A 57671-nucleotide genomic window follows, 5' to 3' on the forward strand; every position below is an offset into this window, starting at 1 on the left:
TTCCCCATGTGAGAGTAGGTCATCGTCAAGATTAAATTCCGAAACCCCAATTGCGAAAGCAGTTGGGGTTTTGTTTTGCCCGCAGGAAAGTGCTCAAAGGGGCTTCCGACCGTCGCGATGGCAACCATTGGGGAAATCCTTCTGAAATGACCGCTCGGTTTTTGGTATGGTGCAGCTCGTTTTTTAACGGACTGATGTCACGCCCAAGGATCGGCGCTCATTTTTTGTCAACGAGTTGCTGCAGAAATGCCTGAACCAATCCCCATCAAGGATCACGAAAAAGAGACGCGTCTGGTCAACAAACGGCTGGTCGCCTGTGCCTTGTTCGTCTTCGCGATCAGCTGTGCCCTGGTGGTGCGCCTGTACATCCTGCAAGTGGTGGAGTTCGACTACCACTCGACCATCTCCGAAAACAACCGCGTCCACGTCCTGCCAATCCCGCCAACTCGCGGGTTGATTTACGACCGCAATGGCGTGCTGCTGGCCGACAACCGTCCCAGTTACAACCTGATCATCACCCGCGAACGTGCAACGGATGTCAATCAGGAGCTAAACGAAGTCATCAGCCTCCTGCACCTGCCCGCTGAAGATCGTACGATGTTCGACAAAGCCATGAAACAGTCGCGTCACCCGTTCACGCCGGTGACCCTGTTCTATGAGCTGACCGAAGAACAGATCGCCGTACTCGCCGTCAACGAGTTCCGCCTGCCTGGCCTGGATGTCGAACCGCAGTTCGTCCGTAACTACCCGCTCGGGGCGCACTTCGCACACTCGATCGGCTACGTCGGACGCATCAACGAAAAAGAATCCAAGACCCTCGACTCGGTCGAATACCGTGGCACGCAGTCCATCGGCAAAACCGGTATCGAGCGCTTTTACGAGCCACAACTGCACGGCCACGTCGGTTACGAGGAAGTGGAGACCAACGCTCAGGGCCGCGTATTACGGGTTCTGAAACACACCGATCCGATTCCCGGTAAAAACATTGTCCTGAGCCTCGACATCAAGCTCCAGGAGGCCGCCGAAGCTGCATTGGGTGATCGTCGTGGTTCGGTGGTTGCACTGGATCCATCGACCGGCGAAGTACTGGCCATGGTCAGCAACCCGAGCTTCGACCCCAACCTGTTCGTGACCGGTATCAGCTCCAAGGAATACTCGGCGCTGCGTGACTCCATCGACCGGCCGCTGTTCAATCGCGTACTGCGTGGTCTGTACGCACCCGGTTCGACGATCAAGCCGGAAGTGGCGATTGCCGGACTTGACGCCGGCGTGGTCACGCCTCAGACCCGTGTCTTCGACCCTGGCTACTACCAACTGCCGGATTTCGACCACAAGTACCGTAACTGGAACCACAGCGGCGACGGCTGGGTGGACATGGACGCAGCGATCATGCGTTCCAACGACACCTACTTCTACGACCTGGCGCACAAGCTCGGCATCGATCGCCTGCACGACTACATGGCAATGTTCGGCCTCGGCGAGAAAGTCTCGCTGGACATGTTCGAAGAGTCTCCCGGCCTGATGCCTTCCCAGGCCTGGAAGCGCGCCACCCGTCGTCAGGCCTGGTTCCCCGGTGAGACGGTGATCTTGGGCATCGGCCAGGGCTACATGCAGGTCACGCCGCTGCAACTGGCTCAGGCCACTGCACTGATCGCCAACAAGGGTGTATGGAATCGTCCGCACCTCGCCAAGACTGTCGACGGTGTGCCGCCGGTGGACGAGCACCCGATGCCGAACATCCTGCTCAAGGACCCGCGCGACTGGGAGCAGGTCAACCACGGTATGCAGATGGTGATGCACGACGCTCGGGGTATCGCCCGGGCAGCGGCCGCCGGCGCTCAGTACCGAATCGCCGGCAAGAGTGGTACCGCGCAGGTGGTGGCGATCAAGCAGGGCGAGCGCTACAACCGCGAGAAAACCCTCGAGCGCCATCGTGACAACGCGTTGTTCGTCGGTTTTGCCCCGGCCGAACATCCGAAGATCGCCATCTCGGTGATGATCGAAAACGGCGAGGCCGGTGGTCGAGTCGCAGGTCCTGTGGTGCGGCAGATCATGGACGCCTGGCTACTCGACCAGGACGGTCATCTCAAGCCGCAATATGCGGCGCCGACCAAGGCACCGGGCGATCCACACGTGTAACTCGATCCAGCTTCACAGCACAGGCTCACGCAGGCTGAGCATGTGCTGGAAGCTGTCGAGGAACACCGTTTCAGCCTGAGTCATCTTCTGTTCGCGATTCCACAGCAGCTGGATATCGAAATCCACCACCCCATCCTCCGGCGGCAAGCGCCACAGCAAGCCCTGTTCGACATCCCGTCGAACCAGGTGAATCGGCAAACAACCAATCCCGAACCCTGCACAGATCAGGCGATAAATCTCTTCGAAACTGGTGGAGGACGCGACGATCTTGCCGGTAAACCCCTGCTGGTCACGAAACAGCGTCAACGGCGAAAGATTGCCGCCGAGCTGATCGCTGGTGAAGCTGACAAAGTTCTCCGCCGCCAACTGTTCCAGCGTCAGATTCTGTTGTCCGAACAGTCGATGCCGTTGCCCGCAAAAGTACGCGTAGCGCTCACGAAACAGTACCCGCTGCTCCAGCCGTGGCTGAGGCAGGCGACACAGTCCGACGCCGACCGTAGCGGTCTTTTGCAGCAGTGAACTGATGATGTTCGAGCTGCCCATCACCTCGACTTCCAGCTCGATTTTCGGGTGGGTTTCGTGGAAATCCGCAAGAAACTCGTCGTAATGCCGAGCCTGCACACCACTGACGGTGAGGATGCGGATCTTGCCGACAACGTCGTCATGACGATTCTCGACCACGGTGCCCAAACGGGAAATATCGCCGTAGATATCCGCCGCAATCCGCAGCACTTCTTCCCCGGTTTCCGTCAGATCAAAGCGCCGTCCGCTGCGCGCAATCAACACACAATCCAATTGTTCTTCGAGGCGTTTCAACGCCTGGCTGACCGCCGACTGGGTGATGTGCAGACGCGCAGCGGCGCGGCTCATGCTGCCTTCCTGACCGATCACCAGATACGTGCGCAGCAGGTTCCAGTCCAGCCGGTCATTGAGAAAACGCCGGCCGATCCAAGGATTCGAGGAAGAAGTCATGCAGTAGCCACGCTAATAGTAAAGATAAGTTTTTGAAAATTGACTAATCCTGTCACGGAAGCGATAAAGCCCACAAGCGCCACAGAGCGCGACCGTCAGCCGCCTCGACACCTGCCCAAAACTATAAATACACAGGGTTCTTGCATGCACACCACCGCTCAGCCGCGTCGCGCCGCGGCCGCTGCCTTCATTGGCACGACCATCGAATTCTATGATTTCTACATCTACGCCACCGCCGCCGCACTGGTGCTCGGGCAAGTGTTCTTTCCCAGCAGCGACCCGGTGACCAGCACGCTCGCCGCGTTCGGCAGTTTCGCCGTCGGCTTCATCGCCCGGCCCATGGCCGGCATGGTGTTCGGCCATCTGGGCGATCGCCTCGGTCGCAAGAAAATGCTGCTGGTGACCATGGCGCTGATGGGCCTGGCCACCGCTGGCATCGGTCTGCTGCCGAGTTATGCCAGCGTCGGCATCTGGGCACCCATCGGGCTGATCGTGTTGCGCCTGATCCAGGGCATCTCCGTCGGCGGCGAGTGGGGCGGGGCGGTGTTGATGGCCAGTGAACACGCGCCGGCCAAACGCAAGACCTTCTATGCCTCGTTCGCCCAACTCGGCAGCCCGGCGGGTTTGCTGCTGGCGTTGATTGCATTCCGTCTGGTGACGTCGCTGTCGCCGGAAGACTTCCTCGCCTGGGGCTGGCGTCTGCCGTTTCTCGCCAGCGGTGTGCTGATGATGGTTGGCTTGATGATCCGTTCCGGTGTGCATGAATCGCCGGAGTTCGCCAAAGCCAGGGACAACAACGAAACCGCCCAATACCCCGTGAAGGATGTGATTCGCCAATGCTGGCGGCAGATCCTGTTCGCCGCTGCCGCCGTGACCATCGGTTCGGCCGGATTCTTTTTCACCAACACCTTCATGATCACCTACGTCACCCAATATCAGGGTATCCCGCGGGCGACCATTCTCGACTGCCTGTTTCTGGTGACGGTCATTCAATTGCTCTCGCAACCGCTGTCGGCGCTGCTCGCCGAGCGCATCGGCGAAGGGCGGTTCCTGATGCTGGTCGCGTTGCTGTGCATGGTCACGCCGTACCCGATGTTCCTGCTGGTTGGCACTCAGAACATCCTGCTGATGACTCTCGGCATCGCCGTCGCGGTGGTGATTCTCTCGGCTTTGTACGCGGTGATCGCCGGGTACATGACCCAGGCGTTCCCGGTGCACCTGCGCTACTCGGGCATTTCCATCGCCTACCAGTTGAGCTGCGCCTTGGCCGGCGGCACCACGCCGCTGATCGGCACGCTGCTCGCCAGCAAGTTTTCCGGGCAGTGGCTGCCGTTGGCGGTGTTCTTCACGCTGCTGTCCGCCCTGTCGCTGATCGGTGTCTGTGGCCTCGCACGCCTGCGGGCCAACCCGGTTGTTCTTCACACAAGCAAAGAGGTGTATTCGTGAGTAAACCCGCCCACATTGACCCGATCGAATGGCAAGCCCGTTGTGAGCTCGCTGCGCTGTACCGCTTGATCGCGCACTTTCGCATGACCGACCTGATCGACACCCACATCACCCTGCGGATTCCGGGGCCGGAGCATCATTTCCTGATCAACCGCTACGGGGTGATCTTCGACCGCATGCGTGCCTCCGATCTGGTGCGCATCGATCAGGACGGGCGCATTGTCGACCCTGAATACGCCGGGCATCGAGTCAACGCCGCCGGGTTCGTGATCCACTCGGCGATCCACATGGCGCGGCCGGATCTGAACTGCGTGATTCACACCCACACCGCTGCGGGTATGGCCGTCGCCGCGCAGAAGCAAGGTCTGCTGCCGATCAGTCAGCACGCGCTGAAGTTCTACGGAAAACTGGCGTATCACACCTACGAAGGCATCGCGTTGTCGCTGGATGAGCGCGAGCGCTTGATCGCCGACCTCGGCCCGCACCGGGCGATGATCCTGCGTAATCACGGCTTGCTGGTCGGCGGTTCCGGCGTGGCCCAGGCGTTTCAGGAAATCCACTTCCTGGAGCGTGCCTGCCAGGCGCAAGTGCAAGCACTGGCCGGCGGTTGCGAGCTGCATTACCCGTCGCCGGAAGTCTGCGCCCACACCGCCGAGCAGTTTGACCGCGACGAGCAGGACAACATCATCGACCTGGCCTGGGAGGCCGCACTGACCCTCATCGAATCCCAGCGCGAGTCCTATCTGTCATGAACACCGTTGCACTGATGTCACGCGACACGCTGTTGCTCAAACAATTGCAGGAAGCCTTTGCCCGCCGCGCGCCGCAGCTCTCGGCGGTGCTGGCCGACGATCCCCAAGCGGCGAATGCGCAGATCGCGGCGTGCTGGTTTCCGCTGCCGGGCAGCCTTGCCGCGTTGCCCAATCTGCAAGTGATTCACTCGGTTGCCGCCGGCATCGATCATTTGGAGCACGATCCGTCGTGCCCCGATTTGCCGGTGTGCCGGGTGGTCGATCCCGGCCATCGCCAAGGCATGACCGAGTACGTGCGCTGGGCGGTGATTCACTATCATCGCGGCTTCGATCAGGTGCTTGAGCAACAGCGCCAACAGCATTGGGAGCGACCGCTGCAACGCCCGGCCAGTCAATTCAGGATCGGTGTGATGGGGCTCGGTTCACTCGGCAGCGCGATTGCCCAAGACCTGGCCGCCGCTGGTTACGACGTACGTGGCTGGGCGCGCAGCAGCAAGGATTTGCCGGGCGTGCAGACCTTTGCCGGCACCGATGCCTTCAACGCGTTTCTCGACGGCGTGGAGTTGCTGATCAACCTGTTGCCGCTGACTCACGAGACACGCGGCATCCTCAATCGCCAGACCTTCGAACGACTGGCCAACGGCGCGGCATTGGTCAACGTCGGGCGCGGCGGGCATCTGAACATTGAGGATCTGCAACAGGCGCTGGCCCGTGGAAAACTGCGCGGGGCGCTGCTTGATGTCTTCGAACAGGAGCCGCTGCCCGCCGATCATCCGCTGTGGACAACCCCGGGCGTGACCATCACCCCGCACATGGCTTCGGCGGCTTCGCACGACTGCATCGCCGAGCAGATTGCCGAGAACTTCCGCCGATTGAATGCCGGTGAGCCATTGCTGAACAGCGCGGATCGATTGCTCGGTTACTGATCCGCCAGGCAGGCCTGCAAGCGTTCGATGAACAGCGTTTCGGCACGGCTCATGCGCTGCTCGCGGTTCCACAGCAGATGAATGTCGACGTCGGCAATGCCCTCGTGAGGCGGCAGGCGCCAGAGCAATCCGGCCTCGACGTCCGTCGCCACCACGTGCTCCGGCAAACAACCGATACCGAATCCGGCGATTACCAGTCGCCGCACTTCTTCCAGGCTCGGTGATGACGCGACGATGCGTCCGCTGAAGCCCTGTTGATCACGAAAGATCGTCAGCGGCGAGAGCATCCCGCCGATCTGGTCACTGGTGAAACTGACGAAGTTCTCCCGCTGCAAATCGCCTTCGCCGATGTCCTGTCGGCCGAACAGCGCATGGTGCTTGCCACAGAAAAACGCATAGCGCTGACGCAGAAACAGACGCTGTTCCAGACGCGGTTGCGGGCGACGGTTGAGACTCAGGCCGAGGGTCGCGGTTTTCTCCTGAAGAGCGCTGACGATGTCCGAACTGCGCATTACATCGACCTCCAGATCGACCCGTGGATATTGCCGATGGAAGTCAGCGAGGAAGTCATCGAAGCGCTCGGAAAAGATCCGGCTGATGATCAGCAGCCGAACCTTGCCGATCACTTCGTCGGCCGGTTGCTCCAGCAGGCTGCTGACCTGGGACATCTGCCCGTAGATCTCGCCTGCCAGTTCGAAGATCTGCTCGCCGACTTCGGTGAGCGCAAATCGCGGACCGCGGCGGGCGATCAACTGGCGGCCCAGTTGCTCCTCCAGACGCTTGAGCGCCTGGCTCACCGCTGGTTGGGTCAGGTGCAGACGGGCGGCAGCGCGGCTGATGCTCAGCTCCTGACCGATCACCCGGAAAGTGCGCAACAGGTTCCAGTCGAGGCGGTCGTTGAGCAGGCGCTGGACGTCGCGTTCGGCCATGGGATTTCTCGATTATAAGGTGGGGTAATAGTCGGAATAATAAATAGAAAATTGACTAATCATAGCCCCGGAACGATAAATCACCCCACGACAGGCGCCGCCAGAGCGCCTCGGATTTGCCGTTTCCCTCCTGCCAGAAAAACAATCAAAGGAGCCCGACCCATGAAGCCTCAAGCTTCGAACCAGCCACGCCGTGCGGCCGCCGCTGCCTTCATCGGCACCATGATCGAGTGGTACGACTTTTATATCTACGCCACCGCCGCCGCGCTGGTGTTCGGCGCGCTGTTCTTTCCCTCCGACGATCCGCTGTTCAGCACCATGGCTGCGTTCGGCACCTTCGCCGTGGGCTTCTTCGCCCGGCCGTTGGGCGGGATCATTTTTGGCCACATCGGCGACCGTATCGGCCGCAAGAAATCCCTGATCATCACGCTGTTGATGATGGGCGTGGTCACGGTATGCATCGGTCTGTTGCCAACCTACGCGCAAATCGGCGCAACGGCACCGGCACTGCTGATTCTGCTACGCATCGTCCAGGGCATCGCCGTCGGTGGCGAATGGGGCGGGGCGGTGTTGATGGCCGGCGAACACGCGCCGAAGGGCCGGCGCAATTTCTTCGCCTCGTTCGCGCAACTGGGCAGCCCGGCGGGGTTGATCCTGTCGCTGCTGGCCTTCAGTGCGGTGACCCGTTTGCCGGAAGAAGACCTGATGAGCTGGGGTTGGCGCTTGCCATTCCTCGCCAGTGCGCTGTTGCTGCTGGTGGGCCTGGCGATTCGCCTGGGCGTGAATGAGTCGCCGGAATTCCTCGCCAGCCGCGAGCAGGCCAGCAAGCAGATCAAGAAAGAACAGGCGCCGGTAATGGAAGTACTGCGCACTGCGTGGCGGCCGCTGTTGCTGTGCATCGGCGCCAACACGTTGGGCATCGCCGGGGTGTATTTCACCAACACCTTCATGATCGCGTACACCACTCAGCAACTGGCGCTGCCACGTTCGCTGATTCTCGAATGCCTGTTCTTCGTCGCGATCATCCAGTTCTGCATTCAACCGCTGGCGGCGTGGACGGCGGAGAAGATCGGTGCGACGCGTTTCCTGTGCCTGGTGTCGCTGCTGGCGATGGCCTCGCCGTATCCGATGTTCGTGCTCGTGAGTTCGGCCCAGGCGCCGCTGATCATCCTTGGCATCGCGCTGGCGGTGGTGTGCATGGCGTCGTTCTATGCGGTGATCGCCGGTTACGTCAGCGGCATGTTCGAGACCCGCGTGCGCTACACCGCGATCTCGCTGGCCTATCAGATCTGCGGCGCGGTGGCCGGTGGGCTGACGCCGCTGATCGGCACGATGCTGGCGCACAAGTTCACCGGGCAGTGGTGGCCGATGGCGGTGTTCTACAGCCTGATCGCTGGCATTTCGCTGGTCTGCGTGCTGTCTCTCGCCCGTCGTCACGCCAGCGCCCATCGCGCGGAAATGGCCCGTGCCTAACCCGGAATTTCAGGAGAACCTCATGTTGAAAATCAATGGCGAACGCCTGTGGGCGAGCCTGATGGCCATGGCCGAAATCGGTGCGACAGCCCGAGGCGGCAGCTGCCGTCTGGCGTTGAGCGCCGAAGACAAGGCCGGCCGCGAACTGTTCGCCCACTGGTGCCGCGAAGCCGGCATGACCCTGAGTGTGGACGCCATCGGCAACCTGTTCGCCCGTCGCGCCGGTACCGATCCGGACGCCGCGCCGGTGATGATGGGCAGCCACCTCGACACCCAGCCCGAGGGCGGGCGTTTCGATGGCGTCTACGGCGTGCTCGCTGGTCTGGAAGTGGTGCGTTGCCTCAACGACCTGAACATCCAGACCCGAAAACCGCTGGAAGTGGCGGTGTGGACCAACGAAGAAGGCGCTCGCTTCACGCCGGCCATGTTCGGCTCGGCGGTGTTCACCGGGATCATGGAGCTGAACGCCGCGCTGGCGGTGCGTGATGCCGATGGCATCAGCGTTGCCGAGGCGTTGCAGCGGACCGGTTACGCCGGTGAGCGTCCGTTGGGCGGCGCGGTGGATGCGTATTTTGAAGCGCATATCGAGCAGGGTCCGATCCTTGAAGACAACGCCAAGAGCATCGGCGTGGTCACGGGGGGGCAGGCGATCCGCTGGCTCGACGTGCGGGTGGAAGGCATGGCCGCTCATGCCGGCACCACGCCGATGCCGCTGCGCAAAGACGCCTTGTACGGCGTGGCGCGGATGATTCAGGCAATCGAAGGTCTGGCCACGGATTTTGCGCCGGAAGGCCTGACCACGGTTGGCGAACTCAGCATCAATAAGTCTTCGCGCAACACCATTCCGGGGCTGGTGAATTTAACCGTCGATCTGCGTCATCACCGCGACGACGCCATCGCCGCCATGGAGCAACAAGTCCGCGCCCGCTTGCAGGCGATTGCCGATGGTCGTGGCCTGAACCTGACGATCACCCCGCACTGGATCAGTCCGGCCACCCCGTTCGACGCCGAATGTGTGGCGGCCGTGCAAGAGGCGGTGGATGCGCTGGGCTACGCTCAGCAGTCGATTGTCAGCGGCGCCGGGCATGACGCGATTCACCTGGCGCGCTACTGCCCGACGGCGATGGTGTTCATCCCGTGCGTTGGTGGCTTGAGCCACAACGAAGCCGAAGATGTGTTGCCCGAGGACGTGCAGCAGGGCACCGATGTATTGCTCAACGCCGTGCTGGCCCGCGCCGGTCGTATCGAACAGGGAGTCTGAAGCATGCGCAGTTTTTTCCACCCCGAACAATTGCTCCACCATCCACGCAGCTATTACTCGCGCGGGCAGATGCGCACGCCGCAGGAAATCCCCGAGCGCGCGCAACGTCTGGTGCAGGCCGCCCACAGTCTCGGTTTCAGTGTCGAGCCGCCCGTCGATGCTGGTCTCGCCCCGTTGCTGGCGGTGCATGGCGCGCCGTATCTGACGTTCCTGCAGGAAGCACATGCACGCTGGAAAGAAATCCCCGAAGACTGGGGCGACGAGGTGATGTCGAACATCTTCGTTCGCGAGCCCAATGCCTTGCGCGGCATCCTCGCCCAGGCCGCGCGCTATCTGGCGGACGGCAGTTGTCCGGTCGGCGAGCAGACCTGGCGCTCGGCTTATTGGTCGGCGCAAAGTGCGGTGGCCGGGGCGCAGGCGTTGATCGATGGTGAGCCGGCGGCCTACGCCTTGTGCCGTCCGCCGGGGCATCATGCCCGGGCAGAAGCGGCGGGTGGTTTCTGCTACGTGAACAACGCAGCGGTGGCGGCGCAGGTGTTGCGCGACAAGTTTGAGAAGGTCGCGGTGCTCGACACTGACATGCACCACGGCCAGGGTATTCAGGAAATCTTCTACGACCGCGATGACGTGCTCTACGTCTCGGTGCATGGCGATCCGACCAACTTCTATCCGGGCGTCGCCGGGTTTGCCGACGAGCGCGGCAGCGGTGCGGGGGAGGGCTTCAATCTCAATCTGCCGATGGCGCATGGTTCAAGCGAAGCGGACTTCCTCGGGCAACTGGAAGTTGCGTTGGCGGCGGTGCGCGAGTTCGGCGCCGAGGTGTTGGTGCTGTCGCTGGGCTTCGATATCTATGAGCTGGACCCGCAAAGCAAAGTCGCCGTGACCCGTGAAGGCTTTGCGGCATTGGGTGAGCGGATCCGCAGCCTGGGCCTGCCATGCCTGATCGTGCAGGAAGGTGGCTATCACCTGGAAAGTCTCGAAGACAACGCCCGGGCATTTTTCGTGAATGGCGAGGTGTGGCAGCGCTGAGGCTATCCACCTGCTGGAACACAAGCGCCCTACGGTGCTTGCCATCGCCCTGACGTTAACGTAAACATTGGCGTCAGGGCGCTGAAGTAAAAAAGCGCAAAGCGGACCGCTCCGGAGCGCTTGATGACTCTAATAAAAACAACCGATCCCAAGTCTCACCACGAAGCCCGGCTGGCCCGGGAAAAACTCCATCTCGAAGGGCAGGTCCCGGATGGCGTGTTGCGTGCAGAGATCGATGCTTCGTGGCGGCGCAGCCTGAGCCACGGCGTGCATTTCAATGGCAAGCATGAGCTGGCGCTGGAATCGAGCGCGAGCCTCGATGTATTGCTGGCGAGCAATCGTCTGCTGATCGATGCGGCGATACCGGCCATCGATTACCTGGCCGAGCGTCAGGGCAAGGAAGGCCTGATCATCCTCGCCAATTCCGACGCCACCATTCTCGCGGTCGAAGGACGTGCCGACCGGCTCAAGGGCAGCGGTCTGCAGGACATCACCCTCGGCGCCTGCTGGAGCGAAGCTGCACGCGGCACCAACGCCCTCGGCACGGCACTGGTAGAAGCACGGCCCACCCTGATCGACTGCGGCGAACATTACCTCGACCGCCTCACCGATTTCTCCTGCACCTCGGTGCCGATCCATTGCCCTCAGGGTGAGATTCTCGGTGTCCTCGACCTGACCCGCGAAGGCCCTCTTGGTCGTGTCCACGACAGCACGGCGCTGCTGAGCATGGCGGTCAGTCAGATCGAGAGCCGGGTGTTCAACAACAGTTTTCCCGATCAGATCGTCCTCGCCTTCCACAGTCGCCGGCAGTATCTGGAATCGCCTTGGCAAGGCCTGCTCGCGGTCAGTCTCGGCGGGCAGATTCTGGCGGTCAGCGCTCAGGCCTGTCAGTTGCTGCGGGCCGAGCGTTCGGCGCTGGTCGGCAAGCGTTGCGAAGAGTTTCTCGGGGTCGATGGCGTGCAATTGCTGACCCGTCTGCAACAGGGTGGCGTCGGCAGTGTGCAGACCGCCAAGGGCGAATTTTTCTACAAGACCCTGCGGGCCCCGGCACGTTCGGTCAACCTCGGCGGCCCGCCACGCAGCGTAGCGAAAACCGCCAAGGCGCAACCGGATCTGGAAGCACTGGCCGGCAACAACGCTCGCTACGCCCGCGCCTTGCGCATGGCCCGCCAAGGTCTCGCCAATGAGTTGCCGGTGCTGTTGCTCGGCGAAACCGGCACTGGTAAAGAAGTGATCGCCCGTGCCCTGCATTTGGCCGGCAGCCGTAGCGACAAACCTTTTGTGGCCGTGAACTGCGCGGCGATTCCCGAAGGCCTGATCGAATCGGAACTGTTCGGCTACCGCGAAGGTGCGTTCACCGGATCGCGCCGTGGCGGCATGATCGGACGCTTGCAACAGGCCCACGGCGGCACGTTGTTCCTCGATGAAATCGGCGACATGCCGCTGGCCTTGCAGGCGCGTTTGCTGCGCGTTCTGCAGGACCGAAAAGTCGCGCCGCTGGGTGCCGGGGAAGAACAGGACATCGACGTCGCACTGATCTGCGCCACCCACCGCGACCTCAAGCGTCAGGTCGAAGAAAAACAGTTTCGCGAGGACCTGTTCTACCGGGTCAACGGCATCAGCGTAATGCTCCCGGCCCTGCGCGAGCGCGAGGACTTCAGTGCGCTGGTCTCTCGTCTGCTGAGCAAACTCGATGCGCCGAACGCTGTACTGCACGACGACCTTAATCGCCTGCTCGGCGCTTATCACTGGCCGGGCAACATCCGCCAACTGGAGATGGTCCTGCGCACCGCCCTGGCCATGCGCGAGCCGGGGGAAACCGTGCTGACCCTTGATCACCTGCCCGACAGCATGCTCGACGAACTTTGCGCCACCGAGAAACCCCAGACCGGCAGCATTCGCGAAAACGAACTGGAGATGATCCGCCAGTCCCTCGACACCCATCAGGGCAATGTCTCGGCCGCCGCCGACGCCCTCGGCATCAGCCGCGCGACCCTGTACCGCAAACTCAAACAGTTGCGCTCGTGATGCAGCGCCTGTTCGTGCGGCTGATCGAGAGCCAGAACCCCGCCGCGCTGCAAGCGGCGTTGCGCTGGTTGTACGGTTTCGTGCGGCCGCAGCGGTTGGCGATTGTCGGCCTGCTCGGTTTGTCGGTGTGCGCTTCGCTGTTGGTGCTGGTGCAGCCGTGGCTGGTCAAACTGCTGATCGACGACGGGCTGCTGGCGCGCAATTTCCCGATGCTGGTGCTGATCGCGGTGCTGATGATCATCGCCGGGTCGCTCGGCACGGCGTTGTCGGGGATCAACCGTTATCTGCACACGCGGCTGTCCGGGCGGATCCTGTTTGCCTTGCGCGATGACCTTTATCGGCATCTGCAAAAACTGTCGCCAAGTTTCTACGGGCAGCGGCGGATTGGTGATCTGATGTCGCGTCTTGACGGCGATGTGGCCGAGATTCAGCGCTTCGCCGTGGACTCTTTGTTCTCGGCGGTATCGAGTGTGATTGGTCTGGTAGTCTCGATAGCGATGCTGTTCACGCTGTCGTGGAAACTGTCATTGCTGGCGCTGGTGCTGATTCCGCTCGACGTGCTGTGGCTGCGCTGGATGCGGCGCAAGGTCGAGCGCGATGTGCGGCAATTGCGCGAGCGTTCGGCGGACATGTCGTCGTTCATGGTCGAGACCTTGCCGGTGATGAAATTCATCCAGTCCGCCGGCCAGCAGCAGCGTGAAGCGCGGCGCCTGGAAAGCCTCGGGCAGGGCTACATGAACCAGTTGCTGCGCCTGCAAGTCACCGAGTTTTTTACCCAGGCCGTGCCCGGCACCTTGACCTCGCTGTCCCGTGCCTGCGCGTTTTTGATCGGCGGTTATTGGGTGGTGCAGGGCACCTGGCAACTGGGTGCGCTGATCGCGTTTTCCACCTATCTGGGGATGGCGGTCGGGCCGGTGCAGAGCCTGTTGGGGTTGTACGTGGCGATCCAGCGCATGACCGTCAGCCTCGGCCGGGTCATGGAGTTGCGCGGCGAAGAGCCCACGGTGTTTTCTCCAGCCATGCCAAAGCCATTTCCGACTTTGGGTGAGCTGCGTTTCGACGCGGTGCACTTCAGCCATCCGGGTCGCCCAAGTACATTGAGCGGCATCGAAGCGACGATTCCCTACGGTTTGAAAGTCGCCTTGAGTGGCGGCTCCGGCGTCGGCAAGTCGACGCTGATCGATCTGCTGCAACGGCATCACGATCCGCAGTCCGGGCGGGTGTTGCTCGGTGAAGTGGATCTGCGCGAACTGGAGCTCTTCGAACTGCGTCGACGCATCGCCGTGGTCAGTCAGGACATCGTGCTGTTTCGCGGCAGCCTCGCCGACAACCTGGCCTACGCGGTGCCGGACGCCAGCCGCGAAGCCATTACCGAGGTTGCACGACTGGCGCAACTCGACAGCCTGATCGCGTCGCTGCCCGAAGGCCTCGACAGTCCGCTGGGCGAGCGCGGTCAGCAGTTGTCCGGCGGGCAGAAACAGCGCATCGCGATTGCCCGGGCGCTGTTGCAGGATCCGCTGATTCTGGTGCTCGACGAAGCCACCTCGGCAGTGGACGAGGCGACCGAGCGCGAAGTGATCGAAGCCATCGACCGCTTGTTTGCCGGGCGCACGCGGATTCTGATCAGCCATCGTCCGTCGACCCTGGCCGATGCCGATCTGCGTTTCGAATTGCTCGACGGTGTGCTCATTTCGAAAACGGTGCTGCATGAAGCCTGAATTGCGAATCGGTGTGGTCGACAGCGGACACTCGGCGGCGCAACGGGTGCAAGTGATTGCCGGGCGGCGTTTCTCGCTGCTGGAGGACGGCCTGGCCGAATCGGATCTGCGCGACGATCCGCTTGGCCATGGCAGCGCGGTGATCGAGGCGATCAGCCGCCGCGCACCCGCCGCGCAGATGTGTGTGGCCCAGGTGTTTGATCAGCGCGGTGTCACCAGTGCCTTGCAGATTTCTGCGGCCATCGATTGGCTGGTCGCACAGGACGTCCGATTGATCAATCTGAGCCTGGGTCTGCGTCAGGATCGCAGTCTGTTGCGTGAAGCCTGCGCGGCGGCAGTGGCCCGTGGTGTTCTGTTGTGTGCATCGAGCCCGGCGCAAGGGGCGGCGGTGTTTCCGGCGAGTTATCCGCAGGTGCTGCGGGTGACCGGCGATGCGCGTTGCACTGATGAACAGTGGTCGTGGCTTGACAGTGCGCAGGCGGATTTTGCCGCTTGTGTTCGCGGCACTTATCCGGGGCAGTCAGGGGCCAGTCTGGGGTGTGCAGCGTTGAGCGGTCACATTGCTGCTCATCTGCTGGAGCAACCTCAAGCGAGCAATGTTGACGTTATCGACTGGATGAAACAGCACGCTCGCTTTCGCGGCCCTGAGCGGCGTTTCGGCCCATGACTTCGATCCTGATTCTTGGTGCCGGGCCGGCCGGTGCGGCGGTCGCGTTGGGGCTGCGACGATTGGGTTACGCCGTGACGCTGGTCAGCGAATGGCGGCGGTTTGCGGCGCTCGAAGGCGTGTCGCAACGGGTGCTGGAGGCGTTGCGTGGTGCCGGGTTGAATCACGGGTTGGCGAATGCGATGTTGCCGTCCCAGCGACAGGTTTCATGGAACGGTCAGCAGCATGCGCAGAACATCGAGTTTCTGCTGGATCGCCCGACCTTCGATCGCGGTTTGCGTGAAGACTTGCGGGTGGCCGGGGTTGAGGTGATTGAAGGGCGAATCCTGAATGTTCAGTCCTCAGCCGACGGCCATCAGGTCGAACTCGATGGCGGGCAGAGGCTGACGGCGGATTTTCTGGTGGAGGCCCGGGGGCGGCAGGCGCCGGCGTCCGGCAAAGGTCTGCGCGGGCCGGAGACGGTCAGCCTGCTCAATCGCTGGCAGGGTGCGTCGGGTGTGACGGCCAGTGCCGTGGAAAGCCTTGAAGACGGCTGGGCGTGGATGGCCCGGCAGGACGACGGTCAATGTTATTGGCAGTGGACAGTGGACGTGGCGAGCGCCGGGTTGCCGGGCAAGGCGCAGTTGCTCGATTACTGCCGCGCGCGGCGTCAGGCTTCGGATTTTGCTCAAGCGTTCTTTGCTGGTGGCGTGGAGTCGGATTTGCAACTGCACGCCCGCAGCAGCACGGCAATTCTCGCGCTGCAGGTCTGCGGTGAAAACTGGATTCGCGTCGGCGATGCGGCGATGGCGGTGGACCCACTGTCCGGCAACGGGATTTTTCAGTCGCTGTCTTCGGCGTTGCAGGCGCCGGTGGTGATCAACACGCTGTTGCGCAAACCGGAACGGGCAGCGCTGGCCCAGCGTTTTCATCGTCAGCGAGTGGAGCAGCTTTTCCTGCGCTTTGCGCGGATCGGCCGGGACTTTTATGCCGATGAACAGCGCTGGCTCGATCAGCCGTTCTGGCAGACGCGGCGGCAGTGGCCCGACGCTGAAACGGCCCATGCAGCGGCGGACTTTGCCGCGTTGCGCATTGAGCGGATGCCGGTGCTGCGTGACGGGTTTGTCGATGAGGCCGAGGTGGTGATCACGGCGGATCAGCCGCTGGGGATCTGGCATGTGCAAGGCGTGGAGCTGGCCGCGGTGGTGCGGCGCTTGCTCGATGAGCCGGCGGATCGGGTGCTGGCAGGGTTGACGCTTGAGCAGGGACGAGCCGTTCGCGGGTGGCTGTTGGCTCAGGGGTTCAAGCCCTGAGCCGTGAGCGCAGTCATTACAACTTGATCAACACCGACTTCAACTCGGTGTAATGCTCGATCGCCGCATACCCCATCTCGCGCCCGACCCCGGACATCTTGTATCCACCAAACGGCAACGCCGGATCCAGCGCGCTGTGGCAGTTGACCCACACCGACCCCGATTTGATCCGTGGAATCATCCGGTGCACCGCCGCCAGATCGTTCGACCAGATGCTCGCGCCCAACCCGTAAGGGCTGTCATTGGCCATGCGCAGCGCATCGGCCTCGTCATCGAACGGAATCGCCACCAGCACCGGCCCGAAGATTTCCTCCTGCACCAGCGAATGCTGCTGATCGACATCGACAATCACCGTCGGTTTGACGAAGAACCCCGGCCCGAATTGCTCACCGCCGCAGGCGATGGTAGCGCCGCTTTCCCGACCCATTTCGATGTAGCGATAGACCCGTTCCTGCTGGCGCGCGGAAATCAGCGGGCCCATATCGATGCTCGGGTCGAGGCCGTTGCCGAGTTTCATGGCATTGGCGATGTCGCTGATGTCGGCCACCACATTGTCGAAATGCTTGCGCTGTACATACAGACGTGAACCGGCGCAGCAGACCTGGCCCTGGTTGAAGAAAATCGCACTGGCCGCACCCGCCGCAGCGGTTTTCAGGTCGGCGTCGGCCATGACGATGGTCGGTGATTTGCCGCCCAGTTCCAGGGTGACGCGGGTCATCGAGTCCATGGCGATCTTGCCGATCTGCTTGCCGACAGCAGTGGAGCCGGTGAAGGTCAGTTTGTCGACCAGCGGGTTGTGGGTCAGGGCGGAACCGGCCGTGATGCCGGTGCCGGTGACCACGTTGAACACGCCTTCCGGGTAACCCGCCTCCAGCACCAGCTCCGCCAGTTTCAGCGCGGTCAGCGGGGTTTCGTCGGCCGGTTTGAGCACCACGGTGCAACCGGTGGCCAGCGCGGGGCCGAGTTTCCAGCAGGCCAGCAGCAGCGGAAAATTCCAGGCGACGATGGCGCCGACCACGCCCACCGCTTCGCGGCGAATGAAACTGTGGAACTGATCGCCGGGCATCAGCGGCAGCGACACCTCGACGCTGGAACCTTCGATCTTGGTCGCCCAGCCGGCCATGTAACGCAGGAAGTCGATGGCCAGTTGTACGTCCATCACTTGCGCCACCGCCGCGCTCTTGCCGTTGTTCAGGCATTCGAGTTGCGCCAGCTGTTCGGCGTCGCGTTGCATCAGGTCGGCGAGTTTCCACAGCAGGTTCTGCCGTTCGCGTGGACGGGTGCGGCTCCAGGCCGAATCATCGAAGGCTTGTCGGGCGGCGAGCACCGCGCGGTCGACATCTTCCGGCGTGGCGCGAGGCACCACGCACAACACTTCGCCAGTGGCCGGGTTGTGCAGCGGCATGGTCTGGCCGTCGGCGGCTTCGACCCAGTCGCCGCCGATCAGCATGCGTGGCGGGCGCTGGATGAAGGCCGAAGTGGCAGGGAGCAGATAGGGCAGGGGCATGGCGAAACCTCTTGTTGTTCGATGGGATCGAGAGGGGCTTTCGCAATGGTTGTGCCAAATGCTCGAAGGAGGCGCGCAGCCCCGTTGCATGGGCTGAGGGAGGAAGAGTTTGGGTGGCAATGAGGGTGAATTTGTCTCAAAACGCGACACCCGTTGAGAAGCAAGATACGCGTCCTACAAAGCCAACGCCGCTGTGACGGGGCTTGGGCAAAATTGGGCCGTTTCAGGTGTAGGAAAAGCCGCGCGTCTGACAGTTTTTACCGACTGGTGGAGGTATGAAGTACGAGCTAAGTTGCTTTGTGTATAGGGTTTCCTGCCATGGATTTGGCGGGTCAGTGTCTTCACAAGGATGTCGATGAACAACTTAACCATTCGATGGCTAACCAATTTTACGATGGGCGTGGGGACCGGATTTCTGGTGACGGGGATTGCGGCGCTGTTGATCGGCGACCTGACCGATGTCGATACGATTCGGGCAGGCGCCTGGATGGCTTCAATCAGTTTTTCGTAATCGTTACCTCATTCGGTGTTGCCATGATGGAGGGGAAATAATGGCGGCTTTAATTGTGGGGCTGTGGTGTATGGGTGTCAGTTTGCTGCTCGCGTATGGGTATCACCGGGATCGTCGAATTCAAGCGGCCCAACGTGATTCCGCGGCATTGGCGGCCAAGGCCGGCGCACACTGTGAATGCTCGATGGTTTGCAAGAATTGTGGGCGTTACAAGGTTCACCCGGACAATTCCGTTCGCTAGATTCGGGCCCTACGGCTGACCGAGCCCGACCATCCGGCCAGATAGCCGGGTGATCGGGCGTTATCAGTCAGGGTAGAGGGTTGGTGTACACCTTGTGCCCACCTTTCCAGGTTTCGCAGACTTTGATGTCACGGATGCTTGTGGCCGCAACGGCTTCGTCGAGGGGGTTGTCCTTGAGAATCACAAAATCGGCGAAATGCCCATCCTGCAACGAACCGGTAAAGGCATCGGCATGGCACTGCCAGGCAGCATCATAGGTGATGGCTTTCAGCGCTTGTTGACGGGTCAGGCATTGGCCTTCGTTGAGCACCGGTTGTCTGGCTGCCTCTTTGACAAACGTACCGTCCTGGTTGCGTAAGCCTTCCATCTTGCGGGTCACGGCCTGTTCCATTGAGCGCAACGGCCCCAGCGGGGTGACGGTGCAATCGCTGTGCAACGAGATACGCAAGCCTCTGTCCAGGGCGTCCTGGCAGAGGTCGAGCATCTCTGTGGCTTTTTCCTTGAAGATTGCCTGTTCGAACACGTAACCCCAGTAGCCGACGTGACCGATCAGGAAGCTGGGAGAGATGCCCAAGTCCTTCATCTGGTCGAGGGTCTTGTCGTTCAGCATCGAGCAGTGTTCGATGCGGTGGCGCTTTTCCAGGCCGCTCTGGCCCTTCAATGCGGTCTTGTAGGCCTGTAGCGTGAACTCGATGGCCCGGTCGCCGTTGGCGTGGATCATCAGCGGCCAGCCAGTGGCGACCGCGTTGTTCAACGTCGTCTGATAAGCCGTCGGGAGCGTTGTCGGGTCCTTGGGGGCCGGGCTTGGGTCACAGAAGTTGAAGTTGCCTTTCGGCGATGTGGCCTCGCAGCAGTAATCGTCGATCTGATAACCCGTCAGCCCCTGGTTCGAGCCATCGGATATCAGTTTTACCGAGCCTTGATAAAACAGCCGGGCCGCTTCCTTGGTCACCGGTTTGTAGGGTTCGATTTTGCTGAAGTCCACACCATTGCAGGCCGCCGCATAACCGACGCGAACATTGCGCGGATGGGTCAGGCCGTAGGCTTCCAGAATCACCTTGGACACCGGGTCGACCATGGCGTCATACAACAAGGTGATGCCTCGTTTGGAGGCGGTCTCGAAGTAGTCTTTCATGTGCTTGAAGATGTTCACTACGTCCAGCGCCTGAGCCAGCGGTATCGAGAGCAGGGCTGGTGTGATGCCGGCCTCTTCCTGCAAGTTGCCCTGGGTCTCTTTAAGGAACGTGTCGAAACTCTTGTATTTGTCTCGCAGCTTCTGGCTGGCCGCGTTGTTGTGGAAGTACACGGCTTTGCACGCAGGTGTATTCAGGTAAACGGTGTGCATCGAGGCGCTGATCATCAGCAACGGGGTTTCTTTGAGAATGCTGTCGAGGTTGCCAGTGTTGTCGGCCTGCGGATCGAAGTCACTTTTGCAATAGAAACTGGTGAGCTGGTTCTTGCCGTCAGGCACTACTTTGAACGGCATGAGCGCCGGATCGACCATCCGTCCCAAGAGCCAGCTCGTATTGTCCTTCGGCAGATTTTCGTAGATTTTTTCTTTCAGCGTGTCCCAGTCATAACGCTTGTTCAACTGCTGAGTATCTTCGTCGATCGGCCCCAGATTCACCCATCCATCCATGACGCAGGACTGCACGATGTGCATGTGTGGTTCGATCAGACCCGGCAGCAGGGTTTTACCGCCCAACGAGCGCGTTGTGTATTTGATGCCCTTGGCCTTCATGCGCTCCTGCACATGGGCCAAGGTGCCCGAGGCAACCACGTCGCCGCCATGGATGCCCAGGGCTTCGACCTGCTCATCCATGTTGCCGTTTTTCAGGGGGTAGATGGTGCCGCCGGTGAAGATCAACGATTCGCTGCCGGGTTCCGGTAGCAGCCCGGCGACCTTGCCTGCGAAGGCTTTAAGGTCGACGGTGTGTCTGAGCGTATTCCATACCGGGTTTTCACAGCCGCAATGGGTGCAGCCTTGACCCTGTCCATGTGATCCCATGATTCCATTCCTCAGGTTTTCGGTGGTTTGAGGCGTGACGCACAGAGTGTGCGAACAGCAAGCGTAGCAGGCACTTTGATATCGGACGGTCAGTCGTCGGCAACCGGGCTTTTGGCGCTGCAACTGTGCTTGTCTCAGACTGCAACAGCTGTCGCGAAATTGGACGCCGGGAGGCTACGAAAAGATTGGCGCGACACCTTGATGAACGCGTAACTGCTTGATTGAACAGCTTATCGGCAAGCTGGCACGCTCCGTGTATTGCTCACAGCAGACGTTTCGCTTGCCTCCGTTCGTGCATCGCCGCGAACGGCAGAAACCATAAAAACGATAAGCCACAACAATAAGAAAGCACCGTGCGAGGTTCGACGTTGATGAAGAGAAAACTCCGATCAGGCATGAGCGCCAGTCTGCTGGCCGTGGCCGCATGCGTGGCCCTGCATTCGCCCCACAGCCTGGCAGCCCGCGACGCCCAGACCATCCTCAAGGAAACCTGCCAGGGCTGTCACACCCCTGAAGCCGGCGACCAGTTGAGCCGCATCAGCCACCAGCGCAAGACCCCGGAAGGCTGGCTGATGAGCATTGCCCGCATGCAGACCATGCACGGTCTGCAGATCAGCGATGAAGACCGCCGCACACTGGTCAAATACCTGGCCGACACCCAGGGGCTGGCACCGAGCGAAACCGATGGCGTGCGTTACGCGCTGGAGCGACGGCTGAACACCGTCGAGCAGTTCGACGAGAAAACCGCGCAGATGTGCGGCCGCTGCCACTCCGGTGCGCGGATTGCCCTGCAACGGCGTCCGGCTCAGGAATGGGAACGCTTGGTGAATTTCCACCTCGGCCAGTGGCCGTCGCTGGAGTATCAGGCGCTGGCTCGCGATCGCGACTGGTTTGATATCGCCCGCAAGGAAATGGTCCCGCTGCTGGCCAAGCGTTATCCGCTGGACAACCCGGCGTGGCAGGCCTGGGTCAAAACCAGACCGAAGGCCGAGGCGCTGGTCGGTGACTGGAGCTTCAGCGGCCACTTGCCGGGCAAGGGTGAGCTGGCCGGCATCATGACCGTCACGGCTGATGGCAGCGACACTTTCAAGGTCGCCGTCAAAGGTCAGTACGCCGATGGCAGTCCGTTCAACGGTGACGGCAACGCGATCCTCTACAGCGGCTACGAATGGCGCGGCAACGTGACTGTCGATGGCGTGACCCTGCGTCAGGTGTTCGCTGCACAAGGCAACGCCATGCAGGGCCGGATGTTCGAGGCCGAACACGATGAACGCGGCTTGGACTTCGTCGCGGCCAAACAGGGTTCCCAGCGCTTGCTGGCGGTGCAGCCGGGTTACGTGAAGGCCGGCAGCGAGACCGAAGTGACGCTGGTCGGCAGCGGTTTGAGCGGCAAACCGGACTTCGGCAAAGGCGTGGACGTGGTCGAAGTCGTCGAGCAGAACGCCGACCGGATCAAGGTCAAAGTCAAAGCCGCGGCCAATGCCCAGCCGGGCCTGCGCGCGGTCAGCGTCGGCAGCTTGAAAGGCCCGAGCCTGTCGGTGTACAGCACGATCGCTTCGGTCAAAGTGGTGCCGGAATTCTCGGTGGCACGGATCGGCGAGGGCGGTGGTTCGACGCCGAAAGTCCAGGGTCGCTTCGACGCCGAGGCCTGGGGCAAGGGCGTCGATGGCAAGCCGTATCGCATCGGCGTGTTCCCGGCGCAATGGAAGGTCGAAGCCTTCGACGAGCGTGCCAAAGAGGATGAAGACGTCAAGTTTGCCGGCACCATGCAGGCCGACGCAGGCGTGTTCACCCCGGGCGATGCCGGGCCGAATCCGGCACGCAAGATGTCCACCAACAATGCCGGCAACCTCAAGGTGATCGCCGCCGTCGACGACGCAGGGAAATCCCTGACCGGCGAAGGCCATCTGATCGTCACCGTGCAACGCTGGAACAATCCACCCATTCCCTGATGTTGAAACGTGAGTTGTGCTGAGCGACAGCGATTCAGACACTTTTCGGAATGACCGCAAGTCCCGCCAGGCGGGGTTTGCACAGGAGGTTTGCAATGGGCGCTATCTTGAATCTGGTCGAACGCAACCTGCACGAAGTGCACGTCGACGCCGACCGCATGCTGTTCCATATTCCCAGCAGTTCGCTGTTCGCCAGCGATGAACTGACCGGCACCATCATCGATGCGTTGCGCGGGCCAGGCTGTTCTTCGGAAGACTTGATCCAGCGCCTCGGCGCGCGGTTCAACGGCGAGGAAATCAACGAGACCCTGCGCGAGCTGATCTCGCTGGAACTGGTCAGCGACGGCTCGCCGTTGACCCCGGACATCGCGGTCAAACGCGTCGAGCGCACCGCGATCAACACTGTGGTGCTCAACGTCAACACCGGCTGCAACCTGAGCTGCACCTACTGCTACAAGGAAGACCTCGACAAACCGTCCGCCGGCAAGAAGATGGACGTCGAAACCGCCATCGCGTCGGTGGAAATGCTGCTGCGTGAATCCCCCGACGAAGAGCGCTTCACCGTGGTGTTTTTCGGCGGCGAGCCGCTGAGCAATCGCAAGCTGATCGAGTACATGGTTGATTACTGCGAGAAGCGGTTTGCCGAGGCCGGCAAGTTCGTCGAATTCGTGATGACCACCAACGCCACGCTGCTCACCGAAGAAACCGTCGACTACCTGAATGCCCACCGCTTCGGACTGTCGGTGAGTATCGACGGGCCGAAAACCGTGCACGACCGCAATCGCATCACTGTGGGCGGGCAGGGCACCTATGACGTGGTGCGGCGCAAGGCCGAGATGCTGCTGTCGCGCTACAACAGCCGCCCGGTCGGTGCGCGGGTGACCCTGACCACGGGCGTCACCGACGTTGAAACCATTTGGGATCACCTGTTCAACGAGTTGGGGTTTGCCGAGGTCGGATTTGCTCCGGTGACGTCCGGTGATATCAGCAGTTTCAACTTGACCACAGACGAATTGATCGAAGTGTTCGCCAGCATGAAACGCCTCGGTCGGCGTTATCTGGAAGCCGCGCTGGAGCACCGCAACATCGGTTTCTCCAACCTGCATCAGTTGATCACCGACATCCACGAAGGCCACAAAAAGGCCCTGCCGTGCGGTGCCGGGTTGAAGATGCTGGCGGTCGATCACAAAGGTGAGTTGAACCTGTGCCATCGCTTCACCGGTTCATCGCTGCCGACCTTCGGCAACGTCCACAGCGGCGTTAAACAGGTCGAACTTAACGACTTCCTGTCCCAACGTCTGGATCGCACCAACACCGGTTGCCACGACTGTCAGATCCGCAACCTGTGCTCCGGCGGCTGCTATCACGAGAGCTACGCCCGCTACGGCGACCCGGCCCACCCGACGTATCACTACTGCGAACTGATGCGTGACTGGGTCGACTTCGGCATCGAGGTCTACACCCGGATCATGGCCAACAACCCTGCGTTCATCAGCAGCTACATCACTCCGCGCAAGGCTCACTGATATGAAACATCTCAAGGCAATCAATAACAAAGCGTTGAAGCTGGATCAGGCCGCGGACGAGAACCGCATCGAAGAGGTGGTGGCGATGAGCTCCGTCGCCGGCTGTGCCTCGACCACCGACCCGGGCTGGGAAATCGATGCGTTCGGCGGGGTGTCGTCGCTGTGCCAGCCGATGGAAGCCGACCTCTACGGTTGCTCCGACCCGTGCTGGTGGCCGGCCCAGGTGCCGGACATGATGAGCACCTACCCGGACTGGAACAAGGATGCCCAGGCGTCCAACGACAACTGGCGCAACCTCGGCACTGTCTTCCCGAAAGACAAGTGATCCACAAGAAGAAGGATTCCAGCATGCCTAGCCTCAACAAAGCCTGCGGCCTTGCCGCACTCGCGGTCCTGAGCGCCTGTTCGCTCCCGGTCCTGGCCGATGAAAACACCGCGCTGCAAGACGGTCACGAGTACATGTTGACCACCAATTACCCGAACAACCTGCACGTCATCGACCTGGCGACCGACACTTTGTACAAGACCTGCAAGATGCCCGATGCCTTCGGCCCCGGCACTGTGCAACTGTCGCCGGATCGCAAGACCGCCTATGTGCTGAACAACCATTACGCCGATGTTTATGGTGTAGAGCTGGACAACTGCAAGCAGGTGTTCCACGCCAGCATCACCCAGCAGCCGGGCGAGAAGGCGCGGTCGATGTTTGCCTTCACTGTCAGCCACGACGGCAAGGAGCTCTACACCATCGCCAACCCGACGCTGATGCTCAACGACCACTACGAGGTCAAACAGCCGCGGCTGGACGTCTACGCCACCGACGCCGGAATGAACGCCAAACCGGTGCGCAGCTTCCCGGCGCCACGGCAGTTGACGATCATGCAGAGCGGCGATGACGGCACGCTGTATGTCGCTGGCGCCGATGTGTACAAGGTCGATGTGAAAAGCGGCAAGTTCGACGTGCTGATCCCCAGCCGCCACTGGAAACGCCCGAATTACAGCGCGCCGGACGTGCTCTACGTGTGGAACCAGCAGACTTACCGCCACGACTTCTCGCTGTTGTACACCGCTGCCAAATTCAAGGACAAGAAGCAGGATCCGGCGACCGCTGAATACTTGTACGGACTGTTCAGCATCGACCTGAAGACCGGCAAGACCGAAACCACTGATTTTGGCCCGCTGACCGAAATCTACTTTAGCGGCATGCGCTCGCCGAAGGATCCGAACCTGATGTTCGGCGTGCTCAATCGCCTGGCCAAGTACGACATCAAGCAGAAGAAGCTGATTCAGGCGGCGACGCTGGACCATTCCTACTACTGCATTTCGTTCAACAAGGACGGCAGCAAGATCTATCTCGCCGGGACCTTCAATGACGTGGCGATCTTTGATGCCGAGACCATGAAACAGACCGGTAGCATCAAGTTGCCGGGTGGGGATATGGCGATTACCACGGCGCAGATTTTTGTTCGGTAATTTGTATTGCCTGAGCTGCCGCAGTTGCGAGCAGCTCAGGTTCTGAATATCAGGCCCCCGGCACCGGGCAACTCAGGTCACCTTCCTCACATTTCAGATACTGCTTCAGGCCCTCGGTACGCACCTTGGTCACCGATGTCATACAGTTGCTGTAAATCAACGGATAAACACTCCCGCCCGCCACCCCGGATGCTGAAAACGTGCACTCGGCATCGCGAAACCCGATCCACGCCCGCTGTGCACTGATCAGCAGCTTCTTGCCCTCGGCGTTGTCCTTCAAACGCGCGGTGATCTGCTGATATACCGCATTCAACTCCTTGTCAGCCGCTTTGTATTCCTGCCCGGCGCACTGATTCATCGTCGCCTGATCGCTGGCATTGGCGCAGTCCACGGCAGCGTGGGCGACGGAAGTGAAAAGAAAGGGTGTCAGGGCCAGAAGCAGGCGTGGGGACATGAGTCATCTCGCGAGAATGAATGAAGGTGTCGGGCAGTTTAGCGACTGTGCTGTCTCGATGCGTTGAGCAAGCGCTCCGCTGTCGCGGCAATTTCCTCTCCGTCGTGCAGCTTTTCCAGCCACGCGGACGGGATTCCCTGTACGCCGTAATGGGCGCCGGCCAACTGGCCGACGATGGCGGCCGTGGTGTCTGCGTCATCGCCCAGGTTGGCCGCTTGCAGGACGGCTGCGGCAAAACTGTCGGTGTGCTGGAAGCACCATAGCGCCGCTTCCAGGGATTCGACGCAGTAGCCGCTGCCGCGAATCTCCCTTTCAGACTTGTGCAGATAATCGCCCCGGGCAATCGCCGCCACCTTGGGCTGGCTGAAGGTTCTTAGCGGCAGGCTGCGCAGCTCAGTTTTCGATGCGCCTTCCAGGGCTTTGCCGAGCAGCTCGGCAAACAACTGGCAGCATTCGATGGCCTCGGGCGCCGCGTGGGTGGTGCGTGAGCTGTCGGCGGCGAATCGCCTGACTTGCTGACCATCGGGGAAATAAAACAGAACAACGGGCACCAGACGCATCAGCGAGCCATTGCCGGCGCTGAACGGATCAGTGGAACCGGCAAACGGCTCTCCTGTGTGTTGATAGCGATCCAGCGCCTGACTCACGGTCATGCCGATATCGAAACATTCGCCGGTCGAACTCAGATAGCCCCATTTCCACCAGTTCAGATAGCGGCCCATCTGATCGGCGGCATCAAATGCGTTTTTGTTCAGCAGGCTTTCTGCCAGGCACAGCGCCATCGAGGTGTCGTCGGTCCATTGGCCCGGTTTCAGGTGGAACGGCCCGCCACCGATCATGTCGGTCAGGGGCTGGAAGCTGCCCCGAGGCTGGAATTCGACGGTGGTCCCCACCGCATCGCCGCAGGCCAGGCCAAGAAGGGCGCCACGGTAACGTTCGGGGAGGGAGGGCTGCATGATGACGTCCTTGTGTCGTTCAATTCGCTGCGAACGTTATCAGTTTCGCAACGCTGATCCGTGCGCATTCTGACGAACCGGCGCCGCAAAATACTGCTGGATATTTCCATCAGCTCAGACAGTTGCACTGGATTGATACAACTTCGCATTGGACATGTGGTCATACAAGCCTACTGTTCAAAACAGGAGGTGACGTATGAAACCAGTACCCAACAGCTTTGAACGTAAAATCATGCTCAGGTCGCCGCGCTCCCATGTCTGGCGTGCGCTGGTCGATGCCGAGGCGTTTGGCCAGTGGTTTGGCGTGGCTCTGGAAGGGCGGCGGTTTATCGCGGGCGAGTGGACGCAGGGGCAGGTCACGTACCCCGGTTATGAACATGTGCTCTGGAACGTGCTGGTGGAGCGGGTCGAGCCCCAGCAGTTGTTCTCTTTCCGCTGGCATCCCTATGCCGTGAATCCGAAAATCGATTACTCCCAGGAACCGACCACACTGGTCAAATTCGAGCTGCAGGACTATGAGAACGGCACGCTGCTGAAGGTCTCAGAGTCAGGTTTCGCACACATTCCCGACGTCCGCCAGAAAGAGGCGTATTACATGGACAGCCGCGGCTGGGAGGAGCAGTTGAGCCGGCTCGAACACTTTCTGGCCGAGACCGACAGGGCACGCGAGCGTGAAGGTGGCTGACAGCGAGTGGTTTGATCCGTGGTTGAAACGTTGGGCGCTGGTGCCCGACGGTGTTCCGATCATCACACCGGGCAGCAAGCTGTTGCCGGTGCGTCAGGGCGACGTACCGGCGATGCTGAAAGTCGCGGTGGACGATGAGGAAAAGTACGGCAACCTGCTGATGACCTGGTGGGACGGCGACGGCGCCGCCCGGGTGCTCGCTCAGCACGAAGACGGCCTGTTGCTGGAGCGGGCCATGGGCCGGCGTTCGTTGATGCACATGGCGCTCAACGGCGAGGATGACGAGGCCACCCGGATCATGTGCCGGGTTTTGGCGCGGTTGCATGGGCCGCGTCCCACGGAGCCTCCTGTGCTGATGGAGTTGGCGCCATGGTTTACTTCACTGCGAGTGGCCGCCGCCCGATACGGCGGCCAATATTCTGTTTGCCTGAAAATGGCTGAAACCTTGCTCGCCGAACCCCAGGATGTCGTTGTGCTGCACGGTGACATGCACCACGACAACGTCCTCGATTTCGGCCCGCGCGGTTGGCTGGCCATCGATCCGAAACGGGTGCGGGGCGAGCGCGGCTACGACTACGCCAACCTGATCTGCAACCCGGAACTGCCGACGGCCGCTGATCCTGAACGCTTTCAACGACAAGTCGATGTGATCTGCGAAACGGCAGGGCTGGACCGCCGGTGCCTCTTGCAATGGGTACTGGCGTTTGCCGGACTGTCTGCCGCGTGGTTCATGGAGGATGACGAACAAAAAGCCGCCGCCGGACAGCTGGAAGTCGCGTATCTGGCGGCTTGCGCGCTCGATGCCTGACACGTCTAAGGGTTTTCGGAAGTGGTGCTATGGCGAATGTCTTACACGCGGTGGTAGCTTTGTCGACTATTGCCGATTGGATCCAGAGCGTAATCTAGCCTCATCAACTGAAGCACAGGGAGTGTTTCAGGATCACGGATGATCGACCATTAGCAAGGATCGCTGCCGACAGGGAGTCGATAATGGTCTTGGGAAAAACCCGCTTCGGCGGGTTTTTTTTCGTCTACAGAAAAGTCTCGTCCCTAAACAGAAACACCGCCGATTGGCGGTGTTTCTGCATCTGCAGGTTTTACGAGGCGATCAGTTGCCGCAACACGTAATGCAGGATCCCGCCGGACTTGAAGTACTCCACCTCGTTCAGGGTGTCGATGCGGCACAGCACTTCGATTTTCTCCTGACGTCCGTCTTCCCGGGTGATGACCAGGGTCAGGTTCATCCGTGGCGTCAGCTCGATCCCGGTCAGGCCCTGAATCTCCAGAGTTTCCTTGCCGGTGAGGTTCAGGCTCTTGCGGTTCTGATCCAGCTTGAACTGCAACGGCAGCACGCCCATGCCCACCAGGTTGGAGCGGTGGATGCGCTCGAAGCTTTCGGCGATTACCGCTTTCACCCCGAGCAGGTTAGTGCCTTTGGCCGCCCAATCGCGGCTGGAACCGGTGCCGTATTCTTGCCCGGCAATCACCACCAGCGGCGTGCCCGAGGCCTGATAACGCATGGCCGCGTCGTAGATCGCCAGTTTCTCGCCGGTCGGAATGTAGATCGTGTTGCCACCTTCTTCGCCGCCGAGCATTTCGTTGCGGATGCGGATGTTGGCGAAAGTGCCGCGCATCATCACTTCGTGGTTGCCGCGGCGCGAACCGTAGGAGTTGAAGTCCCGTGGTTCGACGCCTTGCTCGCGCAAGTACCGCCCTGCCGGGCTGTCCGCCTTGATGTTGCCGGCGGGGGAGATGTGGTCAGTGGTCACCGAATCGCCCAACAGCGCCAGCACTCGCGCGCCTTTCACATCCGCGATCACCGGCAATGGCCCGGCGATGTCATCGAAGAACGGCGGATGCTGGATGTAAGTCGAATCTGCCTGCCAGACGTAGGTCGCGGCTTGCGGCACTTCGATGGCTTGCCACTGTTCGTCGCCGGCAAACACCTCGGCGTACTCCTTGTGGAACATCGCCGTGTTGACCTGATTCACCGCGTCGGCGATTTCCTTGCTGCTCGGCCAGATGTCGCGCAGGTAAACCGGGTTGCCCTGCTGGTCATTGCCCAGCGGTTCGCTGCTGATGTCGGTGCGCACACTGCCGGCCAGGGCGTAGGCGACGACCAGCGGCGGTGACGCCAGCCAGTTGGTTTTCACCAGCGGATGCACCCGGCCTTCGAAGTTGCGGTTGCCGGACAGCACCGAAGCGACGGTCAGGTCGGCTTTCTGGATGGCTTTTTCGATCGGTTCCGGCAGCGGCCCGGAGTTGCCGATGCAGGTGGTGCAGCCATACCCAACCAGTGAAAACCCGAGCTGATCAAGGTACTGCGTCAGCCCGGCGGCTTTGTAGTAATCGGTGACCACTTTGGAGCCCGGTGCCAGTGAGCTTTTCACCCACGGCTTGCGGGTCAGGCCTTTCTCCACGGCTTTTTTCGCCAGCAGGCCGGCGGCCATCATCACGCTGGGGTTGGAGGTGTTGGTGCAGGACGTGATCGCGGCAATCACTACGGCACCGTTTTTCAGGCGGTAGGTGTGCCCGTCGTACTCGTAGTCGGTTTCGCCGACCAGATCGGCATTGCCCACGGCGACACCGCCGCCACCTTCGCTTTCCAGACGTCCTTCTTCCTTGCTGGTGGGTTTGAATTGCAGGTCGAGGAAGTCACTGAAGGCCTGGCCGACATTCGGCAGGGACACCCGGTCCTGTGGGCGTTTCGGCCCGGCAAGGCTGGCTTCGACGCTGCTCATGTCCAGCGCCAGGCTGTCGGTGAACACCGGTTCCTGACCGGGCAGACGCCATAGCCCTTGAGCCTTGGTGTAAGCCTCGACCAGTTTCACCACTTCAGCCGGGCGGCCGGAGAGGCGCAGGTATTCGAGGGTTACGTCATCGACCGGGAAGAAGCCGCAAGTCGCGCCGTATTCCGGGGCCATGTTGGCGATGGTCGCGCGATCCGCCAGTGGCAAGTCGGCGAGGCCGTCGCCATAGAACTCGACGAATTTGCCGACCACGCCTTTCTTGCGCAGCATCTGGGTCACGGTCAGCACCAGGTCGGTGGCGGTGATGCCTTCCTTGAGCTTGCCGGTGAGTTTGAAGCCGATCACTTCCGGAATCAGCATCGACACCGGTTGCCCGAGCATCGCCGCTTCCGCCTCGATCCCGCCGACGCCCCAGCCGAGTACGCCGAGGCCGTTGATCATGGTGGTGTGGGAGTCGGTGCCGACCAGCGTGTCGGGGAAGGCATAGGTGCGGCCGTCTTCGTCCTTGGTCCACACGGTGCGGCCGAGGTATTCGAGGTTGACCTGATGGCAGATCCCGGTGCCTGGCGGCACCACGCTGAAGTTGTCGAAGGCGCTCTGGCCCCAGCGCAGGAAGGCGTAGCGTTCGCCGTTGCGCTGCATTTCGATGTCGACGTTCTGTTCGAATGCGCTGGCGCTGCCGAATTTATCGACCATCACCGAGTGGTCGATCACCAGATCCACTGGCGACAGCGGGTTGATCCGCTGCGGATCACCGCCGGCCTTGGCCATGGCGGCGCGCATCGCGGCCAGATCGACCACCGCCGGTACGCCGGTAAAGTCCTGCATCAGCACCCGGGCAGGGCGGTACTGGATTTCCCGGTCGGAGCGGCGCTCCTTGAGCCACGCGGCAATCGCCTTGAGGTCGGCGCCGGTGACGGTTTTTTCATCTTCCCAGCGCAGCAGGTTTTCCAGCAGCACCTTCAGCGACATGGGCAGCTTGTCGATATTGCCCAGGCTTTTGGCAGCATCCGGCAGGCTGAAGTAGTGGTAAGTCTTGTCATCGACTTTCAAGGTTTTAAGGGTGTTCAGGCTATCAAGGGACGGCATTACGATCACTCCTTTGAGTCCGCACGGCTACGGACTGAGGGGACGGGCAGAGCTATCAACGTAGCCCTGTTTTCAGTAGCTGGCTAATAACTGGACTCTATGGGCAAGTCCAAGGTTCCGACATCGGCTATCATGCGCCGGTTTTCGTGACAGGCTTTGCTTTGACGCAAGCCTGGACATCGCGCAGGGGATGAATGATCGCCCTCTGCCCAGGAGTAAGAATGAACACCCTATTCATGCATTGCCGGCCAGGCTTCGAAGGCGAAGTCTGCTCGGAGATTTCCGACCTCGCCGCCCAACTGAACGTGGCCGGCTACGCCAAGGCCAAACCGGCGACCGCTTGCGCCGAGTTTGTCTGCACCGAAGAAGACGGCGCCGAGCGCCTGATGCGTGGCCAGCGTTTCGCCGAGCTGATCTTCCCGCGCCAGTGGGCGCGTGGACTTTTCATCGATCTGCCGGAAACCGACCGCATCAGCGTGATCCTCGCGCACATGGCCGAATTCCCGGTGTGCGGCAGTCTGTGGCTGGAAGTCGTCGACACCAACGACGGCAAGGAACTGTCGAACTTCTGCAAAAAGTTCGAAGGCCCGCTGCGCAAGGCGCTGACCGGCGCCGGCAAACTGGTGGACGACGCCAGCAAGCCGCGTCTGCTGCTGACCTTCAAGAGCGGCCGTGAGGTGTTCCTCGGTCTGGCCGATGCCGGTAACTCGGCGATGTGGCCGATGGGTATCCCGCGCCTGAAGTTCCCGCGTGAGGCGCCGAGCCGTTCGACCCTGAAGCTGGAAGAGGCCTGGCACCACTTTATCCCTCGCGATCAGTGGGAAGATCGCCTGCACAGCGACATGACCGGTGTCGACCTCGGCGCTGCGCCGGGCGGCTGGACCTGGCAACTGGTCAATCGCGGCATGCTGGTGACGGCCATCGACAACGGCCCGATGGCTGAAAGCCTGATGGACACCGGTCTGGTGCAGCACTTGATGGCTGACGGTTTCACCTTCAAGCCCAAGCAGCCGGTGGACTGGATGGTCTGCGACATCGTCGAGAAGCCGGCGCGCAACGCCGCGATGCTTGAAGAATGGATTGGCGAGGGCCATTGCCGGGAAGCGGTGGTCAACCTCAAGTTGCCGATGAAGCAGCGTTACGCCGAAGTGAAGCGTCTGCTCGAACGCATCGCCGATGGTTTCAAGGCCCGCGGGATCAAGGTCGATATCGGCTGCAAGCAGCTGTACCACGACCGCGAGGAAGTGACCTGCCATTTGCGCCGCCATGACGTGAAGAAAGCCAAAGCCCGCTGAGCGCGCGACAGGTGACCGAACACCCGGCATTGGGCGACAATGCCGGCCAGTTTCAGGAGTGAATCATGAGTGAAATGATTGATACGCCGGTCGACGGCACCCTCGATGCTACGGGCCTCAACTGCCCGGAGCCGGTGATGATGCTGCACCAGCACATTCGTGACCTGGTGCCCGGCGGCCTGCTCAAGGTGATCGCCACCGACCCGTCGACCCGTCGCGACATCCCCAAGTTCTGCGTGTTTCTCGACCATGAACTGGTCGGGCAGCACGAAGAATCCGGGACCTATCTGTACTGGATTCGCAAGAAGTCCGGTTGATCGGAAGTCAAAAAAAGACCTGCATGTGCAGGTCTTTTTTTATGGCCGATCAGCCCATCGAGCGGCTGATGCGAATGCGTTTGCGCGCACTGCGCGTCAGGCGAATCGACAGCATCAGCGCCGCGCAGCTCAAGCCGACGATCAGGCCTTCCCACAAGCCGCTCGGGCCGCGTGGCTCGCCAAGCCAGTTGGTCAGGCCGAGGGCGTAACCCACCGGCAGGCCGATGCCCCAGTAGGCGAACAGCGTGAGGATCATCGTTACCCGCGTGTCCTGATAACCGCGCAGGGCGCCAGCGGCGGTGACCTGGATCGCGTCGGAGAACTGGAACAGCGCGGAGTACACGATCAGCATCGCGGCGATGTGAATCACCATCGGATCGGAGGTGTAGATCGCCGCAATGTGTTCGCGCATCAGCAGCATCATGCTCGCCGACAGGCAGGCATAAGCCAGCGCAGTGCCCATGCCGACACCCGCCGCGAAACGCGCTTCACGGGGTTCTTCACGGCCCAATGCCTGGCCGACACGTACGGTCACCGCCATGCCCAGCGAATACGGAATCATGAACACCAGCGAGCTGACGTTCAGCGCGATCTGGTGCCCGGCTACCACCGTGGCGCCGAGGCTGCCGATCAGCAGCGCGATCACCGCGAAGATGCTCGATTCGGCAAACACCGCGACGCCGATCGGCAGACCGATGGCCAGCAAGCGCTTGATCACCGCCCATTGCGGCCAGTCAAAACGGCTGAACAGTTCGCTCGACTTGTAGGCTGGCGCCCAGCGCTCGTAACCGGCCAGGCCCAGCGCCATCACCCACATCACGATCGCTGTGGCCCAGCCGCAACCGACGCCGCCCATGGCCGGAACGCCGAAGTGACCGTAAATGAACACGTAGTTGAGCGGAATGTTCAGCGCCAGCCCACACAGGCCCAGCACCATCGCCGGCCGGGTGCGACCGAGGCCGTCACTGGTGCAGCGCAGCACATGGTAGAAGGCAACGGCTGGCAGACCGCTGGCAATGCCGTGCAGGTACTGCATGCACGGGCCGATCAGCTCCGGATCGACTTTCATCAGGTGCAGGATCGGTTCGGCGCTGAACAGCATGCCGGTCGCCATCAGTCCGACCACCAGTGCCAGCCACAAGGCCTGACGCACGATCGGGCCGATCTCGCTGTGGGTACCGGCGCCGAAGCGCTGGGCGACTTTCGGCGTGGTGGCCAGCAGGGTACCGGTCATCAGCAGAAACACCGGCACCCAGATCGAGTTGCCCAGCGCCACGGCCGCCAGATCCTTTGGCCCGACGCGCCCGGCCATCACCGCATCGACGAAGCCCATGGCGGTGGTTGCCAGTTGCGCGATCATGATCGGCAGGGCCAGGCCGAGCAGGTTCTTCAGCTCCAGGCGAACCCGGGCAGGGCGGTTGAGGGAAACGGCGTCAGGGCGTTCAGTTACGGAATTCACAGGCAAAGCGTCCACAGGGGTTGATGCGCAAGGCCGGGCATTCTACGCCGCTGACGTAATGGTCAGGAAAAATCCTCTGTTGCGGATTTGTAATCGTCCTGCCTTATCAAGAATCACAGCCTGCTGGCTCATCGCAGTGTCAGCGCCTACACTGCCGATCCGCCCAAGGAGCCCTGCCATGCTGATTGTTGCCGACGAAAATATCCCGCTGCTCGATGCCTTTTTTGCCGGTTTCGGCGAGATCCGCCGGGTGCCGGGCCGTTCCATTGACCGGGCCACGGTCGAACAGGCCGACGTGTTGCTGGTGCGCTCGGTGACCCAAGTCAATCGTGCGTTGCTCGAAGGCAGCAAGGTGCGTTTTGTTGGCACTTGCACCATCGGCACCGATCATCTGGACCTCGAATATTTCAATGAGGCGGGCATCACCTGGTCCAGTGCGCCCGGCTGCAATGCCCGGGGCGTGGTGGATTACGTGCTCGGCAGCCTGATGACCCTGGCCGAAATCGAAGGCGTCGATTTGAGTGAGCGCACTTTTGGCGTGATCGGCGCCGGTGAAGTGGGCGGTCGCTTGATCAAGGTGCTCAAAGGGCTGGGCTGGAACGTGAAAGTCTGCGATCCGCCGCGTCAGGCAGCCGAGGGCGGCGACTATGTCAGCCTGGAGCAGATCATTGCGCAGTGCGACGTGATCAGCCTGCACACCCCGCTGACCCGCAACGGTGACGGTGCGACCTGGCACTTGTTCGACGAACAGCGTTTGCAGCAACTCAAGCCGGGTGCCTGGCTGATCAACGCCGCCCGTGGCCCGGTAGTGGATAACGCCGCGTTGCGCGAAGTGCTGCTGGAGCGTGAAGACCTGCAGGCGGTGCTTGACGTGTGGGAAGCCGAACCGCAAGTCGATGTGGCGCTGGCTGAACTCTGCGTACTGGCGACTCCGCATATCGCCGGTTACAGCCTCGATGGCAAGCAACGCGGCACGGCGCAGATCTATCAGGCTTACTGCGAATTCATTGGTCAGCCGGCCAGCATTCAGCTCAGCGATCTGTTGCCGGCACCGTGGTTGTCGGAAGTTTCCCTGCATGCCGACAGCGATCCGGCCTGGGCGCTGGCGATGTTGTGCCGTGGTGTGTACGACCCGCGCCGGGACGATGCGGACTTCCGTCGTACCCTGTTGGGTAGCGTCGGTGAGCAACGTGCCGCGTTTGATGTGTTGCGCAAACAGTATCCGGTGCGCCGCGAGATCGAAGGGCTGAAAGTGCGGATCGAGGGGCATTCCCCGGCGTTGCAGCAGATCGTGACGGCGCTGGGCGCTGTGGCCGTATAAAATGCAGGCAGAAAAAACCCGGCCTCCAGGGGCCGGGTCAGGAAGACGGTGGCGATATCACTTTTGTTCGGCAGGCTTGACCAATCGCTTCTCCAGTTCGCGGCAGGCGTCCTGGATCATGTCTTCAGTGATTGGCACTTCGCGCCCATCCTTATCGATAATCGAGCAACCCAGAGGTTGGCCGGGCTTGGTGCGGATCACTTGAATCTTGTCATCGCTGCTGTGTTGCAAGGACATGGCCTGTCTCCTCATCAGGTTGTGTAAGCACAATAAAACCGTCAGGTGACCAGGCTGTGACAACTCCCTTCGATCTTTCCGGAACGGTATCTCCACTCAAGCAGAAATGACCGTTCGTCTCAACCCGGGCATTAGACCGATAGCATCTAGGGGGTAGTCTGGCCGGTCATAATTAACCTGACTCATTGTGATTTGCAGAGTTCCACCCCATTGAGTGTCCAGGCTGGCCCCATTAATCAGCACACGACGTGAACCTGAATGATCCCGATGCTTTCCTCGCGCCACCGCCGGGCCCTGCGCCTGACCAGTCATTTTCTTCAGCCTTATCGCTGGCAGGCCTTCGGCGCACTGCTCGCGCTGATCGTCACGGCCGGCATTACGTTGTCGATGGGGCAGGGCATCAAATTGCTGGTCGACCAAGGCTTCATGACCCAGTCGCCGCACCTGCTCAACCAGTCCATTGCTCTGTTCATGCTGCTGGTGTTGGGGCTCGCGGTCGGCACCTTTGCCCGGTTTTATCTGGTGTCATGGATCGGTGAACGGGTGGTGGCTGACATTCGCCGGCAGGTGTTCAACCATCTGGTGTACCTGCATCCCGGGTTCTACGAGGACAACCGCAGTTCGGAAATCCAGTCACGCCTGACCGCTGACACGACATTGCTGCAATCGGTGATCGGCTCGTCGCTGTCGCTGTTCCTGCGTAATTTGCTGATGGTCATTGGCGGCGTCGTGCTGCTGTTCATCACCAACCCCAAGCTCACCAGTATCGTGGTGATTGCGCTGCCCTTGGTGATTGCGCCGATCCTGATATTCGGGCGCCGCGTGCGTAATCTTTCACGGCTGAGTCAGGACCGGATCGCCGACATTGGCAGTTACGTGTCGGAAACCCTCGGCCAGATCAAGACCGTGCAGGCCTACAACCATCAGGTGCAGGATGAACAACGTTTCGCCAGCACCGTAGAGCAGGCGTTCGAAACCGCACGCAAACGGATTTTCCAGCGGGCCTGGCTGATCACGCTGGTGATCGTGCTGGTGCTCGGCGCCGTCGCGGTGATGTTGTGGGTCGGCGGCATGGACGTGATTGCCGGGCGGATTTCCGCAGGTGAGTTGGCGGCGTTCGTGTTTTACAGCCTGATCGTCGGCAGTGCGTTTGGCACCTTGAGCGAAGTGATTGGCGAGTTGCAGCGGGCGGCGGGCGCTGCCGAGCGGATTGCCGAGTTGTTGCGTTCCGAGAACATCATCCAGCCGCCGAAAGCCGGACTGGTGACCTTGCCGGAGCGGATCAAAGGCGAACTGGCATTGCAGGACGTGCGCTTTTCCTACCCTTCGCGTCCCGAAAGCTTTGCCGTTGACGGCTTGAGTCTGACGGTCAACGCGGGCGAAACCCTTGCGCTGGTCGGGCCATCCGGTGCGGGCAAGTCCACGGTGTATGACTTGCTGCTGCGTTTCTACGATCCGCGCGAAGGCCGGATCCTGATCGATGGTGTACCGCTGACAAGTCTTGATCCGCTGGATCTGCGCCGCTGTTTCGCACTGGTTTCGCAGACCCCGGCACTGTTCTTCGGCAGCGTCGAAGAAAACATTCGCTACGGTTGCCCGACCGCCACGCTGGAGCAGGTGCAAGAGGCCGCGAAAATTGCCCACGCCCACGATTTCATCGAACAAATGCCCGACGGATACCAGACCCATCTGGGTGACGGCGGCCTCGGCCTGTCAGGCGGACAGCGCCAGCGCCTGGCCATCGCCCGGGCATTGCTGGTCGACGCGCCGATACTGCTGCTGGACGAAGCCACCAGCGCCCTCGACGCCCAGAGCGAACACCTGATCCAGCAAGCCCTGCCCAGTCTGATGCAAAACCGCACCACCTTGGTGATCGCCCACCGCCTGGCCACAGTGAAAAACGCCGACCGGATTGCGGTGATGGATCAGGGCAAACTGGTGGCGATTGGCACGCATCAGGAGCTGATCGCGAGTAATCCGCTGTATGCGCGGTTGGCGGCGTTGCAGTTCAGTGATGGACATCTGGCTTCGACCGACCAAGTAACCGACTAAGTAACCGACCATGTAGCCGACCATGTAGCCGACCCAGTCGAGCGCCATAAAAAATGCCCGCATCTCTCGATGCGGGCATTTTTGTTTACGTCGATCTTTGCACGATCACTGATCGTCGAAGTATCGCTCATGCCAGTCCACCAGCGGTTGCGGCGAGTTGAGTTTCTGGCCGTAGATCACCGAGTAGGACAGCACGTTCTGTACGTACTGACGGGTTTCGTCGAACGGAATGCTTTCCACCCATACATCGAAGCTCAGGTGATCGGCGCCGCGTAGCCACTGGCGCACGCGGCCGGGGCCGGCGTTGTAGGCGGCGGAGGCGAGCACGCGGTTGCCATTGAATTGGCTGTGCACCTGACTCAGGTAGGCGGCGCCGAGCTGGATGTTCTTGTCCGGATCCAGCACTTGCTGCGGCGAGGCCAGAGGGATGCTGAACTTGCGCGCGGTTTCCTTGGCGGTGCCGGGCATCAGTTGCATCAGGCCGCTGGCGCCGACGCCGGAGCGGGCGTCGTCCATGAAGGCGCTTTCCTGGCGGGTGATGGCGAACACCCAGCTCGAATGCAGGCCGCGGACCTTGGCTTCACGCACCAGGGTGTCGCGGTGGGCCATCGGGAAGCGGATGTCCAGGTCGTCCCAGTATTGCGCCTGGCTGATGGTGCGGATCGCCGGGAAGTACCACTTCAGGTCGTAGGCCAGTTTGGCCTGGGCGACCATTTCATCGCGGTTGAAGTGACGGCTGACGTGGTACCACTCGCGCCGCCCGTCGACGATCTGCCCGCGGGCGTGGAATTCCAGCGCGCGACGTACGCCGGGCGTGTTGCGTACCTTGTTGATGGTGGCCTGGCTGAGTACCAGCGGTTTGTTGACCAGCGAATAAGGCAGCTGCGAGCGATCGGCGGCAAGGAAACCGTAGAAATCCCGTTCCCGTGCGAGGCTCTTGTACAGCGTCTGCGCTTCCGGGTTCTGCGGTTGCGCCAGTTCCAGGCTGCGGGCCTGCCAGTAACGCCAGCGGTTGGTGGTAGCCAGATCCTGTGGCAGGCGACGGGTCAACTGATAGGCATCGTCCCAGCGCGCCAGGCGCAGCAACAGGCGCAGGCGCCATTCGGAAACGGTGTTGTCGCGCAGTTCCGGGTCATATTTGGTCATCACGTCCAGCGCGCGGCTGTCGAAGCGACGGGCCAGGGTCAGGCCGATTTCCCGGGCGATGGCGACTTTTTCATCGCGGGAAAAATGCATGCTGCTGGCGTAGCCGTCGAGCAGGTCCATGGCCTTGTCCGGGTCCTGACGCGCCAGACGGCGCAGGCCGAGGCTGACAATGTCCGACATCGGCTCGTCGGCCGGGGTGAAGCGCGACGGCTGGTTGAGCAGTTCCGGTTTCTGCGCCACATCCACCAGCAGACGCCCGCGTGGGGCAAGGGTGGTCAGGCCGTTGACCAGACTGTTGGCCAGCGGATAGTTGCGTGTCTGAGCGGCGAGCTTGGTGCGTTCCCAGCGTTTTTGCTCGGTCAGCTGACCGTCGGCGGCCCAGATTCCGAACAGCGCATCACACGCCGCCGGTTGCGATTTGCCGGTCAGCCACAGTTTGTCGGCGTTGGCGTAACCCTCGGCCTTGCGGCCGCTGCTGATCTGGTACTGCGCGTTCAGGCAGTCCAGTTCGGTGAAGTTGAGTTTCGGGTCGTAATACTTGACGAAGGTCGCCCATTCGCCACGGTCGGCCAGCCAGCGCAACCAGCGCAGCTTCATCCAGTTGGCCTGGGGCAGGTCACCGTGTTCGGCGAGGAATTTTTCGATTTCCGCGTTGCTGGCGGTCTTCAGGCGGGCGGTCAGCTCGTCGTAGGCCAGGTATGGCTCCAGCGGATAATCGGCGAGGGCCTGGCTGTAGCGAAAATACGGGCCGGTGTCGCCCTTGGCCAAGGCGCGTTTGGCCTCATCGTAATACTGGCGCTGGGTGGACAGGTCCACCGCCTGGGCGGATTGGGCAGCAGCGGCGGTGAGTAGCAAACAGGACAAAACACTGAAAAGGCGACTGCGCATGAGACATCCGGGCAGAGAAATCATGACAAGTGCCGACAGTGGCGGCACTGAATTGTCTGTAGCTTAGCCTTTTGCCAGCAGCCGGCGAAAGCTTTGCGGGCCTTGCGGCACAAGTTCGCAACAATTGTTGTGCAGAGTGCGTCAGCGGCGAAATTGCCGGCCTGCTCGGGCCCTGATTCAGGTAGAATGCGCGCCCGGTTTTTGGAGAAGCTCATGACCCTGCTCAAATTCAGCGATGTGTCCCTTGCATTCGGCGCGATGCCGTTGTTGGACAAGGTGTCCTGGCAGATCGCCCGTGGTGAGCGGGTGTGCATCATCGGCCGCAACGGCACTGGCAAGTCCAGCATGATGAAACTGGTCAAGGGCGACCAGAAGCCTGATGACGGCTCGGTGTGGCGTGCCCCCGGTCTGAAAATCGGTGAATTGCCGCAGGAATTGCCGGTGGCCGACGAGCGGACCGTATTCGACGTGGTCGCCGAAGGCCTCGACGGCGTTGGCGCCTTGCTCGCCGAATATCATCACCTGAGCCAGAACATCGTCACCGACGCCGATCTGGACAAGCTGATGCACGTCCAGCACGACCTCGAAGCCCGCGATGGCTGGCGCTTGCAGACTCTGGTCGACAGCACCCTGAGCCGCCTGCAATTGCCGGCCGACAAGACCCTCGCCGAGTTGTCCGGCGGCTGGCGCCGTCGCGTGCTGCTGGCGCAAGCGCTGGTGTCCGAACCGGATCTGCTGCTGCTCGATGAGCCCACCAACCACCTGGACATCGGTGCGATTGCCTGGCTCGAAGAAGCACTGAAGGATTTCCAGGGCGCCGTGCTGTTCATCACGCACGACCGTTCCTTTCTGCAAAACCTCGCCACCCGCATCCTTGAACTGGATCGCGGCGGCCTGATCGACTGGAACGGCGACTACGCCAGTTTCCTGGTGCACAAAGAAGCCGCACTGGCTGCCGAAGAAACCGCCAACGCGCTGTTCGACAAGCGTCTGGCCCAGGAAGAAGTGTGGATTCGTCAGGGCATCAAGGCCCGTCGTACCCGTAACGAAGGCCGCGTACGTGCGTTGAAAGCCCTGCGCGTGGAGCGCAGTGAGCGTCGCGAGCGTACCGGCAAGGCCAACATCCAGTTGGACACCGCAGAGAAGTCCGGCAAGCAGGTGATGGTGCTGGATAACGTGAGCTTTGCGCATCCGGGCGGTCCGTTCCTGATCCGCGATTTCTCCATGGTGCTGCAGCGCGGCGACCGGATCGGCCTGCTCGGCGCCAACGGTACCGGCAAGACCACCCTGCTGAAACTGATGCTCAGCGGTCTGCAACCGACCAGCGGCAAGGTGGAAGAGGGCACCCGGATCGACGTGGCCTACTTCGACCAGTTGCGCCATCAGCTGGATCTGGAAAAGACCGTGATCGACAACGTCGCCGAAGGTCGCGACTTCATCGATATCGATGGGCAGAGCCGCCACGTGCTGAGCTACCTCGGCGACTTCCTGTTCAGCCCGCAGCGTGCCCGCACGCCGGTGAAGGCGTTGTCCGGTGGCGAGCGTGCACGTCTGTTGCTGGCCAAATTGTTCAGCAAACCGGCGAACCTGCTGGTGCTCGACGAACCGACCAACGACCTCGACGTGGAAACCCTTGAGCTGCTCGAAGAAGTGCTGCTGACTTTCAACGGCACTGTGCTGATGGTCAGCCACGACCGGGCATTCCTCGACAACGTGGTCACCAGCACTCTGGTCTTCGAAGGTGAAGGCAAGGTTCGCGAATACGTCGGTGGTTATCAGGACTGGATCCGTCAGGGCGGTTCGCCGCGTCTGCTGGGCGTGACCGAGAGCAAATCCGGTAAGGCTGACCTGAATTCGGCGGTGGTCACTGCCGAGCCGGCTCCGGTCGCCGCGCCTGTTGCTGCGGCCCCGGCTGCGAAGAAGAAGCTGAGCTACAAGCTTCAGCGCGAGCTGGAAGCGTTGCCGGGCGACATCGACGCCAAGGAGCAGCAGATCGCTGCTGTCGAGGCTGAAATGGCTGAAGCCGGTTTCTACCAGCGTCCGCCGGCCGAGACGGCCAAAGTCATTGCTTCGCTGGAGCAGTTGCAGGCTGAACTGGATGCGTTGGTGGAGCGTTGGGCCGAGCTGGACGCCTGATAGCTTCCGGTCATGAAAAAGCCCGGCGTCCAGTAATGGACGCCGGGCTTTTTTAGCTTTTCATAAGAGAGCGGGATCAGCGTTTGACCAGGTGCACCGCCAGCACATCGCAAGGCGCGCCGTGCAGCACGTCGTTGGCGGTCGAGCCCAATAGCAGCGCCAGGCCATGCCGGCCATGGCTGCCGACCACGATCAGGTCGCATTCCTGATCCTTGGCGAAATGGTGGATTTCCTGGCGTGGCTGGCCATAGGTCAGGTGGCAGTTGGAGCCTTCCAGTTCGGTGTACTTGTGCTTCAGGCGCTCGAGGCGCTCCTTGGCCTGATCGAACTGCTGTTGTTGCAGTTGTGACAGATCCATCGGCACGTCACCGCCGAAAGCCATGGCCATCGGTTCGACGATATGCACCAGCGACAGCTTGGCGCCATTGCTCACCGACAGCTCTCGGGCGCGGTGGATCACAGGGTCGCACTCTTCGGTCAGATCTACGGCGACCAGGATATGGTGGTAGGGCATGAGGTGCTCCTCGTGAGGGATCAATATTGTTAAGTATGGCTGGTTTCAAGCGCATTGGTTCCAAAGTGACGCAATGGGCTCATCAAGAATCGGGAGTAGAGATATGACGGTCTGGCTGGTGGTGTCAATCCTGCTGGTGGTGTTGAGTCCCCTGGCGTGGTTGCGCCCGTCCCGTGCACAGAGTGGCCGGATAGCGTTGCGCACGGAGGCCCGGCGCATCGGGTTGGCCATGCAGCTGGCGCCTCAGGAGTGGCCGCACTGGCTGTCTCAGGAACCACCAAACCCATGTGCGCAATACCATCGGCCGCGGCGCAGCAAGCAGCCGGTGTGCTGGACGTACTGGCAGAAATCCCCGGGCGTGTGGGTCAATCAGTGGCAGGAAGCCTGTGAGGACCCGCTTCTGTTGAATCATTTCGAGAAATTGCCGGGCAACGTTTTCAAGGTTGAAGCCGACAAGCAGATGATCGCGCTCTATTGGGGTGAGAAGGGCGAAGCGGCGGTTTTGCTGGAGATTGATGCCACGCTGAAAGCGCTGGCATGACTCGCGGACTTTTCGCGCTGCAATGGTGCGAAACGTCCGGCAGACGAGCAATAAAAAGCCCGACATGATTCATCGGGCGGGGTTGGCCAGGCAGGCCGGAAATTCTTTTTGGCGTTAATCCGGTTAGGTCCGGTCAGCAAATCTGCGCCTGTTTTCCTTCGTAGTCCAGCCAGCGTAGCCTGTTAAACAAGGCCTGCAGCGAATTAGGGCGACTTTTCTAACTATTAATCTTATGAATGCCCTCACATGCAAGCATGTGTTGGCGGGCTGCGTCTTACAGAAATGACCGCAAAGTCGCATTTCAACCCGTATTTAGGGCGATTGACAATTGTCGGAAATTCCGTGAAGGTGGCGTACCCAAATCAAACGGGCGTATGAATTGAGCGTTTGTATTGCAGACTGCTCCTACAGAATCCCGACTATCGCGTTGGCGGGTGTGCCGGGTGGATTGGTGTCAGCATTGACGAAAAAGCGTCCTGCCGAGCCATTCGCCTGCGTCCGACGTGTACTGTTCAGCTTCCATATCGTGGAGATCAGTTGATGATTTACGAAGGTAAAGCCATCACGGTTAAAGCTCTTGAAAGTGGCATCGTCGAATTGAAATTCGACCTCAAGGGTGAGTCCGTCAACAAGTTCAACCGTCTTACCCTGAACGAACTGCGTCAGGCCGTAGACACCATCAAGGCAGATGCTTCGATCAAGGGCGTGATCGTCAGCAGTGGCAAGGACGTGTTCATCGTCGGCGCCGACATCACCGAATTTGTCGACAACTTCAAGCTGCCGGATGCCGAGCTGGTTGCTGGCAATCTCGAAGCCAACAAGATCTTCAGCGATTTCGAAGACCTCAACGTTCCGACCGTCGCCGCGATCAACGGCATCGCCCTGGGTGGCGGTCTGGAAATGTGCCTGGCCGCGGACTACCGCATCATGTCCACCAAGGCCAAAATCGGTCTGCCGGAAGTCAAACTGGGCATCTACCCGGGCTTCGGCGGTACCGTGCGTCTGCCGCGCCTGATCGGTGCCGACAACGCCATCGAGTGGATTGCCGCCGGCAAGGAAAATCGTCCTGAAGACGCGCTGAAAGTCGGCGCTGTCGATGCCGTGGTTGCTCCCGAGAAGCTGCAGGATGCTGCCCTTGAACTGATCAAGCGCGCCATCTCCGGCGAGTTCGACTACAAGGCCAAGCGTCAGCCGAAGCTGGAAAAGCTCAAGCTGAACGCCATTGAACAAATGATGGCTTTCGAAACCGCCAAAGGTTTCGTGGCTGGCCAGGCCGGCCCGAACTACCCGGCCCCGGTCGAAGCGATCAAGACCATCCAGAAAGCCGCGAACTTCGGTCGTGACAAGGCGCTGGAAGTCGAAGCTGCAGGTTTCGTGAAACTGGCCAAGACCTCTGCCGCGCAGAGCTTGATCGGTCTGTTCCTGAACGATCAGGAACTGAAGAAAAAGGCCAAGGCCTACGACGAAATCGCCAAGGACGTGAAGCAGGCCGCCGTATTGGGCGCCGGCATCATGGGTGGCGGTATCGCCTATCAGTCGGCCTCCAAAGGTACGCCGATCCTGATGAAGGACATCAACGAACACGGTATCGAGCAAGGTCTGGCGGAAGCCGCCAAGCTGCTGGTCGGCCGCGTTGACAAAGGCCGCATGACCGCCGCGAAAATGGCTGAAGTGCTCAATGGTATTCGTCCTACGCTGTCCTACGGCGATTTCGGTCACGTTGACCTGGTCGTTGAAGCCGTAGTCGAGAACCCGAAAGTCAAGCAAGCCGTTCTGGCGGAAGTCGAAGACAAGGTCAAAGAGGACACCATCCTCGCGTCCAACACCTCGACCATTTCCATCAGCCTGCTGGCCAAGGCCCTCAAGCGTCCGGAAAACTTCGTCGGCATGCACTTCTTCAACCCGGTGCACATGATGCCGCTGGTGGAAGTGATCCGTGGCGAGAAGTCCAGCGAGCTGGCTGTTGCCACCACCGTTGCCTACGCCAAGAAAATGGGCAAGAACCCGATCGTCGTCAACGACTGCCCGGGCTTCCTGGTCAACCGCGTACTGTTCCCGTACTTCGGCGGTTTCGCCAAGCTGGTCAGCGCCGGTGTGGACTTCGTCCGTATCGACAAGATCATGGAAAAATTCGGCTGGCCGATGGGCCCGGCATACCTGATGGACGTGGTCGGTATCGACACCGGCCACCACGGTCGTGACGTGATGGCTGAAGGTTTCCCGGATCGCATGAAGGACGACCGTCGTTCGGCCATCGACGTGCTTTACGAAGCCAAGCGTCTGGGTCAGAAGAACGGCAAGGGCTTCTATGCCTACGAGGCCGACAAGAAAGGCAAGCAGAAGAAAGTCGCCGACCCGTCGGTACTGGAAGTGCTCAAGCCGATCGTCTACGAGCAGCGTGAAGTCACTGACGAAGACATCATCAACTGGATGATGATCCCGCTGTGCCTGGAAACCGTGCGTTGCCTGGAAGACGGCATCGTCGAAACCGCCGCCGAAGCCGACATGGGTCTGGTCTACGGTATTGGTTTCCCTCCATTCCGTGGCGGTGCGCTGCGTTACATCGATTCGATCGGTGTTGCCGAGTTCGTTGCCCTGGCCGACCAGTACGCTGATTTGGGCGCGCTCTACCATCCGACCGCGAAGCTGCGTGAAATGGCCAAAACCGGCCAACGGTTCTTCGGTTAAGCGTCCCAACTTTTGAGCGAGAGTGAAATTTTATGAGCTTGAATCCAAGAGACGTCGTGATTGTCGACTTCGGTCGTACTCCGATGGGCCGCTCCAAGGGCGGCATGCACCGCAACACCCGCGCTGAAGACATGTCGGCGCACCTGATCAGCAAACTGCTGGAACGCAACGCCAAGGTCGATCCTGCTGAAGTCGAGGACGTGATCTGGGGCTGTGTGAACCAGACCCTGGAGCAGGGCTGGAACATCGCGCGCATGGCGTCGCTGATGACCCAGATCCCGCACACCTCGGCCGGCCAGACCGTCAGCCGTCTGTGTGGCTCGTCGATGAGCGCGCTGCACACCGCTGCGCAAGCGATCATGACCGGAAACGGTGACGTGTTCGTGGTTGGCGGCGTCGAGCATATGGGCCACGTGAGCATGATGCACGGTGTCGATCCGAACCCGCACATGTCCCTGTACGCGGCGAAAGCCTCGGGCATGATGGGCCTGACTGCTGAAATGCTCGGCAAGATGCACGGCATCACTCGCGAACAGCAGGACGCCTTTGGCGTGCGTTCCCACCAGTTGGCCAACAAGGCAACCGTGGAAGGCAAGTTCAAGGACGAAATCATCCCGATGCAGGGCTATGACGAGAACGGTTTCCTGAAACTGTTCGACTACGACGAAACCATTCGTCCGGAAACCACCCTGGAAAGCCTGGCGGCTCTGAAGCCGGCGTTCAATCCAAAGGGCGGCACCGTGACTGCCGGTACTTCGTCGCAGATCACCGATGGTGCCTCGTGCATGATCGTGATGTCGGCGCAGCGTGCACAGGACCTGGGCATTCAGCCGCTGGCCGTGATTCGTTCGATGGCGGTGGCAGGTGTGGATCCAGCGATCATGGGCTATGGTCCGGTACCGGCTACTCAGAAAGCACTGAAACGTGCCGGCCTGGGTATCAACGATATCGACTTCTTCGAGCTCAACGAAGCGTTCGCCGCACAGGCTCTGCCAGTGCTGAAAGACCTGAAAGTGCTCGACAAGATGAACGAGAAGGTTAACCTGCACGGCGGCGCGATCGCCCTGGGTCACCCGTTCGGTTGCTCCGGTGCCCGTATTTCCGGCACCTTACTGAACGTGATGAAGCAGAATGGCGGCACCTTCGGGGTGGCCACCATGTGCATTGGCCTCGGCCAAGGCATCTCCACCGTCTTCGAACGCGTTTAAGCGTCTCGTCGATGGAAGCCGGGGCCAAGTGCCCCGGTTTTTGTTTTTGCGGATTTATTTTTGTATTTATTTTGAAAAAATTTGAGTGAGGGCCGAAGCGTGCCGATACAACCTGGGCTCTACCAGCATTACAAAGGTCCGCAGTACCGCGTATTCAGTGTCGCGCGGCATTCCGAGACCGAAGAAGAAGTGGTCTTTTACCAAGCCCTGTATGGCGATTACGGCTTTTGGGTGCGTCCCTTGAGCATGTTCCTGGAGTCCGTCGAAGTTGACGGCGAGCAGGTCCCGCGCTTTGCTTTGGTGCAAGCCGAACCAAGCCTTTTTTCGAAGCCATAAGGCGAGTGCGCGCAAAACCCTGCGCTTGACCTCACCTTGTAGCCACTATATATAGCGGTGCCGCGTCAGGCGCCAACCGCCTTTCACTTCTAGAATTCAGGAATTTTCTGATCCATGGGCAAATCGCTGGTCATTGTGGAATCCCCGGCTAAGGCCAAGACCATCAACAAGTATCTGGGCAACCAATACGTGGTGAAGTCGAGTATCGGCCATATCCGAGACCTGCCCACCAGCGGTTCGGCTAGCGCCAGCAAGGAGCCAGCCGCCAAGCGCGGCAAGGCCGCCGCGGGCGAAGGGCCAGTGCTCTCGCCGAAGGAAAAGGCACGTAAACAGCTCGTTTCGCGCATGGGTGTCGATCCCGATCATGGCTGGAAAGCCAAGTACGAGATCCTCCCGGGCAAGGAAAAGGTCATCGAAGAGCTGCGCCGGCTCGCCAAGGATGCTGACACCATCTATCTCGCAACCGACTTGGATCGCGAGGGGGAAGCCATTGCCTGGCACCTGCGCGAAGCCATCGGTGGTGACGACAGCCGCTACAAGCGAGTGGTGTTCAACGAAATCACCAAGAAAGCGATTCAGGAAGCTTTCTCGGAGCCGGGCGAGCTCGATATCGATCGAGTGAATGCGCAACAGGCCCGTCGTTTCCTCGACCGCGTCGTGGGTTACATGGTTTCGCCGCTGCTGTGGGCCAAGATCGCTCGCGGTCTGTCCGCCGGTCGTGTGCAATCGGTTGCCGTGAAGCTGGTGGTCGAGCGTGAACGCGAGATCCGTGCGTTCAACCCGGAAGAATACTGGGAAGTGCATGCCGATCTCGGCACCACCAAAGGTTCGACCGTGCGTTTCGAAGTGGCGCGTGAGAAGGGCGAAGCTTTCAAGCCGCTCAACGAAGCTCAGGCCATGGCTGCGCTGGAGAAGCTGAAATCTTCCAGCTACAGCATCGTCAAGCGTGAAGACAAACCGACCAGCAGCAAGCCGTCGGCACCGTTCATCACTTCCACGCTGCAGCAGGCCGCGAGCAACCGCCTGGGCTTCGGCGTGAAGAAAACCATGATGATGGCCCAGCGTCTGTATGAAGCTGGCTACATCACTTATATGCGTACCGACTCGACCAACCTCTCGGCTGATGCCGTGACGATGGCGCGCGATTACATCGAAACCGAATTCGGCAAGAAGTACCTGCCGGAGTCGCCGAACGTCTATAGCAGCAAAGAAGGCGCACAAGAGGCTCACGAAGCGATTCGTCCTTCCGACGCCAACACCACGCCGAGCAAGCTCGCGGGTATGGAGCGTGACGCTGAGCGCCTCTACGAGCTGATCTGGCGCCAGTTCCTGGCTTGCCAGATGCTGCCGGCGCAATACCTGTCGACCACCGTCAGCGTGGCCGCTGGCGACTTCGAGCTGCGTGCCAAGGGCCGTATCCTGAAGTTCGACGGCTACACCCGCGTTCTGCCACAAATCGCCAAGCCTGGTGATGACGATGTCCTGCCGGACATGGCGCAGGGCGACGTGATGAAACTGATCAAGCTTGATCCGACCCAGCATTTCACCAAGCCACCGGCCCGTTACTCGGAAGCCAGTCTGGTGAAGGAAATGGAAAAGCGCGGCATTGGCCGTCCTTCGACCTATGCGGCAATCATTTCAACCATTCAGGATCGCGGTTACGTGACCCTGCATAACCGTCGTTTCTATTCGGAAAAGATGGGCGATATCGTTACCGAGCGTCTGTCGGAGAGTTTCTCGAACCTCATGGACTACGGCTTCACCGCCGGCATGGAAGAGAACCTCGATGACGTGGCCCAGGGCGAGCGCGACTGGAAAAACGTGCTGGACGAGTTCTACGGTGACTTCAAAAAGAAACTTGAAGTAGCCGAGAATCCGGAAGCCGGCATGCGTGCCAACCAACCGGTAATGACCGATATTCCATGCACCACCTGCGGCCGTCCGATGCAGATTCGTACTGCTTCGACCGGTGTGTTCCTCGGCTGCTCGGGCTACAGCCTGCCGCCGAAAGAGCGCTGCAAGGCCACCGTGAACCTGGTACCGGGCGACGAGATCGCTGCAGACGACGAAGGTGAGTCGGAATCCCTGGTTCTGCGCGGCAAGCATCGCTGCCCGATCTGCAGCACGGCGATGGACGCTTACCTGCTCGACGAAAAGCGCAAGCTGCACATCTGTGGCAACAACCCGGATTGCGATGGCTATGAAATCGAAGAAGGCAGCTACCGCATCAAGGGCTACGAAGGTCCGAGCCTGGAATGCGACAAGTGCGGCAGCGAGATGCAGCTCAAGACCGGCCGTTTCGGCAAGTTCTTCGGTTGCACCAACGCGACCTGCAAGAACACCCGCAAGCTGCTGAAGAGCGGTGACGCGGCGCCGCCGAAGATGGATCCGGTGAAGATGCCTGAGCTGAAATGCGAGAAGGTCAACGACACCTACATCCTGCGTGACGGTGCTTCCGGTCTGTTCCTGGCGGCCAGTCAGTTCCCGAAAAACCGCGAGACCCGTGCTCCACTGGTGATCGAGATTCTGCCGCACAAGGACGAGATCGATCCGAAGTACCACTTCCTGTGCGAAGCGCCGCAGAAGGATCCTGATGGTTTGCCAGCAGTGATCCGCTACAGCCGCAAGACCAAGGAGCAATACGTCCAGACCGAAGTCGACGGCAAGCCGACAGGCTGGAAGGCGTTCTTCGACGGTGGCAAGTGGACCGTTGAAGACAAGCGTCCGGCAAAAGCCAAGGCTTGAGCAATCGCTGATCCGAAGGTGCCCTGACTGAGCACCTTCAACACAAAAGGCCGCATGACAACCTTCGGGTTTTCATGCGGCCTTTTTGTTTAAAGCTTGCGGTCGGATCGGCTGATCCATGACACTGTCCGGCCTGTATGAAGCAATTATTTCGTTGTGGAGAGTGCCGATATGGCCCACGAACTCTATACCCGTACCAATCAGAAGATCTATTTCGCGGGTTTGTCGCTGGAAGCGCTGGCCAGGGCCGAAGAGGGGCGGGCGATGAATTCGCTGGCGCTGATTCAAGCCGGTCGCGAATCGGCGCTGTTTCATCTCTATGGCGCGTTGCTGGGGCTGTGTCACGAGATTGCCGGGTTCTACAGGCTGCCGCAGGCCAATGCGCCGCGGGCTGAAACGCTGCTGACGCGTGAAGTGCTGGAGTCGATTGCCATTCCGGAGTTGGCCGAGATGGTGGAGTTGGCGGGTAATCCGGAAACCTGGCTGGCTAAATTGCTGGCCGCGCATTCGGCGATGTTTCAGCCACCAAGGGTGCCACACAAGCCAAAGGGTGATGTGACCCAGCCGCTGATTCAGGCGGTTAATCTGGATGAAGAGCAGGCGCCCGAAGAACTGAGTCGTGAAGAGCTGGAGAACTGGCGGCAGAACCTGAAGGGTCTGGCTATCCGATTCCGTGAAGGCTTGAACGAGTGCTGATGGCTTCCTGGCTGGCGGCGACGAGATGCATGCTGCTGGTCAAGATCCTGAGCGAATCCTGAACGATCTCTATATAATCCCTGCCTTTCGTGGAGAACAGACCCATATGCCAACGTCCTTTCTAGAAATTGTCGAGCTACCAGACGGCCGAATCGAACTGCGCAGGGCCGAGGACGAGGGTTCTCTGGTAACTCTGGATTTCTCCGAGGATGCCAAGGCATTTCTGCAGGGCCAACACGTTGAAATTGCCAAGGCGATGCTGAGCGTCGGCGTGCAAATGGCCGGTCGAATGGTTGAAGGCGAGTTTGATAAGGAAGAGGGGCCGCGGGTTCTTCATTGAGCACCGCCCGTCGATTATCGCTTCGGTTCGGCTTCTCTATCCCTTGAGAAGCCCCGCGCTCCAGATGGCGCGTATCTAGTCAGCCCAGTCGAATATTCAGGCTTTGAGCGTCCCCGATGCGGGCGGCGCTGATCAGTTGTTGGCGTGAGCCTGAGTTGAGTGGGTTCAACCATGTCACCACCGTATGGCTACGACCCAGACGCAGGGCTTCGCAAGCCAGTTGCTGAGCGCTCTGTGTGCCGCGCGGTTGCAACAGCAGGATGCGTTCACGATTCAATCCGGCATCCCGCAACCAGGTTTGGGTCAGGCTGGCGGGTGGTGCAATCAGGGTCAGCCAACGTGCGTCCTGATCATCACTCAATTCGCGAAGAATCGGTGCCAGCAGGTTCAGGCAGTTCCCGGCCGCGCCGCGCAGCGACAGTTCACTGAACGCTTCGGGTTCGACATTCCATGGGCGCTCGGCTACATCCTTGAGGATGGGGGCCAGTGGTTGCGCCAGAAATGCCTCGAACAACGGCAGCTGTGTTTGCTGAGGTGCGTGTGGGAACTGCATAAAGCCTCCTTTAGCGGCGGATTACGCCGACACTCAAGCCTTCGATCACCAGTTCCTGATCTTTCAGGTTGACTTCGATAGGGGCGAACTCAGGGTTTTCGGCGATCAGCCAGACCTTGCTGCCATCGCGCTTGAAGCGTTTGACCGTCACTTCGTCGCCGATCCGGGCAACCACGATCTGACCGTTGCGTGCTTCCCGGGTCGTGTGAACGGCCAGCAGGTCGCCGTCGAAGATACCGATGTCCTTCATGCTCATCCCGTGGACGCGCAACAGGTAGTCGGCGCGAGGGTGGAAGAAGGCCGGGTTGATATTGCAGGACTCTTCGATGTGTTGCTGGGCGAGAATCGGTGCACCGGCGGCCACGCGGCCAATGATCGGAAGCGTTGACTCGTCGACCTTGGCTTCGAAGCCTGGGATTCGAATGCCGCGAGAGGCCCCCGGGGTCATCTCGATCGCGCCTTTGCGGGCGAGCGCCTTGAGGTGCTCTTCGGCGGCGTTGGGGGATTTGAAACCCAGTTCCTGAGCGATTTCCGCACGGGTCGGCGGGTAGCCGTTGTCTTCGAGGCAGCGTTTGATAAAGGCCAGAATCTCGGCTTGGCGTGGCGTCAGCTTAAGCATATTGATCGCTCTGTCTTTTTATACAGTGACTGGGATTATATACAGTGAGTCGGTCTTGGCAATGGCCGTTTTTTCGCAGGCCGCCGGACGGTCAGTGACGGCGTCGATTAATGTGGCGTCCTTGTTGTGGTTAAATACCTGACCGACCATTCCCAAAACGAACTGGCAGGCTTGACAAGGCATAGGCTGAAACGTATGTTTCAAACAAGTGTTTGTCAGGCGGAGTAGCCATGGCCCAGTCGGAAACCGTTGAACGCATTCTTGATGCTGCAGAACAGCTGTTCGCGGAAAAAGGTTTCGCCGAAACCTCATTGCGTCTGATCACCAGCAAGGCTGGGGTCAACCTTGCTGCGGTGAACTATCACTTCGGTTCGAAGAAGGCGCTGATCCAGGCGGTTTTCTCGCGTTTCCTTGGTCCGTTCTGCATCAGCCTCGACAAAGAGCTGGAGCGGCGTCAGGCGAAGCCAGAGAACAAGCCTTCGCTTGAGGAGCTGTTGGAAATCCTCGTCGAGCAAGCGCTGGTAGTGCAGCCACGCAGCGGCAACGATCTGTCGATCTTCATGCGCTTGCTCGGTCTTGCATTCAGCCAGAGCCAGGGCCACTTGCGCCGCTATCTGGAAGACATGTACGGCAAGGTATTCCGTCGCTATATGTTGCTGGTAAACGAAGCCGCACCGCGCATTCCTCCTATCGAACTGTTCTGGCGTGTGCACTTCATGCTTGGCGCTGCGGCGTTCAGCATGTCGGGTATCAAGGCCTTGCGCGCGATTGCCGAGACCGATTTCGGCGTCAACACCTCCATTGAGCAGGTGATGCGTCTGATGGTGCCGTTCCTGGCGGCCGGCATGCGTGCCGAAACCGGCGTCACCGACACCGCGATGGCCACCGCGCAGCTGCGACCACGCAGCAAATCCGCGCCGGCGCCTGCCAAGGTTTAACTGTCCATGGGTGGGCGCGGCAGCTGACATCCGCTAAGCTAGCCGCCCATGCCGACTCTCGTTCTGAACCCGTTTCTCATTGAAATCACCGACCTGCCGGGCAATGCCCCTGGTGGTGGTTTCGTGGGCAACGGGTTTTTCGTTTTCAAGGAATCTCTATGACTGCTGGCCTGCAAGGCTCGTTGATGGTGGACGTCGCCGGTACCTGGCTGACGGCCGAAGATCGCCAATTGTTGCGTCAGCCCGAAGTGGGTGGCCTGATCATTTTTGCCCGCAATATCGAGCATCCGCGCCAGGTGCGTGAGTTGAGCGCGGCGATCCGTGCCATTCGCCCGGACCTGCTGCTGGCGGTGGATCAGGAAGGCGGTCGCGTCCAGCGCCTGCGTCAGGGCTTCGTGCGTCTGCCGGCCATGCGAGCCATTGCCGACAACCCGAACGCCGAGTATCTGGCCGAGCAATGCGGCTGGATCATGGCCACTGAAGTGCTGGCTGTCGGCCTCGATCTGAGCTTTGCTCCCGTGCTGGACCTGGATTACCAGCGCAGCGCCGTGGTTGGTACTCGCTCGTTCGAAGGAGATCCGGAGCGCGCCGCACTGCTCGCCGGAGCGTTCATCAAAGGCATGAACAGCGCCGGCATGGCTGCTACCGGCAAGCACTTCCCTGGCCACGGCTGGGCGGAAGCCGACTCTCACGTCGCAATCCCCAACGACGAGCGCAGTCTTGAAGAGATCCGCGCCAACGACCTGGTGCCGTTCGCCAAGCTGAGCAAGCAATTGGCCGCCGTCATGCCGGCCCACGTGATTTATCCGCAAGTCGATGCGCAGCCAGCCGGTTTCTCCCGTCGCTGGTTGCAGGACATCCTGCGCGGTGAGTTGCAGTTCGACGGCGTGATCTTCAGTGATGACCTGTCGATGGCCGGCGCGCATGTGGTGGGTGACGCCGCCAGCCGTATCGAAGCCGCACTCAGCGCCGGTTGCGACATGGGCCTGGTGTGCAACGATCGCGCTGCCGCCGAGCTGGCCCTGAGCGCCGCGCAGCGCATGAAGGTCAAGCCGTCGCCACGCATCGCGCGGATGCGCGGTCAGGCGTTCGCCAACACCGAATACCGTCAGGATCCGCGCTGGCTGACCGCTGTCGGCGCGCTCAAAGACGCTCAACTGATCGATTAAGGATTTTTCGCTATGACGGTTTACGCAATCATCGGTGGCACTGGCCTGACCCAGCTGGAAGGCCTGAGCATTCGTCAGTCACTGGCGGTGGATACGCCTTATGGTGCGCCATCGGCCGAAGTCCAGATCGGTGAATACGCCGGCAAGGAAGTGCTGTTCCTGGCTCGCCACGGTCACCCGCATCGCTTCCCGCCGCACAAGGTCAACTACCGCGCCAACCTGTGGGCGTTGAAGCAGGCCGGGGCCGAAGCAATCATTGCTGTCAACGCCGTGGGCGGGATCCATCCTGCAATGGGTACCGGACATTTCTGCGTGCCGCATCAGATCGTGGACTACACCAGCGGTCGCGAGCACACCTATTTCGCAGATGATCTGGAGCATGTCACGCACATCGACTTCAGCTTTCCCTACAGCGAGCCACTGCGTCAGCAACTGATTGCTGCGTTGGCCGCCGAAGGTTGCGAATACAGCGATCAAGGCGTTTACGCCTGCACCCAGGGTCCGCGTCTGGAAACCGTGGCCGAGATCGTGCGTCTGGAGCGCGATGGTTGCGACATCGTTGGCATGACCGGCATGCCGGAAGCGGCACTGGCCCGTGAGCTGGATCTGGATTACGCCTGTCTGTCACTGGTGGTGAACCCGGCGGCGGGCAAGACCACGGCGGTGATCACCATGGCCGAGATCGAACAGGCGCTGCATGACGGCATGGGCAAGGTGAAGTCGACGTTGGCGCGGGTACTCAAGGGCTGAGTCTGGCTCCGGAGTGACTCGAACGAACAGGCGCTGAGGATCTCAGCGCTTTTCAAACTTGTCCGGCAACGGCGCAAACAGCGCCTCGATATCATCACTCTGCAACTTCCAGTCCCCGGCCTTGCGCCCATCCAGCACACCGGCCGCCAGGTCGGACTTTTCCTTCTGCAGATGCTGAATCTTTTCCTCGACCGTCCCCCGGGCAATCATCTTGTAGACGAATACCGGCTTCTCCTGACCAATGCGATACGCACGGTCGGTTGCCTGATTTTCAGTCGCCGGGTTCCACCACGGATCGTAGTGAATCACGGTGTCCGCTTCCGTCAGGTTCAGACCAACGCCGCCAGCCTTCAGGCTGATGAGAAAGATCTGACGCTTGCCGCTCTGGAATTCCTTCACAGGCGTGCGCCGATCCCGAGTCTGTCCAGTCAGCAACGCGTAGGCGACGTTGCGTTTTTTCAGCTCATCCTCGATCAGTGACAGCATCGAAGTGAACTGTGAGAACAGCAGAATTCGCCGTCCTTCCTCAAACAACTCCTCGAGCATTTCCATCAGGCTGTCGAGCTTGCCTGAGGTGCTGCCGCGAGCGGGCAGGGTGGCGTCGTTGACCAGGCGCAAGTCACAGCAGACCTGACGCAGCTTGAGCAGCGCTTCGAGAATGATGATCTGACTGCGCGCCACGCCTTTACGGGTGATCTCGTCGCGAACCTTCTTGTCCATGGCCAGGCGCATGGTTTCGTACACGTCGCGCTGGGCCTCGTTGAGGTCGACCCAGTGGATGATCTCGGTTTTCGGCGGCAGCTCGGTCGCGACCTGTTCCTTGGTGCGGCGCAGCAGAAACGGTTTGATCCGACCGTTGAGGTGCTGAAGTCTGACTTCGCTGGCACGCTTTTCAATCGGTACGCGGTAATCGGCGTTAAAGCTTTTGACGTCGCCGAGCCAGCCGGGCAGCAGAAAGTGAAACAGCGACCACAGTTCGCCCAGGTGGTTTTCCAGCGGCGTACCGCTCAGGCACAGGCGCTGGCGGGCGTTCAGTTCACGAGCAGCCTGGGCGGCTTTGCTGTTCGGATTCTTGATGTACTGCGCCTCATCCAGCACCAATACATGCAGCGGTTGCTGTGCGAGGCGTTCGACATCCTTGGGCAGCAGCGCATAGGTCGTGAGAATCAGGTCGTAATCGGCCAGATGCTCGAAATGCTTTTTGCGGCTGGCGCCGTACAGGGCAACCACCTTGAGCTGAGGCGTGAAGTGCGCCGCCTCGTCCAGCCAGTTGGGGATCAGGCTGGTGGGCATCACCACCATGCAGGGGCGATCCAGTCGTCCAGCGTTTTTCTCGCTGAGAATGTGCGCCAAGGTCTGTAGGGTTTTACCCAGTCCCATGTCGTCCGCAAGAATTCCGCCGACCTCAAGCTGCCGCAGCGACTGCATCCAGCTCAAGCCTTCGAGCTGATAAGGGCGCAGCGTCGCGTTCAGTCCTTCCGGCGCCTCGGCGCTGTAGTCGCGGATATCGCGCAGGCGTTGGGCGAAGCTGCGAATCTGCTCGCCACCCTCCCACAGCAGGGGGATGCCTTCCAGCGAGTTGAGGCGGATCGCGTCAGCCTTGCTCAGGCGCAGGGTGGTTTCACCCGGCTCTTGCAGATAGAACTCGCCCAGCGTCGCCAGCACCGGTTTCAATCGGCCGAGGGGCAGGGCGACTTGCAAGGGGCCATGCTCGCTGTTGCGTTGCGGGATGTTCACCAGAATCAACTCGTCGTCCCGTCGCCGGGCAAGGCGTTCGGGATTGAGGATTTCCGTGTGCGAGCGCATCAGGTTGAGCAGGATCGGCAGCAGGCTCAGGCGTTCGCCATTGACGATGATGCCCAGCTCAAGATCGAACCAGTCCCGCTCCGGGGTCTGCTCGACCGTGGCATACCAGTCATCGACGGCTGTCAGGTCGAAGCCG

47 protein-coding genes (1 of these 47 running past the window's edge) are annotated in these 57671 nt (G+C 60.7%); 33 read left to right on the forward strand and 14 right to left on the reverse strand.

The genetic code is table 11. The features are described 5' to 3' along the window. The first annotated feature begins 246 nt into the window (after positions 1–246). Positions 247–2139, forward strand: a complete 1893-nt coding sequence (gene mrdA, locus AC07VV_RS18640) for a penicillin-binding protein 2 (protein WP_495037068.1) — start codon at positions 247–249, stop codon at positions 2137–2139. Between the two features lie 12 nt (positions 2140–2151). On the opposite strand, the gene AC07VV_RS18645 is transcribed toward mrdA, so the two are convergent. Further along, on the reverse strand, positions 2152–3111 hold the full coding sequence (locus tag AC07VV_RS18645) for a LysR family transcriptional regulator (protein WP_192558589.1): 960 nt from the start codon (positions 3109–3111) through the stop codon (positions 2152–2154). Positions 3112–3255: 144 nt separating this feature from the next. Between AC07VV_RS18645 and AC07VV_RS18650 the strand changes: the two genes are divergently transcribed. From AC07VV_RS18650 to AC07VV_RS18660, 3 genes are read left to right on the forward strand one after another with little or no spacing between them, the layout of a single operon-like run. Continuing rightward, a complete protein-coding gene (locus AC07VV_RS18650) occupies positions 3256–4557 on the forward strand; it encodes an MFS transporter (RefSeq protein WP_273539606.1) in 1302 nt (433 codons plus the stop codon). Then, a complete protein-coding gene (locus AC07VV_RS18655; RefSeq protein ID WP_096822115.1) occupies positions 4554–5309 on the forward strand; it encodes a class II aldolase/adducin family protein in 756 nt (251 codons plus the stop codon). Before AC07VV_RS18650 ends, AC07VV_RS18655 begins: the two co-directional genes overlap by 4 nt. Beyond that, entirely contained in the window at positions 5306–6235 is a 930-nt protein-coding gene (locus AC07VV_RS18660; RefSeq protein WP_495037069.1) for a 2-hydroxyacid dehydrogenase, read from the forward strand. The genes AC07VV_RS18655 and AC07VV_RS18660 overlap by 4 nt, the downstream gene beginning before the upstream one ends. On the opposite strand, the gene AC07VV_RS18665 is transcribed toward AC07VV_RS18660, so the two are convergent. After that, positions 6229–7164 (reverse strand): LysR family transcriptional regulator, encoded by a 936-nt coding sequence (locus AC07VV_RS18665; RefSeq protein ID WP_495037070.1) that lies wholly within the window; start codon positions 7162–7164, stop codon positions 6229–6231. The two genes, AC07VV_RS18660 and AC07VV_RS18665, sit on opposite strands and share 7 nt — an antisense overlap. Before the next feature lie 162 nt (positions 7165–7326). On the opposite strand from AC07VV_RS18665, the gene AC07VV_RS18670 reads away from it, so the two are divergent. From AC07VV_RS18670 to qhpG, 7 genes are all read left to right on the forward strand, one after another. Then, the gene (locus AC07VV_RS18670) at positions 7327–8637 is read left to right on the forward strand and encodes an MFS transporter (RefSeq protein WP_495037071.1); all 1311 of its coding nucleotides are present in this window, start codon (positions 7327–7329) and stop codon (positions 8635–8637) included. Between the two features lie 22 nt (positions 8638–8659). Continuing rightward, positions 8660–9898: a Zn-dependent hydrolase gene (locus AC07VV_RS18675; RefSeq protein WP_495037072.1), complete on the forward strand. Its 1239-nt coding sequence runs from the start codon at positions 8660–8662 to the stop codon at positions 9896–9898. Positions 9899–9901: 3 nt separating this feature from the next. Continuing rightward, the gene (locus tag AC07VV_RS18680; RefSeq protein WP_495037073.1) at positions 9902–10927 is read left to right on the forward strand and encodes a histone deacetylase family protein; all 1026 of its coding nucleotides are present in this window, start codon (positions 9902–9904) and stop codon (positions 10925–10927) included. A 123-nt stretch (positions 10928–11050) separates the two neighbouring features. Then, positions 11051–12955 carry a sigma-54-dependent Fis family transcriptional regulator gene (locus AC07VV_RS18685; RefSeq protein ID WP_495037074.1) on the forward strand — a complete coding sequence of 635 codons (1905 nt, stop codon included), beginning with the start codon at positions 11051–11053 and terminating at the stop codon, positions 12953–12955. After that, a complete protein-coding gene (locus AC07VV_RS18690) occupies positions 12955–14673 on the forward strand; it encodes an ABC transporter ATP-binding protein (RefSeq protein WP_495037075.1) in 1719 nt (572 codons plus the stop codon). The genes AC07VV_RS18685 and AC07VV_RS18690 overlap by 1 nt, the downstream gene beginning before the upstream one ends. Next, positions 14663–15340, forward strand: coding sequence for a subtilisin-like serine protease QhpE (qhpE, locus tag AC07VV_RS18695; protein ID WP_495037076.1), 678 nt, complete (start codon positions 14663–14665; stop codon positions 15338–15340). The genes AC07VV_RS18690 and qhpE overlap by 11 nt, the downstream gene beginning before the upstream one ends. Beyond that, positions 15337–16632, forward strand: coding sequence for a flavin-dependent monooxygenase QhpG (qhpG, locus tag AC07VV_RS18700; RefSeq protein WP_495037077.1), 1296 nt, complete (start codon positions 15337–15339; stop codon positions 16630–16632). Before qhpE ends, qhpG begins: the two co-directional genes overlap by 4 nt. Positions 16633–16648: 16 nt before the next feature. Here qhpG and AC07VV_RS18705 read toward each other — a convergent pair whose 3' ends face one another. Beyond that, positions 16649–18139, reverse strand: coding sequence for an aldehyde dehydrogenase family protein (locus AC07VV_RS18705; RefSeq protein WP_273540977.1), 1491 nt, complete (start codon positions 18137–18139; stop codon positions 16649–16651). Positions 18140–18494: 355 nt separating this feature from the next. On the opposite strand from AC07VV_RS18705, the gene AC07VV_RS18710 reads away from it, so the two are divergent. After that, positions 18495–18650, forward strand: a complete 156-nt coding sequence (locus AC07VV_RS18710; protein ID WP_495037078.1) for a hypothetical protein — start codon at positions 18495–18497, stop codon at positions 18648–18650. A 308-nt stretch (positions 18651–18958) separates the two neighbouring features. On the opposite strand, the gene AC07VV_RS18715 is transcribed toward AC07VV_RS18710, so the two are convergent. Beyond that, on the reverse strand, positions 18959–20899 hold the full coding sequence (locus AC07VV_RS18715; protein WP_495037079.1) for an amidohydrolase: 1941 nt from the start codon (positions 20897–20899) through the stop codon (positions 18959–18961). A 371-nt stretch (positions 20900–21270) separates the two neighbouring features. On the opposite strand from AC07VV_RS18715, the gene peaA reads away from it, so the two are divergent. From peaA to peaD, 4 genes are all read left to right on the forward strand, one after another. Then, positions 21271–22851, forward strand: a complete 1581-nt coding sequence (gene peaA / locus AC07VV_RS18720) for a quinohemoprotein amine dehydrogenase subunit alpha (protein WP_495037080.1) — start codon at positions 21271–21273, stop codon at positions 22849–22851. A 95-nt stretch (positions 22852–22946) separates the two neighbouring features. Next, the gene (peaB, locus tag AC07VV_RS18725; protein ID WP_085608195.1) at positions 22947–24377 is read left to right on the forward strand and encodes a quinohemoprotein amine dehydrogenase maturation protein; all 1431 of its coding nucleotides are present in this window, start codon (positions 22947–22949) and stop codon (positions 24375–24377) included. A gap of 1 nt (position 24378) precedes the next feature. Continuing rightward, on the forward strand, positions 24379–24702 hold the full coding sequence (qhpC, locus tag AC07VV_RS18730) for a quinohemoprotein amine dehydrogenase subunit gamma (RefSeq protein ID WP_008016081.1): 324 nt from the start codon (positions 24379–24381) through the stop codon (positions 24700–24702). 23 nt (positions 24703–24725) lie between these two features. Continuing rightward, positions 24726–25847 carry a quinohemoprotein amine dehydrogenase subunit beta gene (gene peaD, locus AC07VV_RS18735; RefSeq protein ID WP_495037081.1) on the forward strand — a complete coding sequence of 374 codons (1122 nt, stop codon included), beginning with the start codon at positions 24726–24728 and terminating at the stop codon, positions 25845–25847. 49 nt (positions 25848–25896) lie between these two features. On the opposite strand, the gene AC07VV_RS18740 is transcribed toward peaD, so the two are convergent. Beyond that, positions 25897–26301, reverse strand: coding sequence for a lysozyme inhibitor LprI family protein (locus AC07VV_RS18740; protein ID WP_495037082.1), 405 nt, complete (start codon positions 26299–26301; stop codon positions 25897–25899). A 38-nt stretch (positions 26302–26339) separates the two neighbouring features. Continuing rightward, positions 26340–27257 carry an ADP-ribosylglycohydrolase family protein gene (locus tag AC07VV_RS18745; protein WP_495037083.1) on the reverse strand — a complete coding sequence of 306 codons (918 nt, stop codon included), beginning with the start codon at positions 27255–27257 and terminating at the stop codon, positions 26340–26342. Positions 27258–27453: 196 nt separating this feature from the next. Here AC07VV_RS18745 and AC07VV_RS18750 point away from each other — a divergent pair, with 196 nt between their 5' ends. Both AC07VV_RS18750 and AC07VV_RS18755 read left to right on the forward strand, forming a co-directional pair. Further along, positions 27454–27942, forward strand: coding sequence for an SRPBCC family protein (locus AC07VV_RS18750; protein ID WP_085713126.1), 489 nt, complete (start codon positions 27454–27456; stop codon positions 27940–27942). Further along, positions 27935–28750, forward strand: a complete 816-nt coding sequence (locus AC07VV_RS18755) for an aminoglycoside phosphotransferase family protein (RefSeq protein WP_495037332.1) — start codon at positions 27935–27937, stop codon at positions 28748–28750. Before AC07VV_RS18750 ends, AC07VV_RS18755 begins: the two co-directional genes overlap by 8 nt. 289 nt (positions 28751–29039) lie before the next feature. Here the strand turns inward: AC07VV_RS18755 and acnA are convergent, their stop codons facing one another. Further along, on the reverse strand, positions 29040–31781 hold the full coding sequence (gene acnA / locus AC07VV_RS18760; RefSeq protein WP_495037084.1) for an aconitate hydratase AcnA: 2742 nt from the start codon (positions 31779–31781) through the stop codon (positions 29040–29042). Between the two features lie 221 nt (positions 31782–32002). On the opposite strand from acnA, the gene rlmM reads away from it, so the two are divergent. Further along, the gene (gene rlmM, locus AC07VV_RS18765) at positions 32003–33076 is read left to right on the forward strand and encodes a 23S rRNA (cytidine(2498)-2'-O)-methyltransferase RlmM (protein WP_096822098.1); all 1074 of its coding nucleotides are present in this window, start codon (positions 32003–32005) and stop codon (positions 33074–33076) included. A gap of 65 nt (positions 33077–33141) precedes the next feature. After that, positions 33142–33393, forward strand: coding sequence for a sulfurtransferase TusA (gene tusA / locus AC07VV_RS18770; RefSeq protein ID WP_495037085.1), 252 nt, complete (start codon positions 33142–33144; stop codon positions 33391–33393). Positions 33394–33442: 49 nt separating this feature from the next. On the opposite strand, the gene AC07VV_RS18775 is transcribed toward tusA, so the two are convergent. Continuing rightward, the gene (locus AC07VV_RS18775; protein ID WP_495037086.1) at positions 33443–34852 is read right to left on the reverse strand and encodes an MATE family efflux transporter; all 1410 of its coding nucleotides are present in this window, start codon (positions 34850–34852) and stop codon (positions 33443–33445) included. Positions 34853–35030: 178 nt separating this feature from the next. Between AC07VV_RS18775 and pdxB the strand changes: the two genes are divergently transcribed. Continuing rightward, positions 35031–36173: a 4-phosphoerythronate dehydrogenase PdxB gene (gene pdxB / locus AC07VV_RS18780; protein WP_495037087.1), complete on the forward strand. Its 1143-nt coding sequence runs from the start codon at positions 35031–35033 to the stop codon at positions 36171–36173. Between the two features lie 57 nt (positions 36174–36230). Here pdxB and AC07VV_RS18785 read toward each other — a convergent pair whose 3' ends face one another. Next, positions 36231–36410, reverse strand: a complete 180-nt coding sequence (locus tag AC07VV_RS18785; RefSeq protein WP_027611439.1) for a PA1571 family protein — start codon at positions 36408–36410, stop codon at positions 36231–36233. Between the two features lie 258 nt (positions 36411–36668). Between AC07VV_RS18785 and AC07VV_RS18790 the strand changes: the two genes are divergently transcribed. Beyond that, the gene (locus tag AC07VV_RS18790; protein ID WP_495037088.1) at positions 36669–38462 is read left to right on the forward strand and encodes an ABC transporter transmembrane domain-containing protein; all 1794 of its coding nucleotides are present in this window, start codon (positions 36669–36671) and stop codon (positions 38460–38462) included. A gap of 105 nt (positions 38463–38567) precedes the next feature. Here AC07VV_RS18790 and AC07VV_RS18795 read toward each other — a convergent pair whose 3' ends face one another. Then, complete coding sequence (locus AC07VV_RS18795; protein WP_096822095.1) at positions 38568–40496, reverse strand: transglycosylase SLT domain-containing protein; 1929 nt, start codon at positions 40494–40496, stop codon at positions 38568–38570. Between the two features lie 213 nt (positions 40497–40709). Here AC07VV_RS18795 and AC07VV_RS18800 point away from each other — a divergent pair, with 213 nt between their 5' ends. Then, entirely contained in the window at positions 40710–42632 is a 1923-nt protein-coding gene (locus AC07VV_RS18800; RefSeq protein ID WP_096822094.1) for an ATP-binding cassette domain-containing protein, read from the forward strand. A 76-nt stretch (positions 42633–42708) separates the two neighbouring features. Here the strand turns inward: AC07VV_RS18800 and AC07VV_RS18805 are convergent, their stop codons facing one another. Continuing rightward, a complete protein-coding gene (locus AC07VV_RS18805; protein WP_047295289.1) occupies positions 42709–43146 on the reverse strand; it encodes a universal stress protein in 438 nt (145 codons plus the stop codon). 103 nt (positions 43147–43249) lie between these two features. On the opposite strand from AC07VV_RS18805, the gene AC07VV_RS18810 reads away from it, so the two are divergent. The 7 genes from AC07VV_RS18810 (at position 43250) to AC07VV_RS18840 (ending at position 51700) form a co-directional block, all read left to right on the forward strand. Beyond that, on the forward strand, positions 43250–43687 hold the full coding sequence (locus AC07VV_RS18810; RefSeq protein ID WP_096822093.1) for a hypothetical protein: 438 nt from the start codon (positions 43250–43252) through the stop codon (positions 43685–43687). A 540-nt stretch (positions 43688–44227) separates the two neighbouring features. Beyond that, positions 44228–46375, forward strand: coding sequence for a fatty acid oxidation complex subunit alpha FadB (gene fadB / locus AC07VV_RS18815; RefSeq protein WP_495037089.1), 2148 nt, complete (start codon positions 44228–44230; stop codon positions 46373–46375). Positions 46376–46407: 32 nt separating this feature from the next. Beyond that, entirely contained in the window at positions 46408–47583 is a 1176-nt protein-coding gene (gene fadA / locus AC07VV_RS18820; protein WP_495037090.1) for an acetyl-CoA C-acyltransferase FadA, read from the forward strand. Between the two features lie 99 nt (positions 47584–47682). Further along, a complete protein-coding gene (locus tag AC07VV_RS18825; RefSeq protein ID WP_007953059.1) occupies positions 47683–47919 on the forward strand; it encodes a DUF1653 domain-containing protein in 237 nt (78 codons plus the stop codon). A 114-nt stretch (positions 47920–48033) separates the two neighbouring features. Next, on the forward strand, positions 48034–50664 hold the full coding sequence (gene topA / locus AC07VV_RS18830) for a type I DNA topoisomerase (RefSeq protein WP_249490113.1): 2631 nt from the start codon (positions 48034–48036) through the stop codon (positions 50662–50664). 171 nt (positions 50665–50835) lie between these two features. Further along, positions 50836–51360, forward strand: a complete 525-nt coding sequence (locus tag AC07VV_RS18835) for a DUF6586 family protein (RefSeq protein ID WP_495037091.1) — start codon at positions 50836–50838, stop codon at positions 51358–51360. 106 nt (positions 51361–51466) lie between these two features. Continuing rightward, positions 51467–51700 (forward strand): hypothetical protein, encoded by a 234-nt coding sequence (locus AC07VV_RS18840; protein ID WP_003226592.1) that lies wholly within the window; start codon positions 51467–51469, stop codon positions 51698–51700. 79 nt (positions 51701–51779) lie between these two features. Here AC07VV_RS18840 and sulA read toward each other — a convergent pair whose 3' ends face one another. Together sulA and lexA are read right to left on the reverse strand one after the other, a co-directional pair. Beyond that, the gene (sulA, locus tag AC07VV_RS18845) at positions 51780–52253 is read right to left on the reverse strand and encodes an SOS-induced cell division inhibitor SulA (protein WP_495037092.1); all 474 of its coding nucleotides are present in this window, start codon (positions 52251–52253) and stop codon (positions 51780–51782) included. A gap of 10 nt (positions 52254–52263) precedes the next feature. Then, entirely contained in the window at positions 52264–52872 is a 609-nt protein-coding gene (gene lexA, locus AC07VV_RS18850) for a transcriptional repressor LexA (protein ID WP_007953044.1), read from the reverse strand. A 230-nt stretch (positions 52873–53102) separates the two neighbouring features. Here lexA and AC07VV_RS18855 point away from each other — a divergent pair, with 230 nt between their 5' ends. The 3 genes from AC07VV_RS18855 (at position 53103) to AC07VV_RS18865 (ending at position 55729) form a co-directional block, all read left to right on the forward strand. Beyond that, positions 53103–53810, forward strand: coding sequence for a TetR/AcrR family transcriptional regulator (locus AC07VV_RS18855; RefSeq protein ID WP_007953037.1), 708 nt, complete (start codon positions 53103–53105; stop codon positions 53808–53810). 158 nt (positions 53811–53968) lie between these two features. After that, on the forward strand, positions 53969–54979 hold the full coding sequence (gene nagZ, locus AC07VV_RS18860; RefSeq protein ID WP_102621844.1) for a beta-N-acetylhexosaminidase: 1011 nt from the start codon (positions 53969–53971) through the stop codon (positions 54977–54979). A 12-nt stretch (positions 54980–54991) separates the two neighbouring features. Continuing rightward, positions 54992–55729, forward strand: a complete 738-nt coding sequence (locus AC07VV_RS18865; RefSeq protein WP_085733486.1) for an S-methyl-5'-thioinosine phosphorylase — start codon at positions 54992–54994, stop codon at positions 55727–55729. 42 nt (positions 55730–55771) lie between these two features. Here AC07VV_RS18865 and AC07VV_RS18870 read toward each other — a convergent pair whose 3' ends face one another. Beyond that, positions 55772–57671, reverse strand: the 3' portion of a protein-coding gene (locus AC07VV_RS18870) for a DEAD/DEAH box helicase (RefSeq protein ID WP_096822087.1). The gene runs 791 nt beyond the window's last position; the window shows 1900 of its 2691 coding nt (coding positions 792–2691); the start codon falls outside the window, past its right edge — the gene reads right to left on this strand; its stop codon occupies positions 55772–55774.

It is taken from the genome of Pseudomonas sp. GW821-FHT02C04 (assembly GCF_059421845.1).

Excerpts from the sequence above, each read along its gene's own strand:
- mrdA (WP_495037068.1), top strand. The coding sequence starts at position 247 with ATGCCTGAACCAATCCCCATCAAGGATCACGAAAAAGAGACGCGTCTG.
- AC07VV_RS18645 (WP_192558589.1), bottom strand. The coding sequence starts at position 3,111 with ATGACTTCTTCCTCGAATCCTTGGATCGGCCGGCGTTTTCTCAATGAC.
- AC07VV_RS18650 (WP_273539606.1), top strand. The coding sequence starts at position 3,256 with ATGCACACCACCGCTCAGCCGCGTCGCGCCGCGGCCGCTGCCTTCATT.
- AC07VV_RS18660 (WP_495037069.1), top strand. The coding sequence starts at position 5,306 with ATGAACACCGTTGCACTGATGTCACGCGACACGCTGTTGCTCAAACAA.
- AC07VV_RS18665 (WP_495037070.1), bottom strand. The coding sequence starts at position 7,164 with ATGGCCGAACGCGACGTCCAGCGCCTGCTCAACGACCGCCTCGACTGG.
- AC07VV_RS18670 (WP_495037071.1), top strand. The coding sequence starts at position 7,327 with ATGAAGCCTCAAGCTTCGAACCAGCCACGCCGTGCGGCCGCCGCTGCC.
- AC07VV_RS18675 (WP_495037072.1), top strand. The coding sequence starts at position 8,660 with ATGTTGAAAATCAATGGCGAACGCCTGTGGGCGAGCCTGATGGCCATG.
- AC07VV_RS18680 (WP_495037073.1), top strand. The coding sequence starts at position 9,902 with ATGCGCAGTTTTTTCCACCCCGAACAATTGCTCCACCATCCACGCAGC.
- AC07VV_RS18685 (WP_495037074.1), top strand. The coding sequence starts at position 11,051 with ATGACTCTAATAAAAACAACCGATCCCAAGTCTCACCACGAAGCCCGG.
- AC07VV_RS18690 (WP_495037075.1), top strand. The coding sequence starts at position 12,955 with ATGCAGCGCCTGTTCGTGCGGCTGATCGAGAGCCAGAACCCCGCCGCG.
- qhpE (WP_495037076.1), top strand. The coding sequence starts at position 14,663 with ATGAAGCCTGAATTGCGAATCGGTGTGGTCGACAGCGGACACTCGGCG.
- qhpG (WP_495037077.1), top strand. The coding sequence starts at position 15,337 with ATGACTTCGATCCTGATTCTTGGTGCCGGGCCGGCCGGTGCGGCGGTC.
- AC07VV_RS18705 (WP_273540977.1), bottom strand. The coding sequence starts at position 18,139 with ATGCCCCTGCCCTATCTGCTCCCTGCCACTTCGGCCTTCATCCAGCGC.
- AC07VV_RS18710 (WP_495037078.1), top strand. The coding sequence starts at position 18,495 with ATGAACAACTTAACCATTCGATGGCTAACCAATTTTACGATGGGCGTG.
- AC07VV_RS18715 (WP_495037079.1), bottom strand. The coding sequence starts at position 20,899 with ATGGGATCACATGGACAGGGTCAAGGCTGCACCCATTGCGGCTGTGAA.
- peaA (WP_495037080.1), top strand. The coding sequence starts at position 21,271 with ATGAAGAGAAAACTCCGATCAGGCATGAGCGCCAGTCTGCTGGCCGTG.
- peaB (WP_085608195.1), top strand. The coding sequence starts at position 22,947 with ATGGGCGCTATCTTGAATCTGGTCGAACGCAACCTGCACGAAGTGCAC.
- qhpC (WP_008016081.1), top strand. The coding sequence starts at position 24,379 with ATGAAACATCTCAAGGCAATCAATAACAAAGCGTTGAAGCTGGATCAG.
- peaD (WP_495037081.1), top strand. The coding sequence starts at position 24,726 with ATGCCTAGCCTCAACAAAGCCTGCGGCCTTGCCGCACTCGCGGTCCTG.
- AC07VV_RS18740 (WP_495037082.1), bottom strand. The coding sequence starts at position 26,301 with ATGTCCCCACGCCTGCTTCTGGCCCTGACACCCTTTCTTTTCACTTCC.
- AC07VV_RS18745 (WP_495037083.1), bottom strand. The coding sequence starts at position 27,257 with ATGCAGCCCTCCCTCCCCGAACGTTACCGTGGCGCCCTTCTTGGCCTG.
- AC07VV_RS18750 (WP_085713126.1), top strand. The coding sequence starts at position 27,454 with ATGAAACCAGTACCCAACAGCTTTGAACGTAAAATCATGCTCAGGTCG.
- acnA (WP_495037084.1), bottom strand. The coding sequence starts at position 31,781 with ATGCCGTCCCTTGATAGCCTGAACACCCTTAAAACCTTGAAAGTCGAT.
- rlmM (WP_096822098.1), top strand. The coding sequence starts at position 32,003 with ATGAACACCCTATTCATGCATTGCCGGCCAGGCTTCGAAGGCGAAGTC.
- tusA (WP_495037085.1), top strand. The coding sequence starts at position 33,142 with ATGAGTGAAATGATTGATACGCCGGTCGACGGCACCCTCGATGCTACG.
- pdxB (WP_495037087.1), top strand. The coding sequence starts at position 35,031 with ATGCTGATTGTTGCCGACGAAAATATCCCGCTGCTCGATGCCTTTTTT.
- AC07VV_RS18785 (WP_027611439.1), bottom strand. The coding sequence starts at position 36,410 with ATGTCCTTGCAACACAGCAGCGATGACAAGATTCAAGTGATCCGCACC.
- AC07VV_RS18790 (WP_495037088.1), top strand. The coding sequence starts at position 36,669 with ATGATCCCGATGCTTTCCTCGCGCCACCGCCGGGCCCTGCGCCTGACC.
- AC07VV_RS18795 (WP_096822095.1), bottom strand. The coding sequence starts at position 40,496 with ATGCGCAGTCGCCTTTTCAGTGTTTTGTCCTGTTTGCTACTCACCGCC.
- AC07VV_RS18800 (WP_096822094.1), top strand. The coding sequence starts at position 40,710 with ATGACCCTGCTCAAATTCAGCGATGTGTCCCTTGCATTCGGCGCGATG.
- AC07VV_RS18805 (WP_047295289.1), bottom strand. The coding sequence starts at position 43,146 with ATGCCCTACCACCATATCCTGGTCGCCGTAGATCTGACCGAAGAGTGC.
- AC07VV_RS18810 (WP_096822093.1), top strand. The coding sequence starts at position 43,250 with ATGACGGTCTGGCTGGTGGTGTCAATCCTGCTGGTGGTGTTGAGTCCC.
- fadB (WP_495037089.1), top strand. The coding sequence starts at position 44,228 with ATGATTTACGAAGGTAAAGCCATCACGGTTAAAGCTCTTGAAAGTGGC.
- fadA (WP_495037090.1), top strand. The coding sequence starts at position 46,408 with ATGAGCTTGAATCCAAGAGACGTCGTGATTGTCGACTTCGGTCGTACT.
- topA (WP_249490113.1), top strand. The coding sequence starts at position 48,034 with ATGGGCAAATCGCTGGTCATTGTGGAATCCCCGGCTAAGGCCAAGACC.
- AC07VV_RS18835 (WP_495037091.1), top strand. The coding sequence starts at position 50,836 with ATGGCCCACGAACTCTATACCCGTACCAATCAGAAGATCTATTTCGCG.
- AC07VV_RS18840 (WP_003226592.1), top strand. The coding sequence starts at position 51,467 with ATGCCAACGTCCTTTCTAGAAATTGTCGAGCTACCAGACGGCCGAATC.
- sulA (WP_495037092.1), bottom strand. The coding sequence starts at position 52,253 with ATGCAGTTCCCACACGCACCTCAGCAAACACAGCTGCCGTTGTTCGAG.
- lexA (WP_007953044.1), bottom strand. The coding sequence starts at position 52,872 with ATGCTTAAGCTGACGCCACGCCAAGCCGAGATTCTGGCCTTTATCAAA.
- AC07VV_RS18855 (WP_007953037.1), top strand. The coding sequence starts at position 53,103 with ATGGCCCAGTCGGAAACCGTTGAACGCATTCTTGATGCTGCAGAACAG.
- nagZ (WP_102621844.1), top strand. The coding sequence starts at position 53,969 with ATGACTGCTGGCCTGCAAGGCTCGTTGATGGTGGACGTCGCCGGTACC.
- AC07VV_RS18865 (WP_085733486.1), top strand. The coding sequence starts at position 54,992 with ATGACGGTTTACGCAATCATCGGTGGCACTGGCCTGACCCAGCTGGAA.